39 protein-coding genes (1 of these 39 running past the window's edge) are annotated in these 57,671 nt (G+C 63.4%); 27 read left to right on the top strand and 12 right to left on the bottom strand.

What is annotated here, in order from left to right; genetic code table 11:
* On the bottom strand, positions 1–129 hold the start of the coding sequence (locus N6L25_RS16410; RefSeq protein ID WP_271982481.1) for an Ig-like domain-containing protein. The gene continues 1,695 nt to the left of window position 1, outside the view; the window shows 129 of its 1,824 coding nt (coding positions 1–129); the start codon lies at positions 127–129; its stop codon lies off the left edge, out of view.
* A gap of 324 nt (positions 130–453) precedes the next feature.
* Here N6L25_RS16410 and ahpC point away from each other — a divergent pair, with 324 nt between their 5' ends.
* The 3 genes from ahpC (at position 454) to N6L25_RS16395 (ending at position 3,884) form a co-directional block, all read left to right on the top strand.
* Entirely contained in the window at positions 454–1,017 is a 564-nt protein-coding gene (ahpC, locus tag N6L25_RS16405) for an alkyl hydroperoxide reductase subunit C (RefSeq protein ID WP_271982478.1), read from the top strand.
* 249 nt (positions 1,018–1,266) lie between these two features.
* The gene (gene ahpF / locus N6L25_RS16400; RefSeq protein ID WP_271982475.1) at positions 1,267–2,853 is read left to right on the top strand and encodes an alkyl hydroperoxide reductase subunit F; all 1,587 of its coding nucleotides are present in this window, start codon (positions 1,267–1,269) and stop codon (positions 2,851–2,853) included.
* Between the two features lie 164 nt (positions 2,854–3,017).
* Positions 3,018–3,884: an AraC family transcriptional regulator gene (locus tag N6L25_RS16395; RefSeq protein ID WP_271982472.1), complete on the top strand. Its 867-nt coding sequence runs from the start codon at positions 3,018–3,020 to the stop codon at positions 3,882–3,884.
* On the opposite strand, the gene N6L25_RS16390 is transcribed toward N6L25_RS16395, so the two are convergent.
* The 4 genes from N6L25_RS16390 to N6L25_RS16375 form a co-directional block, all read right to left on the bottom strand.
* Positions 3,873–4,460: a LysE family translocator gene (locus N6L25_RS16390; protein ID WP_271982520.1), complete on the bottom strand. Its 588-nt coding sequence runs from the start codon at positions 4,458–4,460 to the stop codon at positions 3,873–3,875. The two genes, N6L25_RS16395 and N6L25_RS16390, sit on opposite strands and share 12 nt — an antisense overlap.
* Before the next feature lie 115 nt (positions 4,461–4,575).
* Positions 4,576–6,027, bottom strand: a complete 1,452-nt coding sequence (locus N6L25_RS16385; RefSeq protein ID WP_271982469.1) for an efflux transporter outer membrane subunit — start codon at positions 6,025–6,027, stop codon at positions 4,576–4,578.
* A complete protein-coding gene (locus tag N6L25_RS16380; protein WP_271982466.1) occupies positions 6,020–9,223 on the bottom strand; it encodes an efflux RND transporter permease subunit in 3,204 nt (1,067 codons plus the stop codon). The genes N6L25_RS16385 and N6L25_RS16380 overlap by 8 nt, the downstream gene beginning before the upstream one ends.
* Before the next feature lie 125 nt (positions 9,224–9,348).
* A complete protein-coding gene (locus tag N6L25_RS16375) occupies positions 9,349–10,536 on the bottom strand; it encodes an efflux RND transporter periplasmic adaptor subunit (protein WP_271982463.1) in 1,188 nt (395 codons plus the stop codon).
* A 587-nt stretch (positions 10,537–11,123) separates the two neighbouring features.
* On the opposite strand from N6L25_RS16375, the gene N6L25_RS16370 reads away from it, so the two are divergent.
* Positions 11,124–12,086 (top strand): AraC family transcriptional regulator, encoded by a 963-nt coding sequence (locus N6L25_RS16370; protein WP_271982461.1) that lies wholly within the window; start codon positions 11,124–11,126, stop codon positions 12,084–12,086.
* 6 nt (positions 12,087–12,092) lie between these two features.
* Here N6L25_RS16370 and N6L25_RS16365 read toward each other — a convergent pair whose 3' ends face one another.
* A complete protein-coding gene (locus N6L25_RS16365; RefSeq protein WP_271982457.1) occupies positions 12,093–13,115 on the bottom strand; it encodes a zinc-binding dehydrogenase in 1,023 nt (340 codons plus the stop codon).
* Between the two features lie 144 nt (positions 13,116–13,259).
* Complete coding sequence (locus tag N6L25_RS16360; protein ID WP_271982455.1) at positions 13,260–14,111, bottom strand: hypothetical protein; 852 nt, start codon at positions 14,109–14,111, stop codon at positions 13,260–13,262.
* Positions 14,112–14,328: 217 nt separating this feature from the next.
* Here N6L25_RS16360 and N6L25_RS16355 point away from each other — a divergent pair, with 217 nt between their 5' ends.
* From N6L25_RS16355 to N6L25_RS16345, 3 genes are read left to right on the top strand one after another with little or no spacing between them, the layout of a single operon-like run.
* Positions 14,329–15,996 (top strand): serine/threonine-protein kinase, encoded by a 1,668-nt coding sequence (locus tag N6L25_RS16355; RefSeq protein WP_271982451.1) that lies wholly within the window; start codon positions 14,329–14,331, stop codon positions 15,994–15,996.
* Positions 15,993–16,733, top strand: a complete 741-nt coding sequence (locus N6L25_RS16350; RefSeq protein WP_271982448.1) for a PP2C family protein-serine/threonine phosphatase — start codon at positions 15,993–15,995, stop codon at positions 16,731–16,733. The genes N6L25_RS16355 and N6L25_RS16350 overlap by 4 nt, the downstream gene beginning before the upstream one ends.
* A gap of 13 nt (positions 16,734–16,746) precedes the next feature.
* Positions 16,747–17,100, top strand: a complete 354-nt coding sequence (locus tag N6L25_RS16345; RefSeq protein WP_271982445.1) for an FHA domain-containing protein — start codon at positions 16,747–16,749, stop codon at positions 17,098–17,100.
* Positions 17,101–17,257: 157 nt separating this feature from the next.
* Here N6L25_RS16345 and N6L25_RS16340 read toward each other — a convergent pair whose 3' ends face one another.
* Complete coding sequence (locus N6L25_RS16340) at positions 17,258–18,469, bottom strand: alginate export family protein (protein ID WP_271982442.1); 1,212 nt, start codon at positions 18,467–18,469, stop codon at positions 17,258–17,260.
* A 552-nt stretch (positions 18,470–19,021) separates the two neighbouring features.
* Here N6L25_RS16340 and N6L25_RS16335 point away from each other — a divergent pair.
* The 17 genes from N6L25_RS16335 to N6L25_RS16255 all read left to right on the top strand — a co-directional run bounded on the left by N6L25_RS16335 (position 19,022) and on the right by N6L25_RS16255 (position 40,578).
* Positions 19,022–19,843, top strand: coding sequence for a hypothetical protein (locus tag N6L25_RS16335; protein ID WP_442915264.1), 822 nt, complete (start codon positions 19,022–19,024; stop codon positions 19,841–19,843).
* Between the two features lie 202 nt (positions 19,844–20,045).
* Positions 20,046–20,540: a hypothetical protein gene (locus tag N6L25_RS16330; RefSeq protein ID WP_271982436.1), complete on the top strand. Its 495-nt coding sequence runs from the start codon at positions 20,046–20,048 to the stop codon at positions 20,538–20,540.
* Positions 20,541–20,557: 17 nt separating this feature from the next.
* A complete protein-coding gene (locus N6L25_RS16325; RefSeq protein WP_271982434.1) occupies positions 20,558–21,358 on the top strand; it encodes a hypothetical protein in 801 nt (266 codons plus the stop codon).
* Positions 21,359–21,361: 3 nt separating this feature from the next.
* Positions 21,362–22,033, top strand: a complete 672-nt coding sequence (locus tag N6L25_RS16320) for a COG1470 family protein (RefSeq protein ID WP_271982432.1) — start codon at positions 21,362–21,364, stop codon at positions 22,031–22,033.
* 19 nt (positions 22,034–22,052) lie between these two features.
* Entirely contained in the window at positions 22,053–23,012 is a 960-nt protein-coding gene (locus tag N6L25_RS16315; protein WP_271982429.1) for an alpha/beta fold hydrolase, read from the top strand.
* Positions 23,013–23,058: 46 nt separating this feature from the next.
* The gene (locus N6L25_RS16310) at positions 23,059–24,738 is read left to right on the top strand and encodes a GMC oxidoreductase (RefSeq protein WP_271982426.1); all 1,680 of its coding nucleotides are present in this window, start codon (positions 23,059–23,061) and stop codon (positions 24,736–24,738) included.
* 42 nt (positions 24,739–24,780) lie between these two features.
* Entirely contained in the window at positions 24,781–25,266 is a 486-nt protein-coding gene (locus N6L25_RS16305) for a hypothetical protein (RefSeq protein ID WP_271982423.1), read from the top strand.
* A 76-nt stretch (positions 25,267–25,342) separates the two neighbouring features.
* A complete protein-coding gene (locus N6L25_RS16300; RefSeq protein ID WP_271982420.1) occupies positions 25,343–26,665 on the top strand; it encodes a hypothetical protein in 1,323 nt (440 codons plus the stop codon).
* A gap of 18 nt (positions 26,666–26,683) precedes the next feature.
* Entirely contained in the window at positions 26,684–28,150 is a 1,467-nt protein-coding gene (locus N6L25_RS16295) for a Dyp-type peroxidase (protein ID WP_271982417.1), read from the top strand.
* A gap of 63 nt (positions 28,151–28,213) precedes the next feature.
* Positions 28,214–29,467 carry a hypothetical protein gene (locus tag N6L25_RS16290; protein ID WP_271982414.1) on the top strand — a complete coding sequence of 418 codons (1,254 nt, stop codon included), beginning with the start codon at positions 28,214–28,216 and terminating at the stop codon, positions 29,465–29,467.
* Positions 29,468–29,621: 154 nt separating this feature from the next.
* A complete protein-coding gene (locus N6L25_RS16285; protein ID WP_271982411.1) occupies positions 29,622–30,494 on the top strand; it encodes a hypothetical protein in 873 nt (290 codons plus the stop codon).
* Positions 30,495–30,569: 75 nt separating this feature from the next.
* Positions 30,570–32,216, top strand: coding sequence for a di-heme-cytochrome C peroxidase (locus tag N6L25_RS16280; RefSeq protein WP_271982408.1), 1,647 nt, complete (start codon positions 30,570–30,572; stop codon positions 32,214–32,216).
* A gap of 18 nt (positions 32,217–32,234) precedes the next feature.
* Positions 32,235–34,547, top strand: coding sequence for a di-heme-cytochrome C peroxidase (locus tag N6L25_RS16275; protein WP_271982405.1), 2,313 nt, complete (start codon positions 32,235–32,237; stop codon positions 34,545–34,547).
* Positions 34,544–36,649, top strand: a complete 2,106-nt coding sequence (locus N6L25_RS16270; RefSeq protein ID WP_271982402.1) for a patatin-like phospholipase family protein — start codon at positions 34,544–34,546, stop codon at positions 36,647–36,649. Before N6L25_RS16275 ends, N6L25_RS16270 begins: the two co-directional genes overlap by 4 nt.
* Positions 36,650–36,806: 157 nt before the next feature.
* Positions 36,807–38,405, top strand: coding sequence for a GGDEF domain-containing protein (locus N6L25_RS16265; protein WP_271982399.1), 1,599 nt, complete (start codon positions 36,807–36,809; stop codon positions 38,403–38,405).
* A gap of 89 nt (positions 38,406–38,494) precedes the next feature.
* Positions 38,495–40,249, top strand: coding sequence for a sensor domain-containing diguanylate cyclase (locus tag N6L25_RS16260; RefSeq protein ID WP_271982397.1), 1,755 nt, complete (start codon positions 38,495–38,497; stop codon positions 40,247–40,249).
* A 101-nt stretch (positions 40,250–40,350) separates the two neighbouring features.
* On the top strand, positions 40,351–40,578 hold the full coding sequence (locus N6L25_RS16255; RefSeq protein WP_271982395.1) for an acetyltransferase: 228 nt from the start codon (positions 40,351–40,353) through the stop codon (positions 40,576–40,578).
* 24 nt (positions 40,579–40,602) lie between these two features.
* On the opposite strand, the gene N6L25_RS16250 is transcribed toward N6L25_RS16255, so the two are convergent.
* Positions 40,603–41,409, bottom strand: coding sequence for a DUF1338 domain-containing protein (locus tag N6L25_RS16250; protein WP_271982392.1), 807 nt, complete (start codon positions 41,407–41,409; stop codon positions 40,603–40,605).
* The gene (gene astA / locus N6L25_RS16245; protein WP_271982389.1) at positions 41,399–42,529 is read right to left on the bottom strand and encodes an arginine N-succinyltransferase; all 1,131 of its coding nucleotides are present in this window, start codon (positions 42,527–42,529) and stop codon (positions 41,399–41,401) included. The genes N6L25_RS16250 and astA overlap by 11 nt, the downstream gene beginning before the upstream one ends.
* Positions 42,530–42,644: 115 nt before the next feature.
* Here astA and N6L25_RS16240 point away from each other — a divergent pair, with 115 nt between their 5' ends.
* From N6L25_RS16240 to N6L25_RS16230, 3 genes are all read left to right on the top strand, one after another.
* The gene (locus N6L25_RS16240) at positions 42,645–43,073 is read left to right on the top strand and encodes an Lrp/AsnC family transcriptional regulator (RefSeq protein ID WP_271982386.1); all 429 of its coding nucleotides are present in this window, start codon (positions 42,645–42,647) and stop codon (positions 43,071–43,073) included.
* A 168-nt stretch (positions 43,074–43,241) separates the two neighbouring features.
* On the top strand, positions 43,242–54,935 hold the full coding sequence (locus N6L25_RS16235; protein ID WP_271982383.1) for an Ig-like domain-containing protein: 11,694 nt from the start codon (positions 43,242–43,244) through the stop codon (positions 54,933–54,935).
* The gene (locus N6L25_RS16230) at positions 54,932–55,417 is read left to right on the top strand and encodes a hypothetical protein (protein ID WP_271982380.1); all 486 of its coding nucleotides are present in this window, start codon (positions 54,932–54,934) and stop codon (positions 55,415–55,417) included. The genes N6L25_RS16235 and N6L25_RS16230 overlap by 4 nt, the downstream gene beginning before the upstream one ends.
* 581 nt (positions 55,418–55,998) lie before the next feature.
* Here N6L25_RS16230 and N6L25_RS16225 read toward each other — a convergent pair.
* Both N6L25_RS16225 and N6L25_RS16220 read right to left on the bottom strand, forming a co-directional pair.
* A complete protein-coding gene (locus N6L25_RS16225) occupies positions 55,999–56,286 on the bottom strand; it encodes a hypothetical protein (protein ID WP_271982377.1) in 288 nt (95 codons plus the stop codon).
* A gap of 186 nt (positions 56,287–56,472) precedes the next feature.
* Positions 56,473–56,943 carry a hypothetical protein gene (locus N6L25_RS16220; protein WP_271982374.1) on the bottom strand — a complete coding sequence of 157 codons (471 nt, stop codon included), beginning with the start codon at positions 56,941–56,943 and terminating at the stop codon, positions 56,473–56,475.
* Positions 56,944–57,671 lie beyond the last annotated feature (728 nt).

The raw sequence follows: 57,671 nt of genomic DNA, 5'->3' as shown, positions 1-57,671 counted from the left end.
GCTGTCGCCGGCCACCGCGGGTGAGTCAGAATCGCTGGAGGAGGAGCTGCCGCCGCATCCGACGAGGAACAGGGGGGCTGCCAGAGTGAGGGCCAGTAGACGTTGCCGTCCAGAAATCACGTTGTACATCATCCGCTACCTTATTTTTTTATGAAATCTACCACCGGGTGGTACTCCGGTTGTGGCACATATGTACCAAGATTGTTCACAAAATGATACATACGTACCAGGACAGAGCCGCGGAATTGACGTCGATTGACAGTTCCAAGTCAGGTTGGCCCTTTATGACAAGTTGGGGTTCAGGGCGTGGGCCGTGGTAGCCGCCGGTAGCCAAAGGACCGGTCCGTAACCTTCATAGGTAAACGCTATTGTTTTGCTAAAAACTATCAATTTGAGCCGAGAGCCCTCGGCGCCTATCGTTGGGACTCAATTCAACGACAGGAGCATGCCTCGATGGGCATCATCAACAGCGAAATCAAACCGTTTAACGCCACCGCCTACAAGCAGGGCGAGTTTGTGGAAATTTCCGAAGCGGACGTGAAGGGCAAGTGGGCGATCTTCTTCTTCTACCCGGCCGACTTCACCTTCGTATGTCCCACCGAGCTGGGCGACGTCGCCGACAAGTACCAGGAGCTGCAGCAACTGGGTGTGGAAGTGTTTTCCGTGTCCACCGACACCCACTTCACCCACAAGGCGTGGCACGACACCTCCGACACCATCGGCAAGATCAACTACTTCATGGTGGGTGACCAGACCGGCACCATCACCAACAACTTCGGCGTGATGCGGGAGGGTCAGGGCCTGGCGGACCGCGCCACCTTCCTGATCGATCCGGACGGCATCATCCAGGCGGTTGAGATCACCGCCGAAGGCATCGGCCGCGACGCCGACGACCTGCTGCGCAAGGTCAAGGCGGCCCAGTACGTGCGCAACAATCCGGGTGAAGTGTGTCCGGCCAAGTGGAAGGAAGGGGAAGCGACCCTGTCACCGTCCCTGGACCTGGTCGGCAAGATCTAAGCATTCCCCACGGTAACAGCTGTCTTTAAGGCCCGCTCTGCGGGCCTTTTTGTTGGAGTGATAAGACACAGCTCATTTATAGGTAAGCGCTATTAAAAGCTTAATCCTAATCAATTGGAGCTTTTGATAGTCGGGTTTTATCGTAGGTACCTGTTCAGGCGCGATCGGTGGTGATCGCCGGATTTACCTCACCGGATACCCTTAGTTACCTCATCAGATACCTCATTAGTTACCATAGGGGAATACGATATGTTGGATGCCAACCTCAAGGATCAATTGCAGGCCTACCTCCAGAATCTCACGCAGCCGATCGAGCTGGTGGCGGCGCTGGACGACGGCGCCAAGTCCCGCGAACTGCACGCCCTGCTGAGCGAGATCGCCGGCTTGTCCGAGCTGATTAGCCTCAGTGACGCGGGCGCGGCCAACCTGCGTCGGCCGTCGTTCGCCATCAACCGCACGGGCACCGAGATCGGAGTGCGCTTCGCCGGCATCCCCGTGGGCCACGAGTTCACCTCCCTGGTGCTGGCCCTGCTGCAGGTGGGTGGCCACCCGTCCAAGGCGAGCCAGGATGTGATCGAGCAGGTTCAGGCGCTGGACGGCGACTTCGAGTTCGAGACCTACTTCTCCCTGTCCTGCCAGAACTGTCCGGACGTGGTGCAGGCATTGAACCTGATGAGCGTGCTCAACCCGCGGATCAAGCACACCGCCATCGACGGCGCCCTGTTCCAGGAAGAGATAGCGCAGCGGGAAGTGATGGCGGTACCCAGCGTCTACCTCAATGGCCAGTCCTGGGGCTCGGGTCGCATGACCCTGGAAGAGATCGTCACCAGGCTGGACACCAACGCCGGCGCCCGTGACGCCGATAAACTCAACCAGCGCGACCCGTTCGAGGTGCTGGTGATCGGCGGTGGCCCGTCCGGCTCCGCCGCTGCCATCTACGCCGCGCGCAAGGGCATCGCCACCGGTATTGCCGCCGAGCGCTTCGGCGGCCAGGTATCCGACACTTTGGGCATTGAGAACCTGATTTCCGTGCCCTACACCGAGGGCCCGAAACTGGTCGCGGCCATGGAGCAGCACGTCGGTGACTACCAGGTGGACGTGATGAACCTGCAGCGCGCCGAACAACTGATTCCGGCCGCCCAGGCCGGCGGCTATCACCAGGTGCGGCTGGCCAACGGCGCGTCGCTCAAGGCTCGCAGCGTGATCCTGTCCACCGGTGCCCGCTGGCGGCAGCTGGGGGTGCCGGGCGAGGCCGAGTACCGCAACAAGGGCGTGGCCTACTGCCCCCACTGCGACGGTCCGCTGTTCAAGGGCAAGCGGGTGGCGGTGATCGGTGGCGGCAACTCCGGCGTGGAAGCCGCCATCGACCTGGCAGGGATTGTCGGCCACGTCACCCTGCTCGAGTTTGGTGAGCGGATGCGCGCCGACGAGGTGCTGCAGCACAAATTGCGCAGCCTGGCCAACGTTGACATTCGCCTGTCCGCCCAGACCACCGAGATCCTCGGCAGCGATGGCAAGGTCAATGGCCTGGCCTACACCGACCGCAGCAGCGGCGACAGCCACCGGGTCGAGCTGGAAGGGGTGTTCGTACAGATCGGCCTGGTGCCCAACACCGAATGGCTCAAGGGGGATCTGGCGCTGAGCCAGCACGGCGAGATCGTGGTCAACGACCGTGGCGAGACCTCGGTAGCGGGGGTGTTCGCCGCCGGCGACGCCACCACCGTGCCCTACAAGCAGATCGTGATCGCCATGGGCGAGGGCGCCAAGGCGGCATTGAGTGCCTTTGATTACCTGATCCGCAATGCGGCGCCGGCAGGCGCAGAACAGGCGGCCTAAGCCAAGTAGCGTAGGCGCTAAATTGGGCGCTAAATAAAGCCAGGACAGCCCCGCCACTCGGGAGAGTGGCGGGGCTTTGTTGTGCTGTTGCGCCGTCGCTCCCTCGCCTGTTAACTCGGCATGCTAAGCTACACAGCAACTGAGCCCGATTCCGGAGACTGGCCATGGCCGGGAACATACCGTCGTGCGACGCCCACACCCCCATCTTCTGGCGCGATGATCGCATGCCCCATGTGGAGCTGCGCAAGGTCGCCGACGGCCGCAAGGTCTGTTACGCCCTCCACAGTCATACCCACTGGTCCATCGGAGCCATCACCGGCGGCCACAGCACCTTCGTGTATCGGAACGATCGTTATCGGGTCCAGAAAGGCACCCTGGTGTTGATGAACCCGGAGTGGGCCCACGCCTGCAACCCCATCGACAACCAGCCCTGGGCCTACCTGATGTTGTACGTGGACTCCGACTGGATCACCCGCTTGCGCTACGAGGCCGGGTTGCTGGAGGAGCCGCGCTGGCAGGACATCGCCACCGCGGTGGTGACCGAGCGGGCATGCTACGAGGGCTATTGCGCCATGGCCGAGTGCCTATTGGACCCGGAGCGGGAACTGCTGGACAAGCAGACCCGGGTGGTCGAGTACCTGTCCGGGCTGATGCAGGTGCTGGCGGGACAGCCGGCGCAGCCGCAACCGGAGGCGCCGCATACCTTGCGCGAACTGGCCCATTATCTGGATGCTCATTGTACCGACGAGCTGTCACTGGACGATCTCTGCGCCCGCACCGGCTACAGCCCCGGCCACCTGATCCGTGTCTTCAAGCAGCACTTCGGTATGACGCCTCACGCCTACCTGGTCAATCGCCGCATCCAGTATGGCCAGCGCCAGCTGAAGAGCGGTGCCGCCATTGCCGAGGCGGCGCTGAGTGCCGGCTTCGCCGACCAGGCCCACTTTCAACGCACCTTCAAGAAACTGGTGGCGGCCACGCCCAACCAGTATCGCCAGCCGTCTGCCGCTCGCCGCGCCTCAGTCAAGTAACAGGAACAGGCAACTCGCCACCAGCAGCCCCGCCAGGGTGCGGTTGATGCCGCGCAGCACCGCCGGTTTATGCACCAGATGGCGCAGGAAGGCGCCGGCGTAGACCCAGCAGCTCAGCGACAGCCAGCAGATTGGCAGGTACAGGGCGGCAAACAGCCAGATCTGCTGGCTGTCCCCGCCGTTGGTGTAGGCCCCGATGCCGGCGGCGGAAGCCAGCCAGGCCTTGGGGTTGAGCCACTGCATCAGGGCACCGAGCAGGAATCCCGGTGCCTTGTCCGGTTCGCCGTCGGGAATGCGGCCATCGTCGCGGGCCAGGCGGTAGCTCAGGTACAGCAGGAAGGCGATGCCGGCCCAGCTCAGCCAGCGCTCGAAGCCGGGCAAGCCGGCCAGCAGCGAATGCAGGCCGAAGCCGATGGCGAGGAACAGGGCGATGAAGCCCAGGGTGGCGCCGGTGACGAAGATCAGTCCCCGGGAGACGTGGTAGCGGGTACCGCTGCTCAGGCACACCAGGTTCACCGGTCCCGGTGAGATGGACGCCGCCAGGGCAAAGGCAGACATCGGCAGTATCAGCGACAGGCTCATCGTCATTCTCCTTGTGGATAACGAGTTGGCAATGGCCGAAGTCTGCCCCGACGCCCCGGACGGGTATTGAACAAAATTGCGGTGCCTAAGCGCCCTCCCGATTCAACCGTTAGCGAGCCGAGACCGTTGGTGCCGGTTGCGGTGCCCCGGCCAACGCCCGATAGACATCGACCATGGCCAGCACCGTGGCGGTGCGGCTGCGGGTCAGGGCGTTGTCATTGGTCAGTTGCTCCCGTTCCGCATCCAGTACCTCGAAGTAGCCGATGTAGCCCTGCTCGTAGCGGGTGCGGGCCAGCTGAGCGGCCTCGCGGGCGGCGCTGGCGGCGGCTGCCAGTTCGGCGCTGCGTTGCTGTGTTCGCTGGTAGCGCACCAGCCGGTTCTCGGTTTCCTCCAGGGCTTCCAGCACCACTTGCCGGTATTCCACCAGGGCGGCCTGGGCGTCGGCGTCCTCGGCGTCGATGCGGGCGCGGACCCGGCCGAAGTTGAGGAAGGTCCAGTCGATGCCGAGCCCCACCCGGCGGGACTCGGCACCGGCGCTGAACAGGTCACTGCCGTCCAGGGCCACGGTGCCCAGCAGGGCGTCGAGGCTGAAGCGGGGGAACAGGTCGGCGGTGGCGACCCCAATGTCCGCGGTGGCGGCCGCCAGTTGGCGCTCCGCCTGACGGATATCCGGACGTCGACGCAACACCTCGCCGGGACTGCCCACCGGGATGGTGGGGGTGACCGTCGGCAGCGTCGTGACCGGGCTGAGCCGGCCGATCAACTGGCCCGGGGCCTGCCCGGTCAGCACCGCGATGCGGTGCATGCGTACCCGGATTTCCGCCTGCAGCTGGGGGATCTCGGCGCGGGTGCTGGCCAACTGGGCGCGGGCCCGCAGCACGTCGAACTCGGTGCTGCGACCGGCGGTCTGGCGGGCACCGACGATCGCCAGGGAGTCCCGCTGCAGTGCTACGTTCTGTTGCGCCACGGCCAGCTGCTGTTGCAGCCCCCGCAGCTCGAAATAGCTGCTGGCCAGCTGGCCCACCAGCGCTACCCGCAGCGCCGCCAATTCCGCCTCGGTGGCCTGCAGACGCGCGCCCTGAGCCTCGGTGACGCGGCGCAGGCGGCCAAACAGGTCGAGCTCCCAACTGGCGTTGGCGTCGATGCGGTACAGCTCGATGTTGTCGTCGGCGCCGGGCAGCCGTTCCAGCTCCGGCCGGTGCTGGGCCGCCGCCGAGGCGCCCAGCCCCACCGTCGGCAGCTGCTCGCTGCGGCTGCCCCGCAGCAGTGCCTCGGCGCGCTGGTAGCGGGTCAATGCCGCCTGCAGCTCGAGGTTGGCGTTGAGAGCCTGGTCGATCAGCTCTGCCAGCAGCGGATCGCCGAAGCCGTCCCAGAAGCGGGCTTCCTCGGTCCGGCTAAAGGGCTGGCCATCATGTTCGGCGCTAAACTGCGCCGGGACGTCGAGCTCCGGCGGCTGGTAGTCCGGGCCGACGGCGCAGCCTGCCAACAGCACCAGGCCGGCGGCCGCCAGGTGACCTCTCAATCTTGCCGTCAGTTCTGTTCCCACGTTGGCTCTAGGCATGGTTTCCTCCTGGCAATGCCTCCTGATCCTGACTGCCCTCACCGGACAGGGTGGAGCTGTGATGGCTCTTCAGCGGATGGCTGCCGGACAGCTTGCGCAGCGCGACGTAAAACACCGGGGTGAGGAACAGGCCGAACAGGGTGACCCCGATCATGCCGGCGAACACCGCGGTGCCCAGCGCCGCCCGCACTTCCGCGCCGGCGCCGGTGGCCAGCACCAGCGGCACCACCGCGGCGGTGAAGGTGATGGAGGTCATGATGATCGGCCGCAAGCGCAGGCGGCAGGCTTCCAGCGCTGCCTCGACGATGCCCCGGCCCTGCAGCTCCAGCTCGCGGGCAAACTCCACGATCAGGATGGCGTTCTTGCAGGCCAGGCCGATCAGTACCACCAGGCCCACCTGGACGAAGATGTTGTTGTCGCCCCCGCCGAACCAGACGCCGATCAGCGCCGACAGCATGCACATCGGCACGATGAGGATGACCGCCAGCGGCAGGGTCCAGCTCTCGTACAGTGCCGCCAGTACCAGGAACACCAGCAGGATGGCCAGTGGGAACACCACCAGCGCGGCATTACCCTGATTGGCTTGCTGGTAGCTCAGGTCACTCCATTCGAAGTCCATGCCCGGTGGCAGCACCTCCGCGGCAATCGCCCCCAGGGCGTCCATGGCCTGGGCCGAGGACAGTACCCGCGGGTCGGATTCCCCGGCCAGGTCCGCCGCCGGGTAGCCGTTGAAGCGGATCACCGGGTCCGGCCCGAAGGTCTCGCGGATGTTCACCATGGAACCGATGGGCACCATCTCGCCCTGGTCGTTACGGGTGCGCAGCCGGGCAATGTCCTCCACGCTGTCGCGGTAGGGGGCATCGGCCTGGGCGATGACCTGCCAGGTGCGGCCGAAGCGGTTGAAGTCGTTGACGTAGCTGGAGCCCAGGTAGGTCTGCAGGGTGTCGAACAGCTCGGTGAGCGGGACGCCCTGGGCCTTGGCCTTGAGGCGATCCACCTCGGCATCCAGCTGCGGCACGTTGGCCTGGTAACTGGTGATCGGGAAGCCCATGCCCGGAGTCTGGGCAACGCTGCCCTGGAACTGGTTCACCGCATTCTGCAGGGCGCCATAGCCCAGGTTGCCCCGGTCCTCGATGAACAGCTGGTAGCCGGAGCCGTTGCCCAGGCCGAGGATTGGCGGCGGCATGAAGGAGAAGGCGAAGCCTTCCTTCAGCCCGGCAATCTGCTGGTTGATCTGGGCGTTGATCTGCTCGGCACTCAGGCTGCGCTCGTCGAAAGGCTTGAGCGGGAAGAACACCACCCCGGTGTTGGAGGTGTTGGTGAACTGCAGTGCGTTGAGCCCCGGGAAGGCCACCGCGTGCTCCACACCCTCGGTCGCCATGGCGATGTCGGTGACCTGCTGCAGCAGCTGATCGGTGCGCTCCAGCGAGGCGCCCTCCGGCAGCTTCACCCCGGCCATCAGGTACAGCTTGTCCTGGATCGGGATAAAGCCCGGCGGCACCACCTTGAACATGAACCCGGTGGCCACCAGCAGCAGGGCATAGACCACGAACACCGCACCCCGTCGCCGCAACGACCGGGATACCCCGCCCTGGTACTTGCGGGCACTGGCGTCGAAGAAGCGGTTGAAGGGCCGGAACAGCCAGCCAAACAGGGCATCGATGACCCGTTGCAGGCGGTCCTTGGGCGCGCTGTGGGGTTTCAGCAGCATCGCCGCCATGGCCGGCGACAGGGTCAGCGAGTTGATGGTGGAGATCACCGTCGAGATGGCGATGGTCACCGCGAACTGGCGGTAGAACTGACCGGTGACCCCGGACAGGAACGCCATGGGCACGAACACCGCGCACAGTACCAGGCCAATGGCGACGATCGGTCCGGAGACTTCCTTCATCGCCTGATGAGCCGCCGCCAGGGGCTTGAGGCCCTCCTCGATGTTGCGCTCGACGTTTTCCACCACCACGATGGCGTCATCCACCACGATGCCGATGGCCAGCACCAGGCCAAACAGGGTTAGGGTGTTGATGGAGTAGCCCAGCAGGTACAGCGCGCCGAAAGTACCGACCACCGACACCGGCACCGCCAGCAGCGGGATGATGGAAGCACGCCAGGTCTGCAAGAACAGGGTCACCACCAGCACCACCAGCAATACGGCTTCAAGCAGGGTGGACACCACCGACTTGATGGAATCGCTGACGAAGATGGTGGTGTCGTACACCGCCTGGTATTCCACGCCTTCCGGGAACAGCTCGACAAGCTCGTCCATGGTGGCGATCACCTCGTTGCGGATCTGCAGGGCATTGGCCCCCGGCGCCTGGAAGATGCCGATGGCGACCGCGTCCTTGCTGTCGAGCTGGGAGCGCAGGGTGTAGTCGCCGGCGCCCAGTTCCAGCCGGGCGACGTCCGCCAGGCGCAGCAGTTCGCCGTCGTCACCCCGTTTGAGCACGATGTTGCCGAACTCTTCCGGGGTTTCCAGCCGGCCACGGGCGTTGATCAGGGTGAGGAAATCGCTGTTGGCCACCGGCTCGGCGCCGAGCTGGCCGGCGGACACCTGCACGTTCTGCTCGCGCATGGCGCGCACCACATCGCCGGCGGTCAGGCCGCGGGCGGCGATGCGGTCCGGGTCGAGCCAGGCCCGCATGGCGTAGTCGCCACCGCCGAATATCTGGGCCTCGCCGATGCCCTGGATGCGGGCCAGCCGGTCACGGACGTGCAGGCGGGCGTAGTTGCGCAGGTAGAGGGTGTCGTAACGGCCTTCCGGCGAGGTCAGGTGCACCACCATCAGGAAGGTGGGGGACTGTTTCTGGGTGGTAACCCCCTGGCGGCGCACCGGCTCCGGCAGCCGCGCCAGGGCCTGACTGACCCGGTTCTGCACCTTTACCGCGGCGTCATCCGCGTCGGTGCCCGGGCGGAAGGTTACGGTCAGTTGCAGGACGCCGTCGGACCCGGCCACGGACTTGAAGTACATCATGCCCTCCACCCCGTTGATCGCCTCTTCCAGCGGGGTGGCGACGGTGTCGGCGATTTCCTTGGGGTTGGCGCCGGGGTAGACGGTGCGAACCACCACCGAGGGCGGTACCACCTCCGGGTATTCGCTGATCGGCAGGTTGGGAATGGAGATCAACCCGATGGCGAAGATTATGATGGACACCACGGCCGCGAAAATCGGCCGGTCCACGAAAAATCGCGAAAAATTCATGACAAAAGGCTCCTGTGTGACCGCCAAAGCGGCCGTCACTAATATGAAATTCCCTGGAAAGGGTGGCGAACGCTAACGCTTACAGGCTCGCTACCCGGGCCGTGGAACGGTCGGCCCGACCCGACTTACGGCCCGGCAGCCAGCACCGGGGCATCGTCCCCGGCCGGTGCTTCGCGCATGGCGACCTGTTGCGGGCTGACTTCCATGCCGGGGTAGAACACTTTCTGGACACCGTTGACGATGACTTGGTCGCCGTTCTGCAAGCCCTCGCGGATCACCAGCAGGTCGTCCACCTGGCGACCGAGGGTGACGTGGCGGGGGGAGGCCCGGTTCTGGTCATCCACCACATAGACGAAGCGGCGATCCTGGTCGGTCAGCACCGCCTTGCGGTTGACCAACAGGGCCCGCTCCAGTTGCGCCACCGGCATCTCCACCCGGGCGAACTGCCCCGGCTTGAGGCGTTCGTCCGGGTTGGCCAGCTCGGCGCGGTACTGCAGGGTGCCGGTGCTGGCATCCAGCTGGTTGTCGATGAAATTCAGTCGACCGGTCAGCGTTTGTTGGCTGTCGTCACCCAACCGGACCCGCACGGTCTGGTCCTTGCCGTCCGCCAGCAGCGACCGGCTGTCGGCGGCGGTCTGTTCATCGGCCTCGAAATAGACGTGCATCGGGTCCACCGACACCACCGTGGTCAGTTCCGTCTGGTCGGCATTGGCCAGGTTGCCGCGGGTCACCAGGGCACGACCGGCGCGGCCGCTGACCGGTGCGGTCACCCGGGTGTATTCCAGATCCAGCTCGGCGGTGGTCAGCGCCGCCCTGGCCGCTTCGACCGCTGCCTGGGCACCCATCAGCGCGGCGTGGCGCTGGTCGTACTCTTCGCGGGAGATCGCCCGGCTCTCCAGCAGGCTGCTGGCCCGGCCGGCCTCGCTGCGGGCCAGTTCCAGCTGACTGCTGGCCTGGGCCAGTTCGGCGCGTGCCGCCTGCTGCCGTGCCTGATAGGGCCGCGGGTCGATCTGGAACAGCAGGTCACCGGCCTCCACCAGGGCACCTTCCTCGAACGCCACCTGCTGGATATAGCCGCTGACCCGGGGCCTCAGCACCACGGTTTCGGTGGCCGCCACCCGGCCGGTGAACGACTGCCACAGGGTGACCGGCTCGGCCAGCACCTGGGCCACATCCACCTGGGGCGGTGGCGGCATCATCGCCATCTCGTCGCTCTGGGCCTCGCAGCCGGCCAGGATGAGGGTCGTCAGCATCAGGGCCAGGCCCCCCGCCGCCGCTGTTCGCCGGTTCGTGTTTTCCGTCACACTGTTCATGATGTTTTGCTCCCGTTGATGAATCAGTTCCCGTACCGTTGCACCGGCACCATGCCGGTGCGGTTTGGCTTGCCGGCCCTTTGCCTATCTATCGATTGAGTCGGCGACCTATCGACAGCGACTCTACAATCTCAAGTTAGCTTGAGGTCAATAGGGGCTGCCGGTGGGTTTCGCTATCACTGCAATAGAATGTTGCTATCAATAGCGTGCAATAGCGTGCTGCTTCGGATGACCGAAAGCTTTCTCCCCGAATGGTTGATTACCTTACGAAAGGCGAGGGGCGGGAGGGTATCGGGTTACTGCCCAAAACTTGTCTGATTCTCCAGAGCCTGGTGCGATTTATTGGACGCGATGCCGTTGGTGTGGGGTCGGGAGCCGCGCCATGCGAGGGTGTAAGTAGTTTCCCTGATAATGACTCCAATGTCGTCGATGTAACGAAAGTGCAGTAAAGTGGTTATCGGGCGTCTTGCCTGTTTCTGTTATTTGATTGCCCAATCCTGCAAAAATAGGAGGCGAGTCACGGAGGCCCATCGAGGCTTGCGTATACTGGATGCCCATTGTGACGGTGACTTGGGCAGGAGCATCCGATGCTAACGAGCAATCAGGAAAAGGGTGGGGAACTGGACGCCGATCTCGAGCGGCTGCGCCAGCGGCTGGCCTCCACCATCGAGCGCTGGACGCCAAACCAGCAGGTTCAGGAGACGGTGGTGCCGGGCCTGCACCTGTTCCGCTCGGATTCCCAAACCAGCTGCACCGCCTCGGTCTATGAGCCTTCGGTGTGCTTCATCGCGCAGGGCACCAAGTCGGTCAGCTTCGGCGACCGGGAGCTGATCTACCAGCCGCTGACCTACATGGTGTCGTCGGTGCATCTGCCGGTGCTGGGGCGGATCCTCGATGCCTCGCCGGAGAAACCCTACCTGGCATTCAAGATCGTGGTTGACCCCCAGGACGTCAGTAACCTGGTGCTGGAGATGGGCGACCAGCTGCCGCCAGAGGCCGCGCTGGGCCCCTGTCCCGAAGGCGACTGTGCGCTGAGCATGGCCACCATGGACCGCGGCATGCTCGATGCGGTTACCCGCCTGATCGGCTTGCTGGATGCGCCCCAGGACATCCCGGTGGTCGCGCCCCTGGCCCGCAAGGAAATTCTCTATCGCACCTTGATTGGCGAGATGGGACCGCGCATGCGCAAGTTCGCGGTGGCGGATTCGTCGGTGAACCGGGTATCGCGGGTGATTGCGCTGCTGACGGATCGTTACACCGAGACCCTGCGGATCAAGGCGCTGGCGGACGAGGTCAACATGAGCGAATCCGCGCTGTTCCACACCTTCAAGCAGGTCACCCGGATGTCACCGCTGCAGTTCCAGAAGAAACTGCGACTGCACGAGGCTCGGCGGCTGATGCTGGCGGAAGGGCTGGAAGCGGCCACCGCCAGCTACCGGGTCGGCTACGAGAGCCCCTCCCACTTCAGCCGCGAGTACAGCCGCCTGTTCGGCGCGCCGCCCCGGGCCGACGTCAGCAAGCTGCGGGGCGAACAAGCGACGCCGGCCTGAGTCCGCTCAGGCATCCGGCGTCAGCACCACCTTGCCGATGTTGCGTCGCAGCTCCAACTGGCGGTGGGCCTGGGCCGCCTCGCTGAAGCCGAACACCGAGTCGATGTGGGGGCGGACCCAGCCGTCGCGGTAGCCCTGCAGCAGTCGCTCTGTCCACACCCGGATCTTGGCGGTTTCCTGCCACAGGTGCCCCATGTTGACCCCAAACACGCCCTTGTTGGCGCCCATTAATCCGACCGGGTGCAACAGGGGCATGCCCACCACCGCCGGCAACAGCCGCAGCCGGCCCAGCAGCCCCGATTCGCTGGCGGCGGAGATGCCGAAGGTTCCCAGCCGGCCGGTGGAGCGCAAGGCGCGGTAGCTGCGTTTCAGGTGACTACCGCCGATGGGGTCGATGATCAGTTCCACCCCCTTGCCGCCGGTGAGCCGGGCCACTTCGCTCTCCCAGTCCTGGTTGCGGTAGTCGATGGCCTCATCCAGGCCCCGTTGCCGCAGGAACTCGTGCTTGCCCGGGCTGGCGGTGCCGAAGGTGGTGGCGCCAATGTGGCGGGCGATGTCCAGCGCCGCCAGGCCGACACCACCGCCGGCGTTGTGGATCAGTACCGTGTCTTCCGGCTGCAGGCTGCCCATGACCACCAGCAACTGCCAGGCGGTGAGGTAGTTGACGGGAATGGCGGCGGCGGTGGTGAAATCCAGGTCCTCGGGCATTTCAAAGACCTGTTCCACTGGCACCGCCACCTGTTCCGCCTGGGCATTGAAGCGGCTCAGCCCCAGCACCCGCCGGCCCTGCCAGCTGTTGTCGACCTCGTTCCCGGTGGCGCTGACCACGCCGGCGAACTCATAGCCCATGCAGTTGGGGAAGGGCGGAGCGTCCGGGTACAGACCCTGGCGGGCCAGCACGTCGGCGAAGTTCAGTCCGGCGGCCTCGACCTTGACCACCACCTCGCCAGAGCGGGGGCGTGGATCGGCCACTTCCTCCACGGTGAGGATCCCGGCATCGCCGGCTTTTGGGGAAATCAGACGTTTCATGGAGTGCTCCTTGCGAATGGATGACACGGCGTCGTGTTGGAGGTCGGAGTGTTTATTTTGTTCGACAGTTCGATAATGTTCGAAGTATAGAGGAGGCATTGCACCGCATGCAACCGGCAACCGCCTGGGCGGGCCCCGGTCGGCTCAGATGTCCGACATCAGTTGCGCCAGATCCTGCTGGGTTGCTTCGATCTGGGCCCGCCACCGGGTTTGGTAGTCGGTGAACTCGTTGCCCAGCCGGTTCAGTCGCAGCTGGGTTTCCGCCAGGGTGTGGCTGCCCTGGGCCACGTCCTGCAGGGTCGGCTCGGCCAGCGCCCGACGCTGGCGATTGAGGCGCAGCGCCGCCTGGTTGAGGGTGCGTTTGTCATCCGGGGTTGCCGACGGGTGCTCCTTCAGCGCCTCCTCGATGGATTTCGATAGCGCCTCCAGGCTCTCCTCCAGCCGTCGGCTGTACTCCTCCAACAGGATCGACAGTCGGTCGTTGGCCAGACTCATCTGTTTTTCCAGCGCCTCGGCCATGCGCTCCAGTTCGATGGCGGCCTGGCTGGACTGCTCGCCAAAACGGGCGCGAAAGCGTTCGCTGAGCTGGTCCAGGCTGTGCAGCATCTGGTCGAACAGTTGGCCGCGGGACAGGGCGTCGCCGGTACGGTGGTAATCCACCAGCCATTGCTCGTCCAGTCGTACCAGATAGGTAGTGGTCGCCAGCGGCTGCTGATCGCCATCCGGCAGGCCGGTCAAGGTGGTGGCAATGCTGGCCTGATCGCCATCGATCACCACCCGTCCCCAGCTCACGGTGACGTCGGCCCAGTCCCGTTGATAGCCGTCGAAGGCGGCCTCGTTCACCAGGGTGGATAGCGCCGCGGCGTCGTCGGCGTCGCCGTCGAACATGGATTGCCAGAATGCCTGGGTGACGTCCTGGGGGGTGTTGGGCGCGGCGCAGGCGCTGAGCAGCAGGCAGGCCAGTGCAGTGGCCAGGAATCGGGTTCGAATGTTCATGGGCAGCCCTCGGATACGACTGGGATAACGATAGCCCTATTATGCTACCGAAACCGGCGCGGTTTCCCACCTTAATGTCCTGTCACCCGTCCATAGTCTGCCGGTAGTCACCGCTCCTCTCGACCCGTTCACGAACGAACAAACCTTTACAAAAAATGCCGGCTTTGCGGTTCCCCGATCTGACGACTGGCCATACACTTTCGTCAAGGAGCCTGGCGTGAACGCCCGATCGATTCGGCTATTCACCGGCTCCTTAAACCTGCAGGCAGGTACTTACGGAGTGGAGGTTCTTCACGTCTTGTTGTCCCGTATCTTCAGCCTCCGGCTGGTGGTGGTGGCGTTTGCGTTGGCGGTGGTGCTGGCGGCGGATGCCATGCCCTGGCTGGGGCAGTCCGACCGTTTATTGCTGGAACTGATGCCGCCGGTAGCGGCCGAGCGTGCCCCGGTGCAACCGGTGTGGAGCGAGGCGGTGACCGCGGTGGCGGTGCTGGCGGGTTCCGGCTTCCTGGTGGCGGTGGTGCCGATGCTGGGGCCAGCCCTGGCGCTGCTGTTAACCCTGGTGCTGGCGGTCGGCCTGGTGGTGACCCAGGTGGCCTTGCTGTGGTACTGGCAGACCTGGCTGCCGTTGGGGCCGTCGTTGGTGTTCCTGGTCCTGGGGTTCGGCCTGATGCTGTTCTGGATGCCGCCCCAGCGGGATCTCCGCCGGTTACGGGCAAATGTGCAACGTGCCCGGGTTCAGCTGGGTGAGTTGCTGTTGCACCAGGGCCGCCCGGATGAGGCCCTGGCCGCGCTGGCGGAATGTCCCAGCAACGACGCCAGCCTGGCGTTGCAGTACGACATCGCCATCCAGCAGGAACGACGGCGTCAGTACGACCGGGCGCAACAGACCCTGGCGGCGATACAGGCCCGACGCAAGCAGTACCGCGACGTGCCGGCCAGAATGCAGGCGCTGGCCAATTTGACCTCGGCCGCCGCGGGTGCGGTCGCCGCCGGCCATGACGGCGCCCGTACCCTGGTGCTGCCGGAGTTGGCATTGAGCCAGCCGGTGCTGGGGCGCTATGAGATCGAGCGGGAGCTCGGTCGTGGCGCCATGGGGGTGGTCTATCTGGGCCGCGATCCGAAGATTGCCCGTACCGTCGCCATCAAGACCCTCAGCTACGCCCAGTATGAGCCGGCCGAACTGCAGGAGCTGAAAGCACGCTTCTTCCGTGAAGCGAAAGCGGCGGGACGGCTCAATCATCCCGCCATCGTCACCGTTTACGACGTCGGGGAGGAAGCCGACCTGGCGTTCATTGCCATGGATTACGCACCCGGCAGAGCGCTCAGCCACCATGGCAAGCCCGACACCCTGTTACCCCTGGCGGTGGTGCTCAAGCTGATGGCGACTGTGGCCGAAGCGTTGGAATACGCCCATAATCAAAAGATCGTGCACCGTGACATCAAGCCCGGCAATCTCATCTACGATGCCCGTTCAGGCCAATTGAAAATCACCGACTTCGGCATTGCCAAGATCACCGACGATTCCCGTACCCGCACCGGCAGCGTGATGGGGAGTCCGCTGTACATGTCGCCGGAACAGCTCCGGGGCCAGAAGGTCACCGGGGCCACCGACATCTACAGCCTGGGGGTGACCCTCTATAAGCTGGTGTCGGGTGAGACGCCCCACACCGGCGATACCCTGGCCGGCCTGACCTACCAGATTCTCTACAAGCGTCCCCGCAGTGTGAAGACCTTCAATCCGGATCTGCCACCGGGGGTGGTGCGGTTGATCAACAAGGCGATCCAGCAGGAGCCTGGCAAGCGTTTCGCCAGCGCGGGGGCCATGGCCGAAGCGCTGCGTCGGGCCGGTGCCCGGATCGCGGATGCCCCGGTGGTGCGGTCATGAGCCTGTTTGCCGCCGGCCTGACCGATATCGGCACCCGCCGTTCGTCCAATCAGGATACCCTGGCCTGCACCGTGAGCCCTGAGGGGGACCACGCCCTGGCGGTGATCGCCGATGGCATGGGCGGCTACCGCGGCGGCGAGATCGCCAGCCGGGTGGTGGTGGAGGCGCTGATGGACGCGCTCACGCCGGTGCTGGCCCGCACCCCGGCGGCGCAGGTTCCGGAGCGGATCCAGACCGCCATCACCCTGGCCGCCGAACGTCTGGAAGATACTCGCCGGGGCCGACCGGAGCTGGACCGGATGGGCACCACGGTGGTGCTGGCCTGGGTTCAGCAACAGCGGACCTGGCTCGCTCACCTCGGAGATTCCCGTGGCTACCTGCTGCGTGATGGCTCCCTGTGTCAGCTCACCCGCGACCATACCGTGGCCCAGCGCATGGTGGACGATGGCTCCATCAGCCCGGACGAGGTGGCGCGGCTGCCGTTCCGCAACGTACTGACCCAGGCCCTCGGCGCCACCGCCGAGCCGCGGGCGACCGTCACCGAGCTGGCGCTGCAGGCGGGTGACCGACTGCTGCTGTGCTCCGACGGCCTTACCGACGCCTTGCCGGAGCCCAACTGGCTGCCGCTGCTGGGACGTTGGCCGGTGCTGGACGACCAGGTTCGGGGCCTGGTGGACGCCAGCCTTCGTAACCAGGCGGACGACAACGTCTCCGTCGTGATGATTCAGTATTGTTAGCAAGGAGTTACCTATGGCGGTTCTCTCCCAACTGGTCGACAACGTGGTGGCCAACAGCTTTGAACTCGATCGCCCGCTGATGCATCTTGGGCGCCATCCGGACTGCGAAATCCGCATCGATGAGATTTCCGTCAGTGCTCACCACGCGGTGATCGAGGTGGAGCAAAACGCCTACCTGGATGGCGCGGTGGATTACTACATCACCGACAGCGCCAGCACCAACGGCACCTTCATCAATGACATTCGCCTGAACGGCCGCCAGCGGCTCAACAGCAACGACCTGATCCGCATTGGCTGGAACCTGTTCCGCTTTATCGACGAGGATGAAAACGCCCTGGAGAAGACGGCGTACATTCTGGAGGAGTAGGCGTCAGTCAGTGGCCGGCCTGGCGGCGGGTGCCAGGACCCTGCGCGGCAAACGGCGAGGTGGGCGACGCAAACCCACCTCGCAAAGGTTGACGCTGAGTTATTGAGGGTTATTGAGGGTTTTGAGAGTTATTAGAAAGAGTTATTAGAAAGAGCTATTAGAACTTGGCGCCCAGGGTCAGCCACAGCTTGTCGGTATCCACCTTGCCGGCGGCATCGTCACCGGCCATGTAACTGGCGTACTTGATGCCGGCGGAGTAGTGCTTGCCGAAGCCACGGCTGTAGGCCACATCCACTTCGCTGCCCAGGTCGTCGGCAGACGACGGGGCGTCGTCGGCGCTGAACTCGTGGTAAGCGAGCACCCACTTACCGCCGGCGAGAGAGCCGCTGATGGCCGCCTTTAGGTCCTCCAGGCCGCCGGCCGGAGTGGCCAGGAACTGGTCGGCCCAGCCATTGTGGGCGTGCAGGGTAGCCAGTGGGGTGGCGAAACCGAAGTCGCCATCGTCCGAACCCAGCACTTCGTAGGCCAGTGAAACGGTCAGTCCCTGGGCCTGCACACCGGCCAGGGTCTTGTAGTAGTTGGTGTCAAAGTCGCTGGCACCGGCGTCGGATTGCTGGCTGGCGTACTCCAGTTCGTACAGCAGGCTGAGGGCGTCCAGGGCGTATTTGCCGGCATAGCGCAGGCCGTAGGTGTCCAGGCTGTTGTCGCTACCGTTGTCCACCTCCAACAAATAGGCGTAGCCGGTGAGGGTGCCGAAGCCGGTCTGGTAGTTGATGTTGACCAGATGGTCCTTGGCATCCAGGTCACCGGCCTCGGCGAAGATGCGGTTGCGTTTATCGAGGTAGGCGTAGTCCAGGGTCAGCGCCTCCAGCGGCGAATAGCTCAGGCGCAGGGCATCGAAGGTCTGGCGGTCCTGGCGCCAGCCGACGTGACCGACGAAGCGCTGGTTATCGTAGGCGATGACCTGGCGGCCCAGCTTGGCGGTCACTGCGGCGCCGCTGTATTGCAGGAAGGCCTGGTCCACCTCGGTGGTTTCCGGGTCAGCCACCACGGAGTGGTCGGCGGCCTGGCCCTGGGTGTCGTTGAAGTCGTCGACTCCGGCCACCGTGCGGGCGTCTTCGAATTCCAGCACCCCGCTCAGGCCCTGGTAGTTCCCGGTCTTGTAGCCCAGACGGGTGCGCAGGGTGAGGGCATTGGCCTTGTCCAGGGCGTTGTCCTGGTCCACGTGCTCATAGCGCAGACGGAAATCGCCGTAGGCGGTGCCGCCGCTTAGGGCCTCGGTGAAGGATGTGTCTTCCGCCAGGGCGCTGGTACAGCTGATGGCGGCGGCAAGCAGGCAGCCGGTCTGTCTGAAGGTTTTACGGTTCATCGGGTGTTCTCCTGAGTGATGGGAATCGTCGTCGCACACAGTTCGTTGGCGCCAAGAGCCCGGTGCTGGTGGTCAATCGGCTCCGCTTGTTGTTGTTCTTCGGGCATAAAAAAACGCCTACCGTCCCAGGATAGGTCTGGGCTGATAAGCGCCGTTGCTTTGGTAGCCGTGTTGTCGGCCGGTGGCGGGCGTGTGGTGTCCTGGTCCCGTCCCGGCGTGAGGACGACTGCATGGCACGTGCCATTTTTGGGGATGGCGATATACCTGATTGAAAAATAGAGAAAAAAGGCGATAGCCGGAAGGCTGACCGGTCACTCAGGGGCGCTGTTTGGGGGCGGCTTGCGCCGGGGGTGCATTAAAAACGACCGCCAATCAGCGGCTTGGAAAGCGGCGCTCGCGATGACCGATGTCGGGGGGAACGGGCGGGGCTGGCGTCCCGGAGCACGCTGGGGCAGGATAGCGCCTGTCCCGTCGCCCCGGCAGGCCGCCTGGGGCACCACCCTTAAGATCCTGTGGAGGAGTCAATACGTGCACGCTTGGCATTACCGCCGATTGAGCCTGATCCTGTTGTTGGTCGGTTGGCTGGGTGGCTGTGACCGTCCGGACCCCGGACTGTCATTGCGCCTGGAACCGGCACAGCTGGATTGGGTCGGCCAACAGATCTTCCAAAACGAGTGCAGCGGTCAGTTCCGTTGTCTGGTGCACTGGAACGAAGGCGAGGCCTTTCCGTCCCTGGGGATCGGGCATTTCATCTGGTACCCGGCCGGGGTCGAAGGCCGGTTTGTGGAGAGTTTTCCGGCGCTGATTGCGTTTTTGCAACAACGCAACGTGACGGTACCGGAAGGGTTGGCCAGCCTGTCCCCGCTCGATGCGCCCTGGCCGGATCGCCCGACCTTCCTGGCCCGCCAGGACCAGCCCGAGGTCATCGAGCTGCGGCGGTTTCTCCTGCGCACCCAGGGTGACCAGGTGGCGTTTATCTTCGCCCGGGCCGAAGCGGCACTGGCGCGAGTAGTCGCCGCCGCGCCGGAGGCCCAGCGCGGGGCATTGCGGCAGCGGCTGGCGGCCCTGAGTGCGACTCCGGGCGGGGTTTATGCGCTGCTGGATTACGTCAATTTCAAAGGCGAAGGACTGGCGCCCAGCGAACGCTATGCCGGTGAGGGCTGGGGCCTGCTGCAGGTACTGCAGGCGATGACGGGCAGCGCCGAGGTCAGCGCGCTGGCGCAGTTCCGCGAGGCGGCGGCGGTGGTGCTGGCTCGGCGGGCCGCGAACGCCGCCAAGCCCATTGAGCGGGAGCGCTGGTTGCCGGGCTGGCGGAAGCGTCTGGAGACCTATCGTGAGCCCGGGCCCCTGCCGGAGGCGACGGCGGGGCGCTGACCGCCGTGCTTGCCTGGAACGGATTTCTCACCTACATTGATGCCATGGCAAAAGGGAATTTTTGCTGTCCTTTCAGAAAGTGATTGCCCCCATATTTTTTCGACTGAATGCCGATGTAGGTATTCCCGTCTGTTACCCGTAGTGGCACCGCAGTTTCAGTTTCCGTTGTAAAACGCACGCAACTGGCCTGGTGGAACCCACTATGAGCGCAGAAGTTGACCTCACCGATATCAAGATCAAGGAGCTGCCGGAGATCGAGTTGACTGGTGGGCTGGATTTCAATTTGGACGATATCCGCATCACCCAGTTGGCGCCAATCAGCATCGGTATCACCCAGCTGCCCCAGATCAACGTCGGTGTCACCCAGCTGCCGGACTTCAATGCCAATTTGGCGGTGACCGAGTTGCCCAAGATCGAACTCGACACCGATAGCACGGTGAAGACCGACTCCACCGTCAAGACCGATTCGATCCTCAAGACCGACAACAAGGTCGATCTGGATTTGGACGTACGCATTCGCGAGTTGCCCCAGGTAGATGTTCAGCTCGGCTTGCGACCCATGCGATTCCATTTTCCGCTGCATTACCGGTTCTGCCTGACTCTGTTCGGGATCAAGGTGTTCGAATTCGAGACCTGTGGTGAGGGCATGGTGGTGGCGGAGGACTATCGCCCCCACAAGTCGGAACAGTGTGACTGATCAGGGAGGAGGTGGCGATGAAAGGACCATACAACGGCGAGCCGGGCACCGATTGGCAGTTGGGCCCGGGACCCTTCTGCTTTTCCGGGCCGCCCACCGCCTGTCGCGGCGAACTGGGCCTGATCAATGACTCCGATTACAAACTCCGGGTGCGGCAATTGGAGACCCGGGCCGTGCCGCGGCCGCGCAAGGATCATCAGGCGTTGCCACCCGGGTACATTCAGTTGTCGGCTCGGATTCGCCCCCACGATACCGCTCGTAGCCGGGCCACGCTGATGCTGACCAGCGACACTGCTCCTGGCTGTTACCAGGGCACGGTGGTGTGTGGGAAACAGAAGGAACGGCTGGAGGTCGAGGTGCTGGCTCACCGTGAGCTGTTGGTGGAACCCAGCCATTTGCGGTTGCATGGTCACAGCGGCCAGGTCGTTGAGCAAAGACTGACCCTGAGCAATCGGGGTAACGTGCCGATCGAACTGCGGGATGTCTCGATGGTGTGGCTGGAAGAGGTGAACTGGGCCGGCCGTACCCTGGTGGACACCCTGAGGGCAACCAGCGCCGAGGATGGCTACGAGGAGTTTGCCAACCGACTGGTGCAGGAATTCCGCCGGTCGCTGGTGGTACCCGCCCGCATCCGCTTCCGGCCCTCGCTGGGGCAAGCGTTGGCTCCGGGACAGTGCATCGAGCGTTCGCTCAGCCTGACCCTGCCGCCCGGGTTGAAGAAAGGGCGCCGTTACCTGGGGTTTATCAAGGTCGATGCAGGTCGCATCTGGCTGAGGCTGTACTGCAACGCCAACGAAACCGCGCCGAAAAGGAGCTAAGCCATGTATGACGCATCCTGTGAATCTTTCCCCGCCGGTTGCGGGCCCGCCCGGGAGCCGTCGCCCGTGTGCTTGCCGTCGGCGATCAGCCTGCTGCTGCTGCCTCCGCGGGTGCTGGCGGCCACCGCCTACAGTGCGGCGGATGTGATCAAGCAGACCCTGGATGGGCGCTATGATGACTGCCCGGTGTGCCATGGCTGCCATGGCAAGGGTGAACCCTGCTGTGGGATTCCCGAACAATCCTGCCCCGACCCTTGCGTCTGTCGCATCGTTTGGGAGGGCTGCCCCGGCGACAGCTTCCAGTACCGACTGCAGATCACCAACACCTCGACTCATCAGCGGGAATTCACCCTGACGCCGTTGCCGTTCGGCTGCACCGAGGACACGGTGACGGTGGCGCCGGATAAGAAGACCCTGGCCCAGGACGAGTCCTTTCAGGCGGTGGTCGGCTTCACCATTCCGGATCAGCTGGCCGGTGGCCGTTACCTCGCCCGGATCAAACTCACCGGGGCCTACGAACAGATCATCCTGGTATGCCTCACGGTGCGGCCACGACAGGCCTGCTGTTGCCACATCGAGCAGGGGGACATCCCCAAGCGAATCAAGGCCCACCACTGGTATCACCATTTCCAGTGCATCGAAGACTGCGCGAAACCGGCCGCCGGGGCCGGATGAGCCGGCGGAGGAGGGCACCATGAACTGTGTCATCGAGCACCGCAACCTCAGCATCGACGATCTTTGCTTTCACGTTGCCGTTTCCCGGCCGGTGGGCCGGGTCGGGCGGCCGGCACCCCTGTCCCGGGGGCCGGTGTTTTGCCTGCACGGTTTCCCGGAGGGCTGGCTGGGCTGGCGCCCGCTGATGCGACAGCTGCCGGATGTGGCCTGCTATGCGCCCGACCTGCGGGGCTATCCCATTTCCGACTACCCCGACAGTGGTTACGACATCTTCACCCTGACCGATGACATTCGCCAGCTGATGGATGCCCTCGACCTGGAGCGCCCGCTGCTGCTGGGGCACGACTGGGGCGGCGCCCTGGGCTGGCTGTTCGCCCACCGCTTCCCGGACCGCATCAGCCGGTTGGTGGTGGTCAACTGCACCCACCCCCGCACCCTGGTGCGTGCGGTGCTGCGGTTCCGCGACCTGCAGACCCTGCGCATTCCCTGGGTGCCGCCGTTCCAGGTGCCCTGGCTACCGGAAGCCCTGTTGACCACGGCGGCCGGACGCAAGCTGCTGGAACTGTCCTTCACCTTGCGCGCCGGCTCCCGTGGGCAGATGGATCACGACCTGGTGCGGGAAATCGTTCAGCGCTTTGCCCGCGCCGAAGATATGCGGGGGCCGATTAATTACTATCGGGCGTTTGTTCGTACCCTGTTGCATGGTCGTCAACGGACCAGACTTGATGCGCTCTACCAGACCCCGATTCAGGTGCCGGTGAGCCTGGTGTGGGGGTTGGAGGACCGGGCGCTGTCGGCGCGGGTGGCACAGGACAGCGAGCAGGACGCCGGTTGCCCGGTGGAATGGCGGCCGCTGGCCGGCATTGGTCACTTTGTCGACCTGGAGGCGCCGGAATTGCTGGCGGCGGAGCTGGACCGGTTGCTTCAGCAAGCCACACCGTCCGCGGTGGCCCCGTCACGGCCCATCACCGTGGCCTGAGCCGGAGGGGATCGCAGCCCCGGCACAAGCCCGGGAGGAGTGAGGCATGGACAAAGACTATGACGTGCTGGTAATCGGTTCCGGCTTTGGCGGCGCCATCACCGCCTGTCGGCTGGCCCAGGCCGGCCGTTCGGTGTGCCTGCTGGAAAAAGGCCGGCGCTGGGACCGGTTGGATTTTCCCCGGGCGCCGGGGCAGGTGGCGGAGCGGACCATCCGCTCCACCGGGCCGCACGGCCCCGGCGACGGCTTTATCGAATACCACAGTTTCCGCACCATGGACGTGGTGCAGGGATGCGGGGTGGGGGGCGGTTCCCTGCACTATTTCAACGTCCATCTGCGACCGCCGCCGTTCATCTTCGACCGGCCCGGCTGGCCCCGGCGGCTTGACGCCCAGCGGCTGCGGCCTTACTTCGCCCTGGCGGCCGATATGCTGGGGGCGAAGGCCCTGACGGCGGGCAGCCCCCGCGGGTTGCCGGATCGCACCCGGGTCTTTGAGGACGCGGTGGTCAGCATCGGTCGCCAGCCCGATCGGGTGCCAATCTGCGTGCGCACCGGCGATCGCGACGGGTTACCGGGCTGTGAATACTGTGGCAACTGTCTGTTGGGCTGCCACGTTCATGCCAAGAACACCCTGGATCTGAATTACATCCCAATGGCGGAGCAGATGGGTGCGGAAGTAAAGGCCGAGCACCAGGCGGTGAACATTACCCCGCTCAGCCAGGGCTACCGCGTTACCTGTGTAGATCTGGCCGCCGGGGCAGCCGCCGACGGCGCCCCGGCGTTGCGGCACCTGGTGGCGCGACGGGTGATCCTGGCCGCTGGCACCCTGGGCACCAATGCCCTGTTGCTGCGCTGCAAGCACCAGTACCGCACCTTGCCCCGACTCTCGCCGCGCCTGGGGCAGGGCTTTTCCGGCAATGGCGACTTCATCTTTGCCGGCAGCCGCTACCAGAGCCGGGTGGTGGACCCAGGCCGTGGCCCCAGCATCACCGCAGGCGTGGGATTCCGGCGCGAACCGGACCAGTTCATCTACATTGAGGACCTGGGCTATCCGGATCCGTTCATCTGGTATTTCAACGGTGCCATCCCCACCCGCGGCCGTGCCAGCCGGCTGCTTCGACAGGCTCGTCGTTACCTGAGCGATGCCTTCGGCGGCGGCCTCACCTTCGAGCTGGATGAACTGCTGGAGGCCGGCTACCTGACCCATTTCCTGCCCTATCTGGGCATGGGCACCGACGCCGCCAACGGGCGACTGTTGTTGAACCGTCGGGGCGGGCTCGAGCTGCGCTGGCCGGTCCGCAAGAGCCAGCCGATGTTTCGCGACATGATCGGCCATATGCAGGCGCTCAGCCGGGCCTCCGGGGGACGCTTCGTCAACAGCTTCCTGTGGCGGAGTCCGTTGCTTGGGCTGCCCCTGCGCAAGACCCTGACTGCCCATCCGCTGGGGGGCTGTGCGCTGTCGGAATCGCCGTTGACGGGGGTTACCAACGAATTCGGTGAGGTCTGGGGGTACCCCGGCCTCTACGTGGCGGACGGCGCGCTGGTACCGGCGGCCCTCGGCGTCAACCCATCCGCCACCATCAGCGCCCTGGCCGAGCGGGTGGCGTTTCACCTGATCCACCGTCGCGATCTGCGGGAGGGCGATACCCGGACACCGGCCAACCGGGTCGCCACGGCTAGCGCCGACCAGGCGGAGGTCCACCTGGCCGCCATGACTGGCAACTGAGTCCCGGTACCACCGGGACCGAAGATGGGGGAGGAGGCAAACATGAACACACAGATAGAGCAGTGGCTGTCATTGCCCAGAGAGGAACTGGACAAGGTATACAAGAAGGCCAAGCCCGGCACCATGCCTCAGGGCGAAACCCAGGGCACCGCGATCTGGGCTGGAGGCCTGTTTCCGGGGCTGTTTTCGGTGGTGGCCCGGCTGCTGGCCTGGCAGGGTAAGGTGTTTGACCTGTTCGCGCCGGGCTTCAACAGCGGGGTGGTGGTGAACAAGGTGTCGCCGTGGGGGCTCAATCTGATCGTCGCCAAGGCGTACCGGGACAAGAGCTGGCTCGATGGCAAAGACACCATCGTTATCGACTACGGCACCACCTCCCTGCTGGCCCGTCCGATCCGCGATGAAATCCGGGAGGTGGCGCCGGGGCTGTATCTGGGCAAGGTGTGGTGGGGGAAACGCCGGATTCTCGATTTCGCCCTGGAATGCCCGACGCCGACGGCGGAGGTGGTACAGACTGCTGGCCCGGCTTAAGCCATTGGCGGGGATTGGATTCCCCGCCGGGTTTGGATCATTGACCCGATATTGAGTATCGAACGGGAGGCTCGCCATGCTCAACGGCCTGCTGGAACGGCTGCACCCCATGCCCCAGAACGACCTGACCCTGCGGGCGCCCATCGCCCAGGCTCGGGAGACGGAGCTGCGGACGGTGTTGGCGGAGATCAATCAGGACCCCGCCGGCAACGCCATCCTGCCCTTCGCCAAGCATGACAACCTGCATTTTGCCCGCCTGCTGATCCTGGAAGGGCCGGATCACCCGGACACCTACGATTCCAGTCTGGTGCTGACCGCCAACGTGGACGGGCCGGTGACGGTGTTCCTGCGGCAACTGGTGGCGCGACATGCCGGCGGGCTGGACCGGCTGTATGCGGCCTGCCCGGACTACCCTGGCCCCCGCCGACGAAGTCCCGGTACCCGGCTGGCGTTTCTGCAGCGTCAGCGCATACCGTCCCAGGCTTATTACATCAACACCATCGGCCGCACCGCTGCACAGATTCGTCAGGAAGATCGGCTGCAACAGGCGCTGCAGACGTTCCTCAACGGCCTGACGGCGGCGGACGTCGATTCCGCCCGCAGACTGCGCCAGCGGGTGGTGGAGTTTGTCGCCAACGAGCCCGAACTGGCCTGGGCGCTGACTGCGCGGGCACAACCGGGGCTGTGGTGGCGGAGCTGGGAAAAGGCCCGTTTCGCCGCCCTGGTGGCCCTTGGCCTGCTGATCGTGGCCTGGGGCTGGCCGGTACTAGTGACCGCGTTGCTGGCACTGCGCTGGCGGGAGTCCCAGGACCCGGAGCTCCATACCCGCCCGGCGCTGAGTCGGCTCAACCAGTTGCGGGCCACCGAAGACTTCGCCGCCCACAACCCGTTTGCCGCGGTGGGCTATGTAAAACCAGGCTGGTTGCGCCAGCTCACCGCCCGGGCCCTGTTGGCGTCGGCCCAGGTGGCGCTGCGTCATGTCTTCAATCGCGGCAACCTGGCCGGGGTGCCACTGCTGGGGCTGGACGGCGTCGATACCATTCACTTTGCCCGCTGGACCATCCTGGATAATGGCCGTCGCCTGCTGTTCACCAGTAATTACGACGGCAGCCTGGAAAGCTACATGGTGGATTTCGTCGACAAGGTGGCCTGGGGCCTCAACCTGATTTTCAGCAACGGCGTCGGCTACCCCAGAACCCGTTGGCTGGTACATGAGGGCGCCCGCCACGAGCAGCGGTTCAAGGACTATCTGGGCCTGCACCAGCTCATCAACCAGGCGTGGTACAGCCCCTATCCCCATCTGACCGCGCTCAACATCGCCAACAACGAGGCCATCCGCGACGGCCTGCGGGGCTCGATGAGCGAAGCCGAGGTCCAGGCCTGGCTGGCCCGGCTCTAGCACGGATAGGAGGAGCTCATGGCGACCGCCGGTGACATCGACTTCAGCGACATCCAGGGCCTGGTGGTACGCGGCTACGGCGGCCTGCCCGAGGCCTGTTACCTGCTGCTGCGGATCCGTGAGCGGGAGCCGGCCCGGGTCTGGTTGCAGGCCCGGCTGGCGGAGCTCAGCTATGCCGATAACCGCCCGCGGCAACAGGCATTGAACCTGGCCCTAAGCTACCACGGTCTGGTGGCCCTGGGCATCGAGGAGGAGATTCTGGTGGGATTCGCCGACCCGTTCCGTTCCGGCATGACCACGCCCCACAAGCGCCGTCTGCTGGGGGACGAGGGCGGCAGTGCCCCGGAACGCTGGCAGTGGGGTGGGCCGGATTCACCGCCGGTGGATATCCTGTTGCTGTGTTTCGCCGATGGCCGGACCCGGCTGGCGAAGTTGCTGGCCTCGGTGACCGACGACCTGGACAGCCATGGCCTGACCGAGGTAGCACGACTGGACACCCAGTCACTGCCGGACTTCCGCGAACATTTTGGTTTTCGCGACAGCATTGGCCAGCCCTATGTCGCCGAATTTGACCGCCAGACCCGGGCGGACCGCCATCCGGTGCCGTTGGGGGAATTTCTGCTGGGTTATCCCAACGGCTACCAGCGCTACACCCAGCGGCCACTGGTGGAGGCCGGGCTGGATCCGCAGGCACTGTTGGCAACGGACCCCCAGGGGAGTCCGTTGCGGGATCTGGGCCTGAACGGCAGCTACCTGGTGCTAAGGCAGTTGGCCCAGGATGTGCCAGGGTTCTGGCGCTTCGTCCGGGACCAGGCCGGTGCCGGTTCAGCGGTGGCGCTGGCCGCCAGGATGGTGGGTCGCTGGCCCAGTGGCACCGCTCTGGTGCAATCGCCGGACGGCGATGTGCCCGGGCTGGAGGACAAGGATAACTTTGCCTACCACGCCAGCGATTCCGAGGGACTGAAATGCCCCCTCGGCGCCCATATTCGTCGGACCCATCCCCGGGACAGCCTGGCGCCGGAGCCAGGCTCCGACAAGTCCATTGCCTTCAGCAACCGCCATCGGCTGCTGCGGCGGGGTCGGGCCTATGGTCCGCCGTTTGATCCCAGCGCGGATCCGGTCCGTTACCTGGCGGATCTGGACCGGGAACCCGAGCCGGTGGAGCGAGGCCTGCACTTCATCTGCCTCAACGCCAACATTGGTCGCCAGTTCGAGTTCGTCCAGCACACCTGGGCCAGCAACCCCAACTTCAATGGCCTGTACCGGGACCCGGACCCGTTGATTGGCGCCCGCACCGCCCACGGCCAACGCCAGGACCAGTTCACCATCCAGCAACGCCCGCTGCGCCGACAGGTGCGGGGCATGCCAGCGTTCGTCACCACCCGGGGCGGTGGTTATTTCTTCCTGCCCAGTCGGCGGGGGGGGCAGTTCCTGGCCCAGCGGCCAGTTCGCCAGCGGATAGCTAACAAGCGGGCCGCGGACTAACGCCGAATGCCAGAGCTGGTTCGAAGTGATGCCCAAACTCCCTAGGTAGAGAGGACAACAACGATGAGAGTCTTACCACAACTGACCCAGCGGGGCGCACAAACGCTGATGGGCGTGCTGCGCCGGCTGGACCCGTACTATCGTGATGATTTCGACCGGCTGTTCCGGCCGTCCCTGGAGCGGGTGGTGCAGCGACTGCTGCGGCGCCGACTGCAGGACCAGGGGCTGGATCTTGCCGAAGAGGTGCTGAGTGAAGACGAGAAGCCGGTGGCGGCCGCCATCGCCGATACCATGAACCGGTTCCTGATCAAGGAATACAGGGACACCGGCCAGATCGCGGAGCGAGCGGGCAACACTAAGACCTACGGCCTGGTCCGGGGCCGGTTTTGCGTCAATGACGACCTGCCCCGGCGATTGCAGCTGGGGGTATTCCGACCCGGCCGCAGCTACCCGGTGTACGTGCGCTTCGGCGGGCCGGGACCGCGGGTGGTGCCGGATATCGACGACAACGGCATCCTCAGTATGGGCATCAAGCTGATGGGGGTCGCCGGCCGCAAGTTGCTGACGGATGAGAAACACACGGTGGATTTCTCCGGCATCAGCGCCCCCAGTTTCACCACGCCCAACGTGTTCGAGAACATCAAGCTGCAGCGGGAGATTGGCCTCGGGACGCCGGCCTGGTATTTCCTCAACCCACTGGATCCCCATGTGCTGGATCTGCTGATGCAGGCACTGTACGCCCGCACCCACGCGAATCCGCTGGAGACCACCTACTACAGCTGCGTGCCCTACCAGTACGGCAAGGGCCGGGCGATGAAATTCCGGGTGCGGCCACGGCTGGAACGATCGTCGCCGGTGGGCAAGCTCACCGACAACTACTTGCGGGATGCGATGGTGGCCACCCTGACCCACGGCGAGGTGGTGTTCGATTTTGCCATGCAGCTGCAGACCGACCCGGTGTCGATGCCCATCGAGGATGCGTCCATAGTCTGGGATGAGCGCCAGTCGCCGTTCATTCCGGTGGCCACCCTGGTGCTGCCACCGCAGGTGTTCGATGTGCCGGCACAGCATGCCTTCGCCCGCAATATCACCATCAACCCCTGGCACACCCTGGCGGTGCACCGCCCCTTGGGCAACCAGAACCGGGCCCGCAAGACCATATACCAATCCACCTCACGGATGCGTCAGGCCATCAATGGGGAGCACCACCTCGAGCCCAGCGGGGACGAGGTTTTTGTCCAGTCTCGCCACAGCGCGACCGGCCGTCCCCAACCGGCGCCACGACGTGACCGGGGGGTGGTCGAAACCAGCAGCTAGGGAGCCCCCGATTAACTCCGGATCTGCTCTGGCTGTTGGAGCCATTTCCAATCAAGGCGCGAGGTTGCAGCAATGCCGGGGCCTTTTAAGAAGACGTTCCTTAACACAAGCTTGTCGCTTGTATTAAGGGACACGAGCGACAAGGAGCACAGCCATGAACCTGCGTGATGCCCGGGACCGTGCTGTCCAGGTGGTCCGTAATCTGCCGTACCTGCCCGGGGTGCTGTCACCCCTGAACCGCGCGGCGCCCTGGTCGGAGCTAGAGCCGGATAACTACGAGACTTACCACCACTTTGTCTATGCCGCCTATTCGGCGCTGCTGCCGATTTACGCGCCGTTCCGCCAGAGCCCCCATCTGCCCTATGAAGTGCCGGAACGGTTGGTGCAGATCGACGACAACCAGGCGTGGTTCTTCCTCAACGGTATCTGCACCAGCCGCAGCGCCCTGCGGGTGAATGGCCGGGCCCTGGCCACCCTGTTCAACCGTCGTATCAACCTGATGCACAACCCCTCCGACGGTGCCCTGCTGGATCTGCTGGAATGCGCACTCGGCCGCAAGATGCAATTCGTCTCCAGCCTGGAGAGCTCGGTCGCGAGTATCCTGGAGGAGGCGCTGCAAACCCGCGACAAGGTGGTGCTGATCGTTCACTCCCAGGGCGGTATCATCAGCACCAATGCGTTGTACCTGTTGCGGGAACGGCTTGGTACCGAGCGTCAGTCACTGCTGACCAAGCTGGAGCTCTACTCCTTCGCCAGTGCCGCCACCGAACTGACGATGCCGGAGATCCGCGCCGAACACTTCTACCACACCGAAGACTACGTGGCACGCATTGGCGTGGGGGGGTATCCGGAGCGTTTCAGTGGGCGGCTGTTCCCGGCCTCCGGCAGTGGTCATCTGCTGAACACGCACTACCTGGTCAGTTTCGTGAATGGTGACTTCGAGCCGGCCGCTGGCCCCCCCAGCCAGTTATGGCGGTACTTGCGTAAACGTAAGCTCCCGGCCAGGGCCGAGCAGGTCGGGGTCTGAGCTAAAATTCATTTACTTAATAAAATCAATGAGTAAATATACTCGCCCAATACCAATAAAAATGCAGGGATGGGTATGGCGAGTCGTAGTGGGCGGTATCTGTGGGTGGTCGCGGCGGGACTGGTTGGCCTGCTGGTGGCAGCGATGGTGTTCCTGGCAGGACCGGGGGCGGGTAACGAACCGGACACCGAGTTCCGCCAACTGACCCAGGGCTGGAGCGACTCGGTGCGGGAGCAGATGCACCACCTGAGCTTCGGCTCGCGCATGCTGCCTTACGACTGGCTGTTGCATCTGGAACGGGCGGATGGTTCCGGCTCAGTGCGTGAGCCGGCGTTCCTGGCGCAACTGGGTTTTATCCCCACCCAACCCAGTGCGCTGAATCCGGACAGCCTGCCGGTGGGGTTCAGTCGGGCCGTTGATGGCACCGGCACGGCGTGGGCTGGCTTCAATTGCGCCGCCTGCCATACCGGGGCGATCCGCTACCGGGGCGAACAGGTGCTGATCGAGGGCGGTCCGGCGCTGATCGATTTTTCCCGTTTTGAGGACGCGGTCATTGCCAGCCTGGCGGCGACGCTGGCCGATCCCGCCCGCCTCGAGCGGCTGGCCCTGGCACTGGAGCAGGACCACCCGGAGTCACTGCGGCTGGCGCTGCAACAACGGCTGGATTACCTGCACCAGCGCCGGCGGATGAACCAGTCGGCGACCGCCTATGGCCATGGCCGACTGGACGCCTTCGGCCAGATCTTCAATACCGTGGCGGTGGAACTGCTGAACCGTCCCGGCAATGCCCATCCCGCCGACGCGCCGGTCAGCTATCCGTTCCTGTGGGGCGCGCCGTACCTGGACCTGGTGCAGTGGAACGGCTCGGCACCGAACCAGGCACCGGGACCGCTGATCCAGAACGTGACCACCGCGCTGGCGGTATTCGGCACCGCCAACCTCAGCGAGCCCGGGGCTCTGGGTGGCTACACCAGTTCGGTGGATATTCCCAATCTGGGTACGCTGCAGCGACACTATAACCAGCTGCGCGCTCCGGGTTGGCCGGAGGACCTGTTGGGTGCCCTGGATCCGGACAAGCTTACCGCCGGCCGGACGCTGTACCGGGATAACTGCCTGGCTTGCCACGCCCTCAGTGATCATCAGCAGCCCAATCAGCCCGCGAAGGTCACGCTGGTTCCCCGCACCGAGGTGGGCACCGATCCCGCCATGGCCACCAATTTCCTGCAGGCGCGGGCCCAGACCGGCCTGCTGGCCGGGCGCAAGAAGCTGGTGCTGGCCGGGCCGGCGTTTGGCAGTGAAGCCAGCACCATCGAGCTGGTGGTTCATGCTGCCCTCGGCGCCACCCTGCAGCATCCCCTGGACGCCCTCGGGGCCAGTCTGGAGGACTTCGTGCGTGTCTACGGCGCGACCCCCAGCCAGGCCCCGGATCAGTACAAGGCCCGGCCGCTGGCCGGCATCTGGGCCACCGCGCCGTTCCTGCACAACGGCTCGGTGCCCACCCTCTACCACCTGCTATTGCCGCCGGAACAACGACCCGCCAGCTTTCACGTCGGCAGTCGCGAGCTGGACCCGGTCAAGGTGGGCTATGTCACAGAGGCAGGACCCGCCAGCAGCCACTTCGACACCCGGCTACCGGCCAACAGTAACCAGGGCCATGTCTATGGCACCGACCTGGACGAGTCCGCGCGCTGGGCGCTGGTGGAATACCTCAAGAGTCTTTAATTACAAGGAAACGTTGATATGACTGTGTCCACCTCACTTCGGCTCTGGGGCTGGTGTGGCAAACTGCTCAAATGGCTGCTTGTGGCGGCCGTGGTGTTGGCTCTCGCAGCGACGGCGCTGTTCGCCTGGTACGTGCTCTGGCCGGTTCAGGGGCTGCCTGAGTTGGAGCCGGTGGACGACGTGGTTTATTTCGATCAGGGTTGGGGGCTGACCCGGTCCGCACCGGACCGGGAACGCTACTATTACACCCCGCAGGGCACCAGCATGCCCCAGGGGGCCACCTCAGCGGCAATCCGTTACGACTGGTTCGTCAACCTGCGGCTACCGTTTTCCGACCAACGCTTTGCCGATCCCGATCACCTGCGCCAGTACCGCTTTCTGGTGGACCCGGCGGCAACCGAGGCCAACCCGGATCAGCTGCCGGTGGGGTTCACCAAGCATTTCGACCCGGTCACCGGGGATGAGTTGCTGGACATCACCTGTGCCGCCTGCCACACCGGCGAGTTGCACTACACCCAGGGTGACCGGCGGCTAGCGCTCCGAGTGGACGGTGGCCAGGCGATGCATGCCATCAGCGATACCAGCCGCGGTTCCTTTGCGCCGAAACTGGTGGCCTCGTTGTTCTACACCGCCGCCAACCCGCTGAAATTTGATGAATTTGCCCGTGACGTTCTGGGCACCCGCTACCCTCAGGGCAAGGCGGCGCTGAAGGATAAGCTGTGGGCCACCCTGGCCCGGTTTGCCGGCAGTCCCCAGAACAACCCCTTCGGTCACCTCTATCCGCGGGAAGAAGGCTTTGGCCGCACCGATGCGCTGGGTCGGATCGGCAACACCGTGTTCGGCGACCACCTGGTGCCCGCCAACTACCAGGTGTCGTCGGCGCCGGTAAGCTACCCGTTCCTGTGGGACATCTGGCGCTTCAGCTGGGTGCAGTATAACGGCTCGGTGTCGCAGCCGCTGGCCCGCAACGTTGGCGAGGCCATGGGGGTGGGCGCGCGCATTCCGCTGCTGAACGACACCGGGGGGCCCTTGCCCGCGGATGAGCGTTTCCGTAGCTCGGTGCGCATCACCGATCTGCACGCCATTGAACAAACCCTGCAGACCCTGCAACCCCCCACCTGGCCGGAGGACGTTTTCGGCCCGGTGGACCCGGAGTTGGCGCAGCAGGGTGGTGAGCTGTTCGTCCAGCACTGCCAGGGTTGCCATGGTCCGCATCGGGTGTCGGAGGCCCGGCAGCAGGCCCTGGCACCGCTGAAGCCGTCGTCGCAGGGTGAGTGGCGCATCGAGGTGATCCCCGTCGAGCACATCGGAACCGATCCCGCCACGGCCGCCGGGTTCATGGACCGCCGCTACGACCTCTCGGCCGCCGGGCTCACCGATCAGGATCTGCAGCAGGCGCTGGAGCCGCTGCTGAACCGTCAGCTGGTGCGCCAGGTTCGCTACCGCTTGCGGGAAGTGATTCGCCTGCGCCAGGCCCAGGACCTGCCGGTGGGCGATCTGCCCGCGTTGCTGGCGGCCTACCCCACCAGCTCCCCGGAGGCCCGGGTGCCGGCGGCCCAGTTCGCCGCCATCCACCAGGCGTTGCAGGCGGTAGCCGCGCCGCTGCCGGCCATTCCCGACGTGCGCACCCCGGCCCCCGACCCACTGCGCTGTGACCTGCAATGCCAGACCGTGGCATTGCTGTGGCAACTGGTCCATGGCCAGGACGCTGCCGCCATCACCCTCGATGGCCTCGATGTCACCCGTCTGACCGAAGGCGCGGCGCTGAACCTGGTGGGCATTCTGGTGAAGAACCGCTACTACCAGGACCACAATCTCGGGTACGAGCAGCAACAGTGTCTGGAAGGCTTCGGCACCCTGGATCTGCCCCAGCAGATTCTGGGCTACAAGCCCAGACCGTTGGCCGGGGTCTGGGCAACGCCGCCGTTCTTGCACAATGGCTCGGTGCCCTCCATCTACCAGTTGCTGTCGCCGCCGGAAACCCGCAGCGAGCGATTCCTGGTGGGCTCCCGTGAGTACGACCCGGTCCACCTGGGCTATCGCCTGGTCACCGCCGCCGATGCGCCGGAGGATGCCCGTGGCTTCTGGCTGGATACCTCCCTGTCCGGAAACCGCAACACCGGTCATGGCTTCGCCGCCGATCCGGCCATCTGGGCCCAACATCAGGCCGACCCGCAGGCCCACCCGCTGCCGGGCGGCGTCATCGGCCCGGTGCTGACCCACAACCAGCGCCTGGCGCTGCTGGAATACCTGAAGGTGCACCAGGATCAGCCCACTGCCGACTACGAGGTCACCCCCGCGTCCTGCCAGATCGCCCAGGCCCGACCATGAGTGGCAAGAATCCGCAATTTGAGCTGGAATCCGGTCCGGGCTTTACCCGCGATTTCCGTGAGGTCCAACGGCAGGAGCGTGCCTGGCTGCGAACCCGGCGCCAAGCCACCGGCGACGTCCCCGACGACGCCCCGGTGGTGGGGCTGGCACTGTCCGGCGGCGGCATTCGTTCGGCCACCTTCAATCTGGGTGTGCTCCAGGCACTGGCCCGGGCTGGCCTGCTGCACCGGGTGGATTATCTGTCTTCGGTGTCCGGTGGCGGCTACATTGCCGCCTGCCTGAGCTGGTTGCGTGCGCATGTTCCGGCGCGAGCGCAGCGCGATGTTGGTGGCGCACCGCTGGCCAATGGTCAGGGCTCGGTGCTGGACTGGTTGCGGGCCCATGGCAACTACCTGATCAACGGCAAGGGGGTGTCCGGCTGGACCCTGGGGGCATCGATTCTCGCCGGAACGCTGCTGAATCTGCTGGTGTTGCTGCCGCTACTGATCGGCGCCGTGGCGCTGGCCAGCACCAATTGGTGGCCGACCGCCTGGCCGACCTGGCTGCATCTGCCGGGGGCCCAGGCCATCGTCGGCCATGACGGCTTTATGCTGCTGTTGTTGATCGGGGCGGGTGCCCTGGTGTTGTACCTGATGACGTTGCTGCTGTTCGCGGTGGCCACCTCCTCGGAGTTTTTCCTCCAGCGGCTGCCGGAACACCGCATTCGCTCGCTGATGGGGCAGTGCCTGGCGGTGGGCGTGATGGCGCTGGGCCTGGGCCTATTGCCGGTGTTTACCGGGCTGGAGGAGACCGCGCTGCACTACTTCGATCACCAGGGCGTGGCGACCCTGACCCGCCAGTTCACCTACCTGCTGCCCATCGCCAGCGGCGTGCTGTCACTGCGAGCGGCACGGTCCCGGGGCGAGGCTCTGGCGGCAGTGGGACTGTCGTTGGTGATCTACGGCCTGCTAACCCTGCTGTACCATCTATGCGCACACACGCCGCTGCCGTCATCGCCGGGGTTCTATCTTTGGCTCGGGCTGTCCCTGGTGCTGGCGTTGATCTGCAACGTCAACACGCTGTCCCTGCACAGTTTTTATCGCGGCCGGCTGGCCAATGCCTACCTGCCGGTGGTGGCGGATGTCGCCCGCGCCGATCGCCGCAAGGGCCGGTCAACCAAGCCACTGAACTTCCGGCTGGTGGACATCCGGGCGGAGGCCGGCGGCCCGCTGCACCTGATCAACACCACCCTCAACACCGCCAGTTCCCGCCAGCAGAAATTGCGCAGCCGGGGCGGGGACTCGATGGTGCTCAGCCCGCTGTTCTGTGGCTCCAGTGCCACCGGTTACCGTCGCACCGAAGATTACCTGGACGGCGAGCTGACCCTGTCCACCGCATTTTCGGTGTCCGGGGCGGCGCTGGACCCCAACACCTACGCCACCCGCTCCCGCGCCATCAGCTTCCTGATGACCCTGATCAACGCCCGCCTCGGGTTCTGGACCCGCAACCCTGACAGTGCCCACCAACGACGTTGGTTGCCGAGCTGGTACCGGTTCATGCTGCGTGAGATGTTCGGAATCGGACTGGCGGAGACCCAATCGGACATTCACCTGTCCGACGGTGGCCACTTCGAGAACCTGGGGCTGTATGAGCTGGTTCGTCGCCAGTGCCGCTACATCGTGGTCTGTGATGCGGCCGCCGATCCTGGCACCACCCTGTCGGACCTGGGCCGGGCCATGCAGCGGGTGCGGGCGGATTTCGGTGCCGAAATCGAGCTCTGTGCCGATGCCCTGGCCCGGGTCAATGATGAGGGCATGGCGGAACGGGCCTACGCCACGGGCAAGGTCCGTTACGCCGATGGCAGTGAGGGCGACATTCTGTACCTGCGGGCGGCGCTGTGCCCGAGCCTCAGCGCCGACATCTACGCCTACTGGCGGACTAATCCCAGCTTTCCGGACCAGAGCACGGTCGATCAGTTCTTTGATGAAATGCAGTTCGACAGTTACCGTCAGCTGGGGCTGGAGTTGATGGCCAAGCTGCTGGTGCAACAGCCGGACAGTTTCGAGACCCTGTTCCGGCAGCTGGCGCCGGTGGGAGCGCCGGCGTCGACCGAGTCTGCCTGAGGCTGACCTGCCAGGGCCGAAGGCTGGCGGGCAGGTGACCGGTAGGCGGTGAATTTCGGGCATATTCCCGGCAGCTGGCATAGACTTGTTGCAAGCTTTGCAAAGCAACCGGTTTGGATTGCGAACCATCCCTTCGTTCGGTGTCGACGGGTAAGCCATGAATAGAGCTTTGGTGGCGGGTGTGCTGCTGTGGTCGGCACTGACGCTTGCGCTGTTTCCTACCCTGGCCAGAAGCGAGTCGGTGACGCTGCAGCTTCGCTGGCTGCACCAGTTCCAGTTCGCCGGTTACTACATGGCCCTGGAGCTGGGCTATTACCGCCAGGCGGGCCTGGAGGTGACGCTGCTGGAGGGCGGTCCCCAGACCCGCTGGCCGATTGACGCGGTTGTGGCCGGGCAGGTGGATTTTGCGGTGACCGGGTCCGGCGTGGTGATCGCCCGGCTGGACGGTGAGCCGGTGGTCGCCGTGGCCGCCATCATGCAAACCTCCCCGATTGTCTGGATCACCCGCGCCGAAGACGGTATTCGCAGCCCCCATGACCTGATCGACCGCACGGTGATGCTGAAGCCGCCGCCGGAGAGTGCCGAACTGCTCACGGTGTTTCTGCAAGAGGGGCTGCCGCTGGATCGGGTCACCATGCTGCCCAGCAGCTATCAGCTGGAGGATTTGCTCTCCGGCAGGGTGGCGGCCTTTGCCGGCTATGTCTCCAACGAGCCCTATTATCTCCGGCAGCAAGGGGTTGAGTACAACCTGATCAACCCGCGGGATTATGGCATCAATTTCTATGGCGATGTGCTGGTCACCAGCGAGCGCCTGGTGCAGCAGAGCCCCGATACCGTGGCCCGGTTCCGCGACGCCACCTTGCAGGGCTGGGAATACGCGCTGTCCCATATCGACGAAACCATCGAGCTGATTCATCGGCGCTATGCCCCGGACAAGTCGCTGGAGCACCTGCGTTTTGAGGCGGAGGCCATTCGTCAGCTGGTGATGCCGGACCTGGTCCAGGTCGGCCACATGAACCCCGGCCGTTGGCGGTACATTGCCGACAGTTACCGTGAGCTCGGCCTGACCAAAGGCGAGGGGGCGCTGGACGGCTTCCTGTTCCAGCGTGAGCCCCAGGTGGATTATGGCATTGCCGTGGTGGTGGCGCTGGCCAGCCTGTGCCTGCTGGCGGTGGGTGGCTTCTTCCTGCTGCGGTTCAAACAGCTGTCCGCCGCCCTGCAGGACAGCAACGCACGTCTGGAGGTACTGGCCACCACCGACATGCTGACCGGCGTCAAGAACCGTCACGGCTTCTTCGAGCAGGCCAGGCTGGCGTTGAGCCAGGCCCAGCGCTCGGGCTCGCCGGTGTCGCTGCTGATGCTGGATATTGACCTGTTCAAGGGCATCAATGACCAGTATGGCCATGCCGCTGGCGATGCCGCGTTACGGGCGTTTGGTGCCGCCCTGAGGGAGTTTGGCCGGGAGCACGACGCGGTGGGCCGGATCGGCGGCGAGGAGTTTGCCATGCTGCTGGTGAACTGCGGCCGGGAGCAGGCGCACCAGGTGGCCGAACGTTTGCTGATGTACGTGCGGGGGTTGTCGATCCAGGTGCCGGACTCCGATCTGTGTTTCCGGTTCACCACCAGTATCGGCCTGGTGGAAGTGAGCCGGTCGTTGGAGGCGGCGCAATGTCGCGCCGATCAGGCCCTCTACCTGGCCAAGCGCCGGGGCCGGGATCGGATCGAGGTGGCGGAAGATCCAGCCACGCCAGCGTGAGTCCTTGATCCATGTCTATACTTGCTGCCAGGGGAGTGGCCATCACCGGGTCGGCTGGCGACAGCGACCGCACGCAACGGAGTCGATCGATGCAGCGACGATGGGGAACAGGGGCGTGGTTGGCCTGGCTGGCACTGTTGCTGCCCTGCGTGGTTGGCCATGCCAGGCCATCGGAGCCGCCGGTGCTGGACATCCAGCAGCTGGACACGCGTCCACTGCGGGCCCCGGTCGAGTTCTTTGTCGCCAGTGCCTACAGCGCCGCCGGTGGGGTGCCGGAGGCCGATTTCCAGCCGCTTACCGAGGCGGACCTGAACCAGGTGGTGGCGACCGGTGGCCGCATCTACTGGTTGCGGGTGCGGCTGCGCAATGCCGATCCCCTGCAGCCCAGGAGCTGGGTGCTGCGCCATCAGACGCCACAGGTGCACCGGTTGACGGCGTTCCTGGTGGATGAAGGCGGCCAGCCACAACGGACCCTGCTCACCGACCGCGTGCCCTTTGCGCAACGACCGCTGGATTACCGCACCCTGGCGCTGGCCCACACCACGGCGGCGGCCAGCCACACCGACGTCTACCTACGCCTGGACTATGACCGGCCCGGGCTGGCCAATCTGGATTTCACCCTCAGCAGCCAGGAGCGCTTCCAGGCCCAGGCCCGGGCGGAATACTACGGTTTCGGCCTCTACGTGGGCATGATGCTGACCCTGGTGGTCTCGGCCCTGGCCATCGCCTGGCTGCTGCGCCAGCCCAACTACCTGTACCTGGGCCTGTTCTTGCTGGCGGGTACTCTGGCCTGGGTCATGCGCAGTGGCTTGGCGTTTCAGTTCCTGTGGCCGGAGGCGGTGGTCTGGCACAACGAGGGCATCCACCTGGTCTACCTGCTGGCGGCCGTCAGCGCCAGCCAGTTTTCCCGCGGTTTTCTCAAGACCCGGCTGCACTTTCCCCGCACCGACCGAGTCCTGCTGGCGGGACAACTGCTGCTGTTGGCCGGGGTGGTGGCCTGGTTGGTGGGGTATTACCTGCCGGTATTCTGGCTCGCCCATGCCGGTTTGGTGGCATTGGTGGGTCTGGCGCTGCTGGGCTATGGCGCCTACCGCAAGGGGCAACGGTTCGCCCGCTGGTTCGTGCTGGCCTGGCTGTGCTACGGCTACGGCCTGCTGGTGTATCTGCCCGGCAGCGGGGCGGCCGTGCTGACCGGGGGCGTGCCGTGGTTGCAATTTGCGCAATGGACCACTGCCTTGCAGGCGCTGTTACTGATGGTGGCGCTGAGCGAGCGCCTGCTGGGCTGGGACCTGGAGCGGCGGCAGGCATTGCGCCTGGCGCATCAGGACGCGCTCACTGGACTGGGCAACCGGCGGGTCATCCCCCAGGCGCTGGACAACTTGCGCAACCAGTTTGAGCAGACCGGGTTGCCGGTGTTCCTGCTGCTGATCGATCTGGACCACTTCCGGGGCATCAACGACAGCTACGGCCGGGAAGCCGGCGATGCGGTGTTGCAGGCGCTGGCCGGTCTACTGATCCGGGTTTGCCGGCCCGAGGATGTCTGCGTGCGCTACGGCGGGGGCGAGTTTGCGGTGTTGCTGCAGGCGCCGGACCAGGAGGTTGCCCTCGACATCGCCAACCGGATTCGCCGGGAATTTGCCGACACGGCCACTCGCTACCAGCATCACAAGATTGGCCACACCCTCACCGCCGGGCTGACCACGGTGTGCTCCAGCGTGGCCTGCATTCCCGGCAATCAGGCCATTCAGGAGGCCGCCACCGCCTTGTCCGACGCCAAGAGCGCCGGCCGCAACTGTTGTCGGGTGTTCGGCCGGGACATCACGCCGCTACCCCAGCAGGCGTAATGGATCAATCGCGGAGCAGATTGGTCGGACGGAAGTGCCAATTGCAGCTATGCTTTCATTGACACCGATTACCCAGACACAGTCAGTTTCGGGAGGTTCCTATGCTGCTGGCTGAAAAATCCACGGGGCATTTGGTGGAGATTGTTGATCTCCCGGCCCTGTTCAGTCCCTTCGAGAGCGAGGTCCGCGGTTGCCTGCACTTTGGTGAGGAGGCCCAGGACCCGGAAGCGTTCGGCAAGGATCGGCTGGTGTTTCCCTCCGGTGAGGCGTTGCCACGGTGCTGGCTGGATGCCAACTACCGGCACCCTGGCGCTTCCGGCGCTCACTGACTTTCCGGCCGCCGCCGCGCCGGGTTACATCCCGGCGTCGGTGCTCTCGAAGATCTTGTCGGCCGAGGCCGCGACAAAGCCGCTGTAGAGGCTGCCGTCCGGTTTGGGGTAGCGTTTGGCGAACTCGTAGAAACTGCTTGGGATGACCGCGGTGCGATCGCGGAACGCCACTTCCATTCGGTCGGCCATGGTGGACGATTGTTCCAGCATGGCCGCCGGCGAGCCCTTGACCTCGCCGCCGGACTCGTTGACGGTAAAACCTTCCGCCTTCAGCAGGTCATTGATCTGGGCCACCGAATCGTAATTGGCTAACTGATTGACGTTGACGGTGAAGTGATTGGCCCGATAACCCCAGGCGGCGAGCCAGGCGGCGTACTCGCTCTCCGCCAGCAGTTGCTGGTAGGTGGCGTAGTCCACCCGCCAATGGGTGCCGGAGTAGAGGAAGTCATCCGCCGTGACGGCGTCATCCGGCACCTGCGCCACCAGCTCATCGACGATGCCCTGCAGCTGCGGCGAGCACCGCTCTACCCGCAATTCGGAAATGAAGACCTTGGCGGCTGTCGGGTCCGGGTGTTCGTAATGTTTGGCGTACAGTTTCTTGGCCTCGAAGTGGTAGTCGCCGCCTTCCCGGTAGCCCAGCGCCAGAAAATGGGCCGCCAGCTTGTCCAGGCCGACTTTCTCCAGATTGAAGGTGCGCAGGGCGATGTGGTCGTTGACGATCGCCCGGTCCTGGCTGGCCCCCAGAATGCGGTGGATTCGCTCGGCCGAGGGGGTCACGGCACGGTAGTTGTCCCATAGGCAACGGAACAGGGTGTCGCGGTCAGAGTGCATAACGAAACTCCCGATGGGGGGATGGCTGTGGTTCGCGCTGCCGTTCGGGCTGCCGTCCGGAGCGGGCCGCGGCCAGTTCAATGAAGCGGGCCTGGCCGCCATCGCGCAGGTCGAGGGCACGGGCGACCGCCAGCGGCAGCTGCAGCACGCCATGCTCCGGCAGATAGGTGGCCTGCTTGGTCACCGTGGCGCGGAAACCCTGGCATTCGGTGTTGGCGATGGCGAGCGCCTGACCCCGATGGCTGGCCTGGCCGGCGTGCAGCACCGGGGTTGCCGCGTCGATCGCCTGGACACGGCAGCTCACCGAGGTGGCGACACTGCGGATCTGATCACGCTCCGCTTCCACCGTGGGACCGCCATCGAACAGGTCCACATAGCCGGTGTGGCGGAAGCCCTCTCCTTTCAGCATCGCCAACGCCGGACCGGTGTGCGGATGCACCTCGCCGATGACGGACCGGGCGGCGTCGCTCAACAGATTGATGTACAACGGGTACTTGGGCATCAGCTCGGCGATGAAGCCTTTATTGCCGGCGCCCACCAGCTGGGTCACGGTGGCGAAATCCAGATCGACAAAATGCGCCTGCAGCCAGTTCCAGAACGGCGATTCGCCCGCGTCGTTGGAGACCCCTCGCATCTCGGCAATCACCGTATCCGCAAAGCGCTGGGGATGCTGAGCCATGAACAGGAACCGCACCCGGGACAGCAGCTTGCCGGCGTAGGCCCGGCGGTACTGCGGCCGCAGGTAGAGCGTGCAGATCTCGGTGCAGCCGGTGTAGTGATTGCACATGTTAAGCACATCGACACTGCGGAACAGGTCCAGCTCGCGGGAGTGATGCACCACCCGGCTCTTGTGGTAGTGATAGAGGGGGCTGGTTAAGCCGACGGCCGCTTCAATCCCGGTGGTGCCCATGACCTCGCCAGTGGTTGGCTCTTCCAGCACGAACAGATAGCTCTCCTGGCCAGGTGCGCTGACCTCGCGGCCAAAGCTGTCGATGGAGTGCTGGATCTTGCGGACCAGGAACTCCCCATCGTCAATCAGGGAGGTAAACCCGGGACCGGATTCTACGGCGATCTGTTGCAGCGCAGGCAGATCCGCATGGGCAATCGGACGAATGATCATGGGCGTGCTCCGAGTCAGTCTCCGACCATTATCCGGATCGACGCCGACAGGTTGCAGTTTCGATTTGGTCGATTTGCTGCAACAATCGATCAAAATAACCAATTGGATGATCACAATGATCAGCAAGCAGGATCTGAAACTCATCGCCCTGTTGCGCCAGAACGCCCGTGCCACCATCTCCGACCTGGCCCGGGCCCTGCACCTGTCCCGCTCCACGGTGCAGAACCGCATCGCCCGGCTGGAAGCCAGCGGCATCATCAAGGGCTACTCGCTGGAGCTGGGGGGCGAGTACACCGCCAACCAGGTCGAGGCCCACGTCGCCATCAAGGTACGCCAGAAACTCACGGTTCGCACCAACGACGCCCTGGCCCGGATTCCCAACGTGGCCCAGCTCTATGCCGTCAGCGGCGAATACGACCTGCTGGCCATCGTCCAGGCCCAGTCCCTGGAGGCACTGAGCGCGGTGCTGGACGAGATCGGCAACCTCGAAGGGGTGGAACGCACCAATTCGGCGGTGGTGCTGGAGACGCGGTTTCGGCGGTAGGATCATCGGTAAGTGTATGTAAAATATTGTAAGGTTTTGAAAATATGAGATGATTTTCTGAGCAGCTTTCTTGCGGATTTGTTAGCTTCTCGAAAAATTTTGCAGTAGTGCGTGCGTTTTGCACAAGACGGTGCATCGGGCGCGCACCTAACCGACAGGGAAGTTGTGATGACTAAGTTCGCTTTAGGGCTGGCTTTTGCGTGGGCAGTTGTGTCTGCTGGAACCGTTTCCGCGGGAAGCTTCCGGGAGACGGAAGACATTGTCATCAGCCCGGACTTCTGTTCCCTCTATCCCCTGACGCTGTCCGACGCGTTGCTGGCCTCGGCAACGCCAGGACAAAACTTCCAGAACATTCCCCTCGGCACCGGCCCCGGGCATTACAACTGGCTCTCCTGGCAGGGCGATAATGATGCCCCCGTGCTCGAAGAGGCGTTGGTGCCACCCGGAACCAGCCGAAGCTATCGCCATTCTGGCGATCCCTCCGATCGTCAGCTGAATATCGGCGATCTGGTGGAAGGCGCGCCGGGGGTAAAAAACAGCCGGGGCATTCGCGCCAATCTGGACGCGCTGCTGGGCTACAACCTCATCATTCCGGTATGGGGTGACCACGCCGGGCAGGGCGCCAACCTGAACTATGGGGTGGCGCGGTTTGCGGTCATTCGACTGACGGACTACCGGCTCAACGGCCAGGGCTACGTCAGCTTTACCTTCGAACGGTTCACCCGCTGCTACAACGCGCGGCCCGAGGCTTTGGACAGCCAGGTCACCACCCCGGAGGACACCCCTCTGGATTTTTCGTTGCTGGCCCAGGACGCCGATGGCAACGACCTCAGCTATGAAATCGTATCCGCCCCTGAGCACGGCGCCATCGAACACAGCAACGGCCAGGTGACCTACCGCCCCAACGCCAACTATTACGGTCCTGACCGCCTGACCTTCCAGGTCCATGACGGCGAACAGCTGTCGGCAACGGCGACGGTGACCATCGCCGTTACCCCGGTCAATGACGCCCCGGTCGCCAATCCTGCCCAGGCCAGCGGCCCAGAGGACACCCTGATTCCGCTGCAGTTTTCGGGGTCCGACATCGAACAGTCGCCACTGACCTTTGCGGTGGTTGTGCCGCCCGAGCACGGCGCTGTGGTGGAAACGGAGACCGGTTACGCCTATCAGCCCAATGCCAATTATTTCGGCCCGGACCAGCTACAGTACATTGCCAACGATGGCGAACTGGATTCTGCGCCAGCCATCCACGGTCTGACCGTTATTCCGGTGAACGATCCTCCCGTGGCGGAGGACGTTTATGCGGAGACCGAAGGCGGTGATCCGGTGGCGATCACCCTGGTGGGCAGTGATATCGACAGCGATGTACTGACCTACAGTCTACTGGATACCCCTGCCAACGGGGTGATGTCCGGCGATGCCCCGGAGCTGGTCTACACCCCGGACCCCGATTTCGAAGGCCTGGAGACGCTGAGCTACCAGGTGTCGGATGGGGAACTGTCGGCGACCGCAACCATCACCATCAACGTAATCCAGCCGAACCTGCCACCGGTCATCACCAGCCCGCCGGTGGTCACCACACCGGAGCGGGCTCCCTATCAGTACCCGGTGGTGGCGGAAGACCCCAACAAGAACGATATCCTGACCTACAGCCTGCAACGTGGGCCCGCTGAGATGAGCATCGGCGCTCAGTCGGGGGTGATCAGCTGGTTGCCAGCGCCGGAATTCACCCAGACCGTACCGACCTTTAACGACCAGTGTTATGTGGTGCCCACCGGCTCGGTGAAGGAGTATGAGGAGGGCGATGAGGTCGCAGGAGCGACCTATATCGCGCCACTGTTCTACCGGGTTCGCGAAGCCATTACCGATGCCAGTGATTACGTCGGCCCCCAGTCGGTCGCTTGGCATAACCGCCACCGTTGTCTGGGTTGCCACATTCAGACCCAGAGTGTTCTCGGTCTGCAATCGTCCAAGGAAAAGGCGGAGATCGACGAAAGTGCGGCGGAATACCTGCTTTCGGAAATCCTGTCCAGCCAGCTGAACGATGGCTCCATCCGCCGTTCTCACCCTTCTCTTGCCATGAACCAGACCGCGTTCGCACTGTGGGCGCTGAATGCCGTGCCCGACCGGACCCGCACGCTGGCGGTTCGTCAGAACGGGCTGAAGTTCTTTACCAACCGGGTGACCTACAGTGGCCAGTTGGCCTACTGGACCAACGACCATCGCAGCGGCTGGTTGCGCAATCCACTGGCGATTACCGCGCTGGTCTCCCAGGCGTCCTCCGGCCTGCTGCGGGATCTTGACGAACTGGACATGCTGACCGCCGAGCAACAGGAACTGGCTGACTTTTACCGGATGCTGGCCCCGAGCGTGGCGGAGTATCTTCTGGCGGGTATCGAGACCAACGAGAACAACAACCTGAGGCAGGTATATCGCATGATCGGGCTGGCCGAGCTGGCCACGATGATCACTGACGAAGACTTACTGGCCCGCATGGACGATGCGATCCACCTGATCGATACCCGGCTGCGGTCCCGCCAACGGGATGATGGCGGCTGGTCCCCCAATGCCACCGACAGCCAGAGCGACCCGCTGACCTCGGCATGGGTTGGCCTGGCCCTGGATTACCGGAATCCCGCCATCACCGACCCGGTGGTGCTGGCCAACATCGAGTACCTGCTGGATACCCAACAGGCCAACGGCACCTGGAACACCACCAGTGGCCTGTTCTCCACCAAACTGGCCACCACCAGCCTGGTCATGGCCTACCTGCCGGTCGCCCTGGACCACCTGGGGAACCCCGATGTCCGCCTTGGCCATGTTCGTATCGAGCAGGGGCGTGAGGGTCAACACCAACTGAGCGTGCAGCTGGGTAACCGAGGCCTGGCCAATATCACCGTACCGGTGGCGATGGATTTCTACGCCGGAACCGCCGAGCAGGGCGTGCTGCTGGGCACGGCGCAGGTGGATGCGTTGTCCAGCGGAGGCTCGGCCTATCCCGCCATCACGGTTTCCGATGACCAGTTGAGCGATGACCTGACGGTGGTGCTGCGACCGGGTGCGGACATCGAGGAATGCCAGATCACCAACAACGTCACCCGGGCCGCCCTGGTGCGGGTGGCCGTGGCCGACCCGGATGGCCTGACGGACAGCCAGATCTATGCCCTGAACGTGGAAGACGTCAACGAGGCGCCGGTCATCGACAGCGAGCCGCAGACAGCGCTCGAGGGTGGCCAGTCCTTTGACTACCAGATCGAAGTCACCGACGCCGATGTGGGCGATGCCCATCGCTACAGCCTGGTGTCAGGGCCAGACGGGCTGTACCTGGACCAACGCACCGGCCAGTTCACCTCAGCGCCGGGCGGCATTGCCCCAGGTGAGTACGAAATCATCGTGTTGGTCACTGATCTGCGCGGCGCAACCACCGAGCAGACCTTCACCCTGGTAATCCATGAGAACCTGCCGCCACAGATCGTCACACCGCCGGTGGTCGTCGGTGGTGAGGACGCGGGTTACCGCTACGACGTGGACGCCACCGATCCGAACGAAGGCGATGTGCTGACCTATGGCCTGGAGTATGCGCCCGAGGGTATGGGCATAGGCACGGGCACCGGCCTGATCGAATGGGCGGCGGGTAGTGAGTGGGTGGATAACCGGACGGATTCGCACAAGATGTGCGTTGGGGAACCGAGGGAAGACCTGGGTGCGTTGAATCCGGTGGAGAAGTGGCGCTGGGATGTGACCGGCCAACCCGCCGCCAACTACAACCAGGTCATGCATGCGCCAATTGCGGTGCCGCTGTACGACACCAATGGCGATGGCCGGGTTGATGTGAACGATGACATCGCGATTATCTTCCAGACCTTCCGGAGTCGTTATTACTATCGGGAAGGCTACCTGAGAGCGGTATGGGCCAAGAATGGAGAGCCAGTCTGGACCTCCGCCAGCGCATCAATTCTGCCTGAAGGATCTCCCGCTGCTGCGGATATTGATGGTGATGGTTTCGTGGAGATTGTCACACCGAGGTACGGTGGCGGCATAATTGCGTTCTCCCACGATGGTCAGGTGGAGTGGACATCCAGCAGCCGGATGACGATCCGTTGGGGAGGGGCGAGCTTTGCCGATCTCGATGGTGACGGTGTCACCGAGATCATTGTCGGTAATGCCGTCTTTGACAATCGCGGACAACTGCTTTGGCAAGGCTCCGGTCCATCCGGCAATAATGGTGCCGGTCCGCTTTCCTTGGCCGCCGATATCAACGGCGATGGCTATCAGGAAGTCATTGCTGGTGGAGCGGCCTATCGCCATGATGGGCAACTGCTGTTTAACCACGGCGACGGCTTCGCGGCTGTCGCCGATCTCAACGGCGACTCGTCGCCTGAGATCGTGGTAGTCCACAATGGCCTCGTTAAGCTCATAAATAACGACGGCACGATCGTATGGAGCGGCAAGTCGATCCCCGGGGGCGGCAATGGCGGGGCACCCACCATTGCGGATATGACCGGCGATGGCATTCCCGATATTGGTGTTGCTGGCGCGAACCGTTATGTGGTGTTCAACGCAGATGGGGGTGTTGTCTGGCAGTCGCCGACCAGGGATAACTCCTCCCACAAAACGGGCTCGTCGGTTTTCGATTTTAACGGCGATGGACGTGCCGAGGTGGTCTACGCGGACGAATACTACCTGCGGATTTACGACGGCCCCACCGGTGCGGTGATCTACGAGATCGCCAATACCAGTGGCACCACCTATGAGTTGCCCGTTGTCGCTGATGTGGATAACGACAATCACGCAGAAATCGTGGTTATCTCAAACAGCTATAGCCGTGGCACTTATGCCGGCGTGCGGGTGTTTGAAGATGAAACCGACTCCTGGGCCCCAACCCGTTCCATCTGGAACCAGCACGCCTACAGCATCAACAACATCAACGACGACCTGACGGTGCCGGCCCGTCCGACGCCGAGCTGGCTGAGCCACAACACCTTCCGGCTGAACACCTTCCCCGACCGGGATGCCCTGTCGCTGGCGGACATCTCGGTGTCTGGCATCATCTATGACCAGGCCACCAGCACCGCAAACGTCACCGTGCGCAACCGTGGACTGGCCCCGGCGGAAGGCCCGCTGACCGTCTCCTTCGTCCATGATCATTTCTGGACCGGCGAAGAAGCGCTTGGCCAGGTCACCGTGGCCGGCCTGCAGCCCGGCGAAAGCACCCAGGTATCGCTGGTGGTGGATGATGGCAAGATCATCCAGGCGCTGAAGGCGACCGTATCCGGCCCTGCCGAGCTGGTGGAGTGTGCCACTGACAACAACGACACCCGCGCCGCCATCGTGGACGCCCGCGTGTTCGATGAGGCGGGGCTGTTCGATACCCAGAAGTTTGCGGTATCCATCGCCGACGCCAACGATGCGCCGGCATTTACCAGCGCCTCGTCCAGTACCGCCGTGGTGGGCGAGAACTTCAGCTTCCAGCTTGAAGTCGCTGATCCCGACAAGGGCGATGCCCACCGGTTCGAACTGGAGGACGGGCCCGACGGATTCGAGCTCAACGAACGCACTGGCGAACTGCAGGCCGAAGGGCTGACTGAAGGGCTCTACACACTGAACCTGCGGGCCACCGACCTGTCCGGAGCGGTCGCCGAGCAGACCCATGTGGTGACTACGACGGCGCCGGACAACCTGCCACCGGAGTTTATTTCCGAACCCCCGGGGCTGATCCAGCCGGGTGAGACATTCAGTTACACCGCCCACGCCACCGACCCGGATGGCGACGAGGTGGTGTACCTGCTCAGCCGCTCCCAGCCGGGCATGACCATCGACGGTGTCAGCGGCCAGATCCAGTGGACGCCGGGCGCAGGCGTGACCGGCGTATTCTCCGCCGAAGTCACCGCTCTGGACACCCGGGGTGCGTCCAGCAAGCAGTACTTCCTGATCGAAGTGGTGGACCCAAGCGCCGGCAACCAGCCGCCCACCATCACCAGTTCGCCGCAAGGCGCGGTGTATGCCGGCCAACGCTTTGACTATCAGGTCACCGCCAACGATCCGGACGGCGACGACCTGACCTTCGCCCTGACCGAATCCGAAGCCGGCATGACCCTGTCGGAGACCGGTCTGTTCTCCTGGCTGGCACCGGCGGAGCGCATCGGCGATACCGCCATCGTGGAGATCCAGGTGGACGACGGTCGTGGCGGCCAGGCGCGCCAGAAACTCACCCTGCCAGTGAACGAAAGCGCCAACCACCCGCCGCTGATCACCAGTACGCCGGACACCCAGGCACTGGCGGAAAGCCCGTATCGCTATGGGATCACCGCCTCGGACAGCGACGGCGACAGTTTCAGCTTCTCCCTGGACCAGGCGCCGAACGGCATGACTCTGGCCGGCAGCCTGATCAACTGGACGCCCTCTGCGGCCCAGGCCGGCCAGGTGCACGATGTGGTGATCCGGGTGACCGACGCCCGCGGTGCCGCCTCCACACAGAGCTACGGCATTGGCGTCAATGCGCCGGTCGCAGCCAACGCAACACCGCAGATCAGCAGTCTGCCCACGTCTCCGGCCTTGGTCGGTCACACCTACGGCTACAATGTGATCGCCCGCGATGCCGATGGCGACAGCCTCAGCTACGCCCTGGAGACCGGCCCCGCCGGCATGACCTTGTCCGGTGACGGCGCCTTGCGTTGGACCCCGGTTAGCGATCAGGTGGGTGCCCACAACGTCCGCATCCGGGTCTCCGATGGCAAGTCCTACGTCACCCAGGGCTTTATCCTGGATGCGGTGGACGACAGCAACAACAACTACCCGGAGATCACCAGCCGGCCCGCGTTCCAGGCCGTGGTGGGTGAGATCTACCAGTACCAGCTGGTGGCCACCGACGCCGATGGCGATGCGCTGACCTACGGTGCCATGACCCAGCCAGCCGGCATGTCCGTCGCCAGTTCCGGCCTGGTCACCTGGACCCCCACCCAGGACCAGATTGGCCTGCACGACGTGGTGTACTTCGCCGACGACGGCAAGGGCCGCACCCTGCAAAGCACCAGCATCCGGGTGCAGGAAGAGCCCCTGCCGCTGGAGGCCACTGTACTGGTGAGCCCGGCCAGCGTGAAGGCCGGTGACACCGTGATCATCGATGTGTTTACCGAGGGTGGTCAGGGCGAGTTCGACATCAGCGTCGACGTGGATGGCCAGCCCCTGGCGGTGAACCCCTACGGTCGCACCTACTGGACCGCGGAAGGTTCCGGTCGCCACACCGTGACCGCCACCGTCAGCGATGGTGCCACCACCGTCATTGAACGGGCCTACGTCACCATCCAGGATGGCAGCGACACCGTCGCGCCGGTGGTGACCCTGGAAGGACCGGACACCGGTTCCATCGTGACCGCACCCACGGACATCATCGCCACCATCCAGGACGACAATCTGGTGGCCTACCAAGTGCTGATCGCCCCGTCCGGCGACGACAACTGGCAGGTCATTGCCGAAGGCAGCACCAGCCAGGTATCCGCCCCGGTGGCGGTGTTTGATCCCAGCCTGCTGATGAACGGCCAGTGGGACGTGGCGGTGATTGCCCTGGACGTTAACGGCCAGTCCGCCTCCGACATGCTGTCGCTGCAGGTGGAGGGCGACCTCAAGGTCGGCAACTTCAGCATCACCCTGGAAGACCTGTCGATTCCCATGGCGGGCCTGCCCATCCGGGTGACCCGTACCTACGACAGCCGCCGCCGGTTCGAGGACCTGGACTTCGGCCATGGCTGGAGCATCGGCTACCAGGACGTCAAGGTGGAAGAGTCCCGGGCGCCGGGCAGCTACTGGGCCATCAACCAGTACAACCGTGGCCCGCTGAACATGATCACCGATTTCTGCATCGAGCCCCTGGGCGCCCCGGTGGTCACCGTGACCCTGCCCACCGGCGACGTGGAACGGTTCGAGGTGGGGGCGTCGCCGCGCTGCAACACCTACCAGGTGATCAAGGATGTGGCGCTGGTGTTCACCCCGGTGGGCGATACCCAATCCGAACTGGTGGCGCTGAACGACAGCACTGCCCGCTACGAGGGGGGCACCCTGCTGGAGACCGGTTATTTCTCCGCTCCGGTGGACCCGAGCCGCTACCAGCTCACCACCGAGGCAGGCTACGTCTACAACCTGAACCAGGACTTCGGCATCGACACCGTGGTGGACCCCAACGGTCACACCCTGCGCTACACCAACGATGGCATCTTCCATTCCAGCGGCAAGGCGGTGACCTTCAACCGTGACAGCCATGGCCGCATCCGGTCCATCACCACCCCCAACGGCGATGCACTGAACTACAGCTACACGGCGGATGGAAACCTGGTGGCCAGTGCCGACGCCATGGCCAACACCACCGAGTACACCTACAACCGCAGCCACGGCCTGCTGGAAATCATCGACCCGCTGGGCCGGCGCCTGGTGCGCAACATTTACGACGACAGCGGCCGCCTGGTAGCCCAGGAGGACAACGAGGGCAACCGCACCGAGTTCAACCATGACCTCGAAGGCCGCCAGTCCGTGGTCACCGACCGCCGTGGCAACACCACGCTGTACTACTACGACGACCGTGGCAACGTCACCACCAAGGTGGATGCCGCCGGCAAGACCTGGCAGTACACCTACGACGAGCGTGGCAACCAGCTCAGCCAGCTCGACCCGCTGGGCCACGCCACCTCGGCCAGCTTCGATGACCGCAACAACCAGCTCACCCAGACCGACGGCCTGGGCAACACCGTGGCCTACACCTACAACAGTCGCGGCCAGGAGCTGACCATCACCGATGCCCGCGGCAATCAGTACAGGAACACCTACGACAGCGTGGGTAACCTGCTGAGTGTCACCGATCCCAACGGCAAGGTGGCCGGTAACAACATCAACGCCGAAGGGCTGGTGTCGAAGAGCGTGGATGCCGAAGGCAACGCCACCACCTACACCTACGACGGTGACGGCAACAAGCTGAGCGAGACCAATGCCCTGGGCGAGACTGCCCGGTTCACCTACGACGCCAACGGCAACGTACTGACCGAGATCCGCGAGCGCACGGTCAACGGCAGCGCCGAGGCGGAGACCACCCGTTACGTCTACGACGCCAACAACCGGGTGATCGAGACCCACTACCCGGACGGCTCGACGGTCTACGCCGAGTACGACATCGCCGGCAACCAGACCGCCACAGTGGACGCCCTGGGCCGACGTACCGAATATGTCTTTGACGCCTTTGGCCGGGTTACCGAGACCTACTTCCCGGACGGCACCGTGGCCTACAAGACCTACGATGCCGAAGGTAACGTCGAGACCGAAACCGACCGACTGGGTCGCACCACCCGTTACAGCTACGACGCCCTGAATCGGGTGATCCGTACCGACTACGACGACGGCAGCCACACCGCCACGGCCTACGACGCCGCCGGCCGGGTGGTCAGCGAGACCGACGCCAACGGCAACGTCACTCACTACGAGTACGACGCCGCCGGCCGTCGCACCGCCGTGGTGGACGCCCTGGGCAACCGCCACCGCTTCGGTTACGACGCGGACGGCAACCTCACCAGCGAGACCGACGCCAACGGCCACACCAGCCGCTACACCTACAACGCGCTGGATCAGCGCACCGAGACGGTGTACCACGATGGCAGCAAGGTGACCGAGGCCTACGACGCCCTGGGCCGCCGTACCTCGCGCACCGACCAGAATGGCCGTGTCACCGGGTACGAGTACGACGCGCTCGGCCAGCTGATCAAGGTGACCGATCCCCTCGACGGCACCACCACCTTCAGCTACGACGTCGCCGGCAACAAGCTGACCCAGACCGACGCCGAAGGCCGCACCACCCGCTGGACCTACGACAGCCAGGGCCGGGTACTGAGCCGCACCCTGCCCCTGGGGCAGACCGAGAGCTTCAGCTACGACGCCGCCGGTAACCGCCTGAGCCACACCGACTTCAATGGCCAGACCACCAGCTACCAGTACGACCTGAACAGCCTTGTGACCCGCATCACCTACGGCGACGGCACCGTGGAAACCTTCAGCTACGACGCCGTGGGCAATCGCCTCACCGCCACCACGCCGGAGGGCACCACCCGCTACCGCTACGACGCCATGAACCGGCTGGTGGAAGAGGTCCAGCCCGACGGATCGGTGCTGTCCTACGGCTACGATAGCGCTGGCAACCGGGTGCAGCTGGACGTCTCTACCGACGACCAGACCCGCAGCACCCGCTACGGCTTCGACCAGCTCAACCGCCTGGCGTGGGTGGACGATGGCCTGGGCGAGACCGCCTACGGCTACGACCAGGTGGGCAACCGGGCCAGCGTGAGCTACCCCAACGGCAACGTCACCAGCTACAGCTACGACGCCCTCAACCGGCTGGTGGCCCTGACCACCACCGATGCGTCCAACACCGTGGTGGCAGATTACCGTTACGAGCTGGAGCCCACCGGCCGCCGCAGCGGCGTGCAGGAACTCCACAACGGCCGCAGCACCGGTTATTCCTACGACGAGCTGTACCGACTGGTTGGCGAGACCGTCACCGATCCGGTTAACGGCGGTTACAGCGCCGAGTACCAGTACGACAAGGTGGGCAACCGGAGCTACAGCATCGTCGACGGCGTGCACACCGCCTACAGCTACGACGCCAATGACCGTCTGACCCAGCAGGGCGGGGTGAGCTACCGCTACGACGCCAACGGCAACACCCTGACCGAGACCGAAGACAGCCAGGTGACCCGCTACAGCTACAGCGCCCGCAACCAGCTGGTGGAAACCACCCGTCCGGGCTACAGCGCAAGCTACGGCTACAACGCCGACGGCATCCGCACCCGCCGCACCGAGAACGGCGTCACCACCCAATTCGTGGTGGACAGCAACCGGGACTACGCCCAGGTACTGGCGGAAGTGAGCAACGGCACCACCGAGGTCAGTTACACCTACGGCGACGACCTGCTGGCGCAACAGCGGTCAGGGGCGACCTCCTACTACCTCTACGACGGCCACGGCTCCACCCGGGCCCTGGCAGACGAGGCCAGTGCCGTCACCGACACCTACCACTACGACGCCTTCGGCGTCCTGCTGGCCAGCGCCGGCGACACCGACAACGACTACCTGTACACCGGCGAACAGCGGGATGCGGGGCTGGAGCAGTACTACCTGCGGGCAAGGTACTACGACCAGGGCGTGGGGCGGTTCACGCAGATGGATACGTGGATGGGGAGCAAGTTCGATCCAGTTAGCCTTCATAAGTATTTATATGCCAACGCAGATCCAGTTACGAATATCGACCCAACGGGTTGGTTTAGTCTCAGTTCCATTGGAACAGCAATACGCATCAATGGACAGTTAGCGGCTCGATCAGTGAGCTTTGCAGGACGATCACTGATCGATAAGGCTCTTTTTGGAAAAGCCAGAAACGTGGTTGCTGACGAGATAAAAGATGAACTTGCATCCCAAGCATTTGGACTAGTTGGGGAAATGGTGGTGAATTTTGCCGTCGATGCGTATGACAAGATGCTGGTCGACGTGGATGCGGGAGATGTGAGGAATACTGGCGCCTCCAGAGGTTCGCGATCGCATAGATATCTTCAGGAATTAGTTGAAAATTTAAACAATCAAAGTATTTTTCGATCAATGGGGTTCATAGTTGATGCTGAGGAGTTTGTGATCGATGATGGCGGAGATCCTGTAGGAAGAAGGGAGCGTGGTTCCAAGGGGCTTGACGTTGTCGTTAGAGATCGCAATGGTAAGCGTCTATTGGCGTTTGATCTAAAAACTGGTCGCGGTTGGAGCCAGAATGAAATAGATCGGAGAAGAAAGCGATTTGGTGGTGTTTCTTTAGTGGAAATATTTGTGAACAAAAAGCGATGACTACTGCATCAGAACTTAAGAAGTTAGCAAAAGAAACTATAACCCCATTCTTAATTGAGAAGGGGTTTCAGCTGGTCAAGTCGTATGCGTTTGTGCGGGAGAGATCGGGAATGTTCGATATATTGGATTTCTCGATTTTTAATGGAGGGTGGAACTTGCGCCCCATTGTTAAGTGCTGGGTTCCAGAGCTGGATCCTGATTTTGAGTGCTCTAAATTCCCAAAGAAACTTCCGAGCAGAATATCGTCTGGGGGCTATCTCAACCCGTTCGGTGAGATAGCATTTGGCGGTGGTTCTTGGAGTATTAAATCCGAAGAAGAAGTTTTGAGGGCTCTATCAGAAATTAGGGATTTGCTGCAGTCTGTTGCCTTGCCCTGGTTCGACCATATCGAAACTAAAGCAGATTTGCTTGATGCTTTAAATCCTGGAATTCGCGCACAACCTAATTTCGATAAAATTAAGGATAAGCTCTTGAGCAATTAGAAATTCGCAGAAAACTAGGACAGATCTATTCCTGACTTCAAACAATAAGTGCAGCATCGCTCGTTCCTAGTGCCCCGGAAAATTCACCCCAGAACACCTCCGCCGGTGTCCGATACCCCAGTCGCTTCCGGACCAATGGTGGACCAATGGGACCAATGGGGTCTACCTTTGAATTTAGCAGATCAGCGGATGCGATAATTCTGGTCTAGGCTAGTACAGGTGGCGGAGGTGTGGCTCTTGGGGTCCGCGTTCCTCCATGGAATCGCTCGACTCTGAAATGCCGCCTCCGCTGCCCCTGCATCATCTGGAGCGTCCAACGAGGATGATGCCCGCCTTCAACGGGACCAATGGGGTCAGAGTCCTTGGTCCATGGCCAATTTATATGCTGCGGATCGCCGATCACCGCCCCGCTTCCCAGCGATGGCACGCCGCCCGCTGACAACCTCAAAATTTCGTTTAAAAGAATCACTACCCAGCACCCACGCCTTGTTTGTTGCTTCCCGGATCTCAGTGAGGTCGCGATCCAACATTCTTCCCCTGAATAACGATCGATAGTTTGCCTGGCGTTCTGAGGGCGTGTTTCACAGAGCCTGGTATTGTGCATGGGGAGTAATCAGCTGCACCTCCTTTCCAACGGCGTTGTGTTGGTAACTTGACCAGGGGTACTCGGAGGCATGCTCTACCATCCCTGCCCGAACGGGATTAAGTTCGATGTAGCGATAGAGCGTCAGCAAGTAGGTATCGGTATCCACCACGGTCGATTTGTAGCGGCCCTCCCACAGTGTGCCGGTCCGACAATGGATATGATTGAAGTAGCGAACATAACGCCGACCCAGCAGACGCTGTGGTCGGCTTCCTCGTAGAAGCAAGCAGCGCGATTGTTGCCGCGCTGGATGATGTGCTGAGCGCACTCAGGCAGATACGGGCGTGGTAGGCGAGCCATCTGGAAGTCCTTTTCCGAGATTGAATCCACGGCGGATGATATGGGGATAATGTTTTGGGATCAAATGACTCGGACCCCATTGATCGGACCCCATTGATCGACCCCATTGATCCTAGCAATCAGTCATGGTTTGTAGAACATCGAGTAGTTCTCCTTTGTTCTCCTGGCCGTAATATGATGTTTTTATGTAAAGCCAAAAGTTATTGGTCAGATTTGACCAATAGAAATTTGTTTTGCTAAATTTGTTAAGCTCTTGTTCTTTGAAATAAAAAGTTCTATTTCCGATATTGCATGTTTGGATATCTTTAGCGTTTTTTCCATACATTAGCTCGGTGAAGTTTTTTGTTTCCTCCATGTTGTAAATGGATACCTCAATGCCGCACTTTGTCGAAATTTGGTCTTTCTCCATGTGATAAGCGGTAAACAAAAATTTCGAATCGTTGAGCTTGGGGTATTCGTCATCGGTAGATTGATATATATCTTGCCATTCCTTTGATATATTTCCATGCTTCCAAGATATGATGCTCCAATGGCTTGGGAACTCGGCTTTTACATTCAAGTGCTTGTTTTTATAAGTTTGCATTTTAGTTCCTGTGAGTATCGGGAGGTTCAAACTCGATCAAAATCATATTCGGCTAAGTCCGATGAACTTCGTTTATCGTACTCTGAATGAATGATTTGCCCTCTAGGATACCAAATGAATGGGATCAGATAGATTTTAAATTGATCAGTTCGGCTCCGTCTTTTCCATTCGGTACACTCTGCTGATGAATCAGCGTATCGATTTGTCAACTTTATACTGGAAGGAGAAAATTTTAACCAGCCTACTTCGGACGACGGACTATGAGAGGTTGGCGACATTATTTACAGATTGATGAGTTTAAAATCGATCCGACCCCTTTTACCGTTGCCTATTGGCTCAAAAGGAAGCAAATAGAGATGTTAGAGGTAAATGTCGAAAAAGAAATTTACTGTGGGAAATCACGCAGAAAAACGAATTCCATTAGGATGTCACTTATCGGCGTCAAGAAAGTTTCTGATTTTGAGTATAATTTTAAAGTCGTGCTTAATAGTTCGATTGTTAATTACGATAGAGACCTCAAGGCTTCAAGTGAATTTGACTGCCTTAATACAGGCCTGGCGTTTTTTCGACAGGCTTTGAGGTTCCTGTTAAGGGATCAGCCAAATCTAAGGAGACTCTGAATAAGTCTCAAATTCAGCGATAATTAGGGCCATCGCCAACCGCATAGGATTCAGTGTCACCATGGATCAGATCACCTTCTCCGAAGCCGAGTACCAGACCAAGAAGCG

Origin of the sequence: Marinobacter sp. SS21, from assembly GCF_028369065.1 — a bacterium.
Classification (GTDB): domain Bacteria; phylum Pseudomonadota; class Gammaproteobacteria; order Pseudomonadales; family Oleiphilaceae; genus Marinobacter.
Note: the sequence above shows the minus strand (reverse complement) of the source record. Positions and strands in the feature narration are given on the sequence as shown.

Bases quoted from the DNA above. Each gene is read 5' to 3' on its own strand.
- N6L25_RS16230 (WP_271982380.1), top strand. From the start codon at position 54,932: ATGACTACTGCATCAGAACTTAAGAAGTTAGCAAAAGAAACTATAACC.
- N6L25_RS16300 (WP_271982420.1), top strand. From the start codon at position 25,343: ATGCTCAACGGCCTGCTGGAACGGCTGCACCCCATGCCCCAGAACGAC.
- N6L25_RS16265 (WP_271982399.1), top strand. From the start codon at position 36,807: ATGAATAGAGCTTTGGTGGCGGGTGTGCTGCTGTGGTCGGCACTGACG.
- N6L25_RS16315 (WP_271982429.1), top strand. From the start codon at position 22,053: ATGAACTGTGTCATCGAGCACCGCAACCTCAGCATCGACGATCTTTGC.
- N6L25_RS16275 (WP_271982405.1), top strand. From the start codon at position 32,235: ATGACTGTGTCCACCTCACTTCGGCTCTGGGGCTGGTGTGGCAAACTG.
- N6L25_RS16305 (WP_271982423.1), top strand. From the start codon at position 24,781: ATGAACACACAGATAGAGCAGTGGCTGTCATTGCCCAGAGAGGAACTG.
- N6L25_RS16250 (WP_271982392.1), bottom strand. From the start codon at position 41,409: ATGCACTCTGACCGCGACACCCTGTTCCGTTGCCTATGGGACAACTAC.
- N6L25_RS16395 (WP_271982472.1), top strand. From the start codon at position 3,018: ATGGCCGGGAACATACCGTCGTGCGACGCCCACACCCCCATCTTCTGG.
- N6L25_RS16380 (WP_271982466.1), bottom strand. From the start codon at position 9,223: ATGAATTTTTCGCGATTTTTCGTGGACCGGCCGATTTTCGCGGCCGTG.
- N6L25_RS16320 (WP_271982432.1), top strand. From the start codon at position 21,362: ATGTATGACGCATCCTGTGAATCTTTCCCCGCCGGTTGCGGGCCCGCC.
- N6L25_RS16340 (WP_271982442.1), bottom strand. From the start codon at position 18,469: ATGAACCGTAAAACCTTCAGACAGACCGGCTGCCTGCTTGCCGCCGCC.
- ahpC (WP_271982478.1), top strand. From the start codon at position 454: ATGGGCATCATCAACAGCGAAATCAAACCGTTTAACGCCACCGCCTAC.
- N6L25_RS16235 (WP_271982383.1), top strand. From the start codon at position 43,242: ATGACTAAGTTCGCTTTAGGGCTGGCTTTTGCGTGGGCAGTTGTGTCT.
- N6L25_RS16375 (WP_271982463.1), bottom strand. From the start codon at position 10,536: ATGAACAGTGTGACGGAAAACACGAACCGGCGAACAGCGGCGGCGGGG.
- N6L25_RS16345 (WP_271982445.1), top strand. From the start codon at position 16,747: ATGGCGGTTCTCTCCCAACTGGTCGACAACGTGGTGGCCAACAGCTTT.
- N6L25_RS16255 (WP_271982395.1), top strand. From the start codon at position 40,351: ATGCTGCTGGCTGAAAAATCCACGGGGCATTTGGTGGAGATTGTTGAT.
- N6L25_RS16385 (WP_271982469.1), bottom strand. From the start codon at position 6,027: ATGCCTAGAGCCAACGTGGGAACAGAACTGACGGCAAGATTGAGAGGT.
- astA (WP_271982389.1), bottom strand. From the start codon at position 42,529: ATGATCATTCGTCCGATTGCCCATGCGGATCTGCCTGCGCTGCAACAG.
- N6L25_RS16330 (WP_271982436.1), top strand. From the start codon at position 20,046: ATGAGCGCAGAAGTTGACCTCACCGATATCAAGATCAAGGAGCTGCCG.
- N6L25_RS16295 (WP_271982417.1), top strand. From the start codon at position 26,684: ATGGCGACCGCCGGTGACATCGACTTCAGCGACATCCAGGGCCTGGTG.
- N6L25_RS16280 (WP_271982408.1), top strand. From the start codon at position 30,570: ATGGCGAGTCGTAGTGGGCGGTATCTGTGGGTGGTCGCGGCGGGACTG.
- N6L25_RS16285 (WP_271982411.1), top strand. From the start codon at position 29,622: ATGAACCTGCGTGATGCCCGGGACCGTGCTGTCCAGGTGGTCCGTAAT.
- N6L25_RS16270 (WP_271982402.1), top strand. From the start codon at position 34,544: ATGAGTGGCAAGAATCCGCAATTTGAGCTGGAATCCGGTCCGGGCTTT.
- N6L25_RS16350 (WP_271982448.1), top strand. From the start codon at position 15,993: ATGAGCCTGTTTGCCGCCGGCCTGACCGATATCGGCACCCGCCGTTCG.
- N6L25_RS16360 (WP_271982455.1), bottom strand. From the start codon at position 14,111: ATGAACATTCGAACCCGATTCCTGGCCACTGCACTGGCCTGCCTGCTG.
- ahpF (WP_271982475.1), top strand. From the start codon at position 1,267: ATGTTGGATGCCAACCTCAAGGATCAATTGCAGGCCTACCTCCAGAAT.
- N6L25_RS16220 (WP_271982374.1), bottom strand. From the start codon at position 56,943: ATGCAAACTTATAAAAACAAGCACTTGAATGTAAAAGCCGAGTTCCCA.
- N6L25_RS16365 (WP_271982457.1), bottom strand. From the start codon at position 13,115: ATGAAACGTCTGATTTCCCCAAAAGCCGGCGATGCCGGGATCCTCACC.
- N6L25_RS16290 (WP_271982414.1), top strand. From the start codon at position 28,214: ATGAGAGTCTTACCACAACTGACCCAGCGGGGCGCACAAACGCTGATG.
- N6L25_RS16310 (WP_271982426.1), top strand. From the start codon at position 23,059: ATGGACAAAGACTATGACGTGCTGGTAATCGGTTCCGGCTTTGGCGGC.
- N6L25_RS16325 (WP_271982434.1), top strand. From the start codon at position 20,558: ATGAAAGGACCATACAACGGCGAGCCGGGCACCGATTGGCAGTTGGGC.
- N6L25_RS16260 (WP_271982397.1), top strand. From the start codon at position 38,495: ATGCAGCGACGATGGGGAACAGGGGCGTGGTTGGCCTGGCTGGCACTG.
- N6L25_RS16370 (WP_271982461.1), top strand. From the start codon at position 11,124: ATGCTAACGAGCAATCAGGAAAAGGGTGGGGAACTGGACGCCGATCTC.
- N6L25_RS16240 (WP_271982386.1), top strand. From the start codon at position 42,645: ATGATCAGCAAGCAGGATCTGAAACTCATCGCCCTGTTGCGCCAGAAC.